Below are 57,671 nucleotides of genomic sequence, written 5' to 3'. Positions count from 1 at the left end.
AATTCTTTAATGATATTTCCGGTCTTCACGATACATGAAGCCCCGGTTGATCCCGCAGCAACTTGTTAAGTTGTATAGAATCCTTTCACCAAGTGAGAAGGTGAGCACCACACTAAGTGTGCTGGCGCTCACTTTTATATATTGCTCAACTCAGCCTCTATTAGCCACTTGCTACCGAAAACTTGAATCTATGTTGAGAGAAATCAGGTTAGATAAAGGTTTGTGCAAATAGATATGCGCACCACAAAAGCCTGTTCTTTCTGATAACCTTTTATCTATTTGGAGCGGAAGTTCAGTCTGAGACATTTGTTGTAGAACAGATAGCTAATACCGGAGTTAAAATTAGCTGGAGGGATTGTTCAGTGCGAATAGATGCTCTTTTGGGGCTCCATGATCGGTTAAAATCTATACAAGGTGATATAGATGTCTCAGATATGTGGGCTTTGTATCTTTCTATTACTAAAAAAGGAGTGTCTTTTTGACTAAAGGTGAATGCAATTGTGGAGAGATAGCTTATGAGATACAAGAATCCCTCACAGATTTATATATGTGCCACTGTTCAATCTGTCGTCGTTCCACAGGGAGTGGCGCTATTACTGTAGCTATTGTGCCTACCGAGAAGTTTAGTTGGGTTAAAGGTAAGGAGAACCTTAAGTACTGGTCTAAGCCCGGGCATGATTGGCATACAAATTTTTGTGCTACTTGCGGTTCGACTCTGCCCGGAGAGAATGATTCTTTAAATACTTACATTCCTGCAGGAAGCTTGGTGGATGGTAACGAGAATCTAAAAGTGGTTCATCATTTATGGGTTGACTCAAAGGCCTCTTGGGAAGTAATAGGTGACGCCGGGAAGCAGCATCCCAAGGGGTTTGAATCTTAAATTATTTAACGTCCTGGTTTATTGCGCTTTATATTTTTACTCATTATTACGTGTGTAGTGGCAGGGAGGTTAATTTTGGAGTGAGTTTTGTTTCTGGAGCTTGAGAATACAAGGCATTTTTAGGTGTATTATCTCGGCTGTAATAGCCAGAGAGATAACTCATTCTCCTGTTCAGAAAATTGCCGAAACAAGCTCATATCCTCTATCTAATGTCCATATAAAAGCAATTGCGCTACAGAGTCCAGCAACAGAATAACGTATCCGGATTTCCCACTCCTTTTTCCATCGACTGGCCAAATAGGTAAGGGGCCATATGGCAAGAATTATGAGTACTTGCCCGGCTTCTATTCCCAGGTTGAAGGCCAAGAGGCTTTGCCAGATATTTGGGGAATCAACTTGGAGTATTTCATGTAATAAAAATGAAAAACCCAGGCCATGGAGCAGGCCGAGCATGCAGGTGCCGATAAAAATTGTACTTTCGCTGCCTGTGATCTTAGTGTCTTCCCTGTGTAGTGATATCCAGGCCATATAGATTATGGATAGGGCGATACCGGTTTCTACCATAGGCACAAACCAGCTGACTGTGGGAACAAAGCCAAAGAATCCGGCTGAGAGGGTGATACTGTGACCGATGGTAAAGCCGGTAGCGCGCCACAAGAGTAGGGGTAGGCTGAGTGCACCGAGGCTTAGGCAGAGTACAAACAACACGTGGTCCAACCCCTTCAGGATATGGGCCATGCCCTCCGCCAGAAAAGTCTTTACAGCGTCTATTGAGGAGTGGGTAATCAGTAGTGGCTTTTGCATAAGACCGCGTGAGCGAAATACCTGGGTCTTACCTGGGTTGTAATCCAGCACCAGGTTTGCGGTGTCTTCCTGGTTGGGGAGGCCGGGGTTAAGAGAGCTGGATAGTTGGTATTCACCAAGGGGAGCTTCCAGAGGGTAGTAAATCTGAATATCAACCAAGGTGTCGCCCACATACAACCTTTGATTGGTATCTTCAGGAAAGTATTGCTGCATAAATGCCTGCTGTGCCTCCTCCAGCGTTGCAAAATCCGGTTCATTCCCTATCCGATACAGGCGCACGGCTTTTACATCGCCTTTTATTTGCATGTCAGTATTGCGGAGAAAAGTGGCGCTCTCTGCAATACTACCGAGTCCTAGAGGCGCTAGCTCCAGCTGCTGGAAATCCACATAATGGACCAGGTCACCTTGATCCAAGGAGTTTTTGGTATATGGGGCGGGTTGTGGGAGTTTGCCTGTATAGGGGTCGCGCCCCTTTCCTGCTTTATCTGCCAGTAAATAGGGCATAGGCACTCTCATATATAGGTTGGCACCACTGGCTGTGTGCTCTATATGGAAAATCCGTACATTGAGGTTGAGAAGGAAATGCGCTTGTGCTTGCCCGCTGATGCTGGACATGAGGAGGTATAGAACAAGCATTGCGGGGAACCTGTATGTGCTGTTTTTCATGGCCCTAACTATTTCTCTATTTTATTCTTACCGCACGGATAGGGGAGTAAATCCAGCGATTTTCCAGTGGTTATCAGACTGGATAATTGCGATATTGGCCCGGGTTTCTTGCGATCTTTGTTCAAAGTGTCCCCAGCTTCGGTCCTCTACTACCGCCTGCCAACTTGTAATCAATCGGAACCCTTTATTGCCATTCAGGTTAATTTGGCTGGAGTACTCGACTTTAAGATTTGTAATAGTACTGATTGATCCCAAGCCACCACTCGTTGTTTGGGGGCGATAAATTTGTGCCAGATTTGCATAGGTACTTTCGAAGCCTTCCTTGGTAATCAGGTTTTTTAGCTTTAATTCCAGATTGATCGGTAGAGGTTCTTTAAATGCGGCTGCAACTTTTAACAGTAGCTGTTCTGTTACTTGGCCCAAGTCCCGTTTTTTAGCGGTTCCTGGGAGGTTTACCAGGTATTCTTCTGGAAGATTGAGGTACAAAGCGCCAGCTGAGATTATTATGGCGGTATAGATAATAGTTGAACCCTTGCGGCCTAAAAGTGAGTGTTTGGTGGATAGCGTCAATACAATTATCGTAATAATAAGAAATGAAAATAGGATAGCCATAGGGACCGCCAAACTAGGGGTTTCTATTACGAGTGGATCGCTATTTGGAGGTCGGTAATCGTATAGGTAGTTGTGCCACTGAATATCAGGAAATGAGGGAATTACATGGGTGGGGAATGGGCCTGTGGGGTCCTGAATAAGGGTGGGAACGGAGTTGATCGTATCGGTGAATATATTCCAGTCTACGGTAACACTCTGGGGCAGTGCATCGATGGAAAATTTTTCCCGGTAGCCAATCATCACTGAGCCCATTTCAATAGTGTCATTCTCTGAAATCTGTGAGTACCCGCTATTATTTGCGCGGAGAAAAACAGTCTCAATGCTATTCGGCTGTGAGGGCGACTGATCAATAGAAGTTGGATTTTTATTATTTAGATAGCTGCGTACTGTGTGGTGCAGGAAGGCCTTACTTTCTGGTGTTAATGGTTGCCAGGCATCAAAAGGGTGATTGGTCCACTCCAGTAAGTCCTTGGTGCGCACGAGTATCTCATGGCGTATCTGGCGGGGCTCTACGTAGAGGAAAGACATTAGAGGGTAGCGATTATGCCGACTAATGTCGGTGTTCTTAAAATGTGTATTCCATGGGTCTTTCCAGTCGATAATGAGTGGCTCAGGTTGGGATAGGTAGTGAAAGCCGCTGATAGGTGTTTGCCCGTGGCGACTGGTAAAGCCAATTGTCACGGATGCCAGCTTGTCACTACCGATGGGTGGTTTTAGTTGCAGGTCTGAAAGTCCACCGATAGGATATTTCAGCTGAGTTAAAAGAATCTTTTTATCTGCTGGGAAATCCGGCATTTTTATGCCGGTGCGGGGATCGGTTTGCCCAGCAAAAGGGGAAATTCTAGGTTTCCTCTGGGCTACTCGAATTGAGATGACTTTGGGCTTAATGCTCTTGTTTCCAGAGAGTACTTGAAAATCGAAAGATTGCTGGGTTTTTGCCGATTGGGCCAGTCGATAAATGTCTGGTGTATCTTCAATTCCTGGCCAAAATAGTTTGGCATCGCTTGCTGATATCTCGAATCTAATGTTTAGGATATTTTTTTGTATATCAATCTCCGCAATATTGTTGGCGGTCTCTGCGCCACTTAAACTGATGAAATCAGCCTTGCTGGTTGTTGATAATGTACTGTTGAATAGTATCAGGGCCAGGCTGATAAGTATTTTGTCGAATGATAAATAAAATTTCGCTTTGGGAGTCATGTGTTGCTTGAGCAGAGTTGATCAGTTGCACATTATTCGTTTTTGAAGGGGGGTTAATTTAGTCTGGTGCTTCAAGATTAGTACCGAAGGCTGCATTGACTTCCCCGTAGATTTTCTCAATCAGCTTTTTATAAATTACTTTTCCGCCATAAATGGTAGGTATGAATACAACCTCAGTAGGGGCAGCTGGTAACTTTTCGGACTCCGCCTTTGTACTGCTGGGGTCCCAGGTCGGAAATTTCACTTGCCGGTTACTGATGGCCCATTCCATTCTGAGGGCGTCGAGATCGCCAATGTGGTTGCTGAGCAAATGCTCGACATGAAAAGTTAATTTGTCGCTGTTACTCAATGCTGGCAGGAAGTAGGTGGTGGCTTGCTTTTGGCGAGGGGAGGCTATACGAGTGCCGGGCAAGTAAGCGTCCCCGATTGCCGAAGTCGTATTTTTCTTTTGTAGTTCTTGAGACCAGAGAGCATCACTGAATCCGGATGCCAGTAACAGAAGAGTAATACTGAAACGCTGCAATAGGGGTTTAGTCGGAATCATCTTCTTGTACAGAGTTTACTTATGGGTTTTATGCCTTTAGGCAGCTTAGTTGATGATTCAAGTCACAATATGAGGGTAGGTTGGTATGGCGTGGAGTTTCGTTTTGAAACTTGAATAAGTTGGTGTTGCCAGTTTTGGGGGATACGGGGATTTAATTGATGACGACTAGATGATTCGGCAGTTCATCTTTAATGGTGCTGGTGGGTATCGCTTCGTGAAGTAGATCTCCGCATTGCTCAATACATGCCAGTAATGCCTCTCCAGCTTTTCCCCGCTTGATTTGTTGCACAAAATTTTCAACTACTCTCTGCCAGTTGTCATTGGTGATGTGTTGGGCAATGCCTCTGTCGGCCAGTATTTCTACATAGTGTTCGGCTTCTGAAACAAATATCAGTAGCCCGAGTCGGTCCTTGGTTGCGTGTAAATCCTGCTCCAGAAATTGCCTGCGGGCTAAATTTGAAGCTCGCCAGAATTTTATTTTCTTTGGTACCAGGCGCATGGTGATGGGGCGCCAGCGGAATATTACTGCCAGGACAATAAATAAAATCCACTGAAGCGTCACCGCCTGTTGGAGGTTGATCCAGAACGGCAGGAATTCGATCAGAGGGGAGACTAACAGTGTTAGGAATGCGGCCCATAGAGTAGAGATATAAAGGTAGTTGTCGGCTTCCTTGGCGACCACAGCCATGACTTCAGCGTCGGTGCGGGACTCTACTTCCTTGATTGCCTCTGCTACCTGGCGTTGATAAGTATTGGTGAGCATTACCATCCTCCCGATGCGCCCCCTCCGCCAAAACCTCCGCCGCCCCCGCTAAACCCGCCCCCAGAGCTGCCGCCGGATAGACCTCCGCCAAATCCACCTCCACCATAGTAGCCGCCGTAGCGCCCCCGCTTAAAAATGCGGCTCTGTGCAGGTGAACCCAGTGCGGCACTGCCGAAGAGGTGTAGCATGACCAGCAGAAGGAACAGGCCGACCAGTACAGCAATTCGACGCCCCTCTTTGGTTTCTACGGGTTCAGCGACATATTCATTTTTCGTCGCGGCGATAATTGATCGAACCCCTGCGTTGATTCCGCCGCTAAAATCGCCATTGCGAAACTCTGGCAGTACTTTGGTTTGGATAATATTTGCCGCCAGTGCATCGGTTAGGGCTCCTTCCAGGCCGTAGCCTACTTCGATACGGACCTTTCTATCATTGGGCGCAATCAGGAAAAGCACTCCATTGTCTTTGTCTTTTTTTCCTAGCTTCCACTTGCGTGCCAGTTGGTTGGCATACTCCTCTATAGTGATGCCCTGAAGCTCGGGTATGGTGGCGACAACCAGCTGATTGTCGCTGTCGCGCTCATACTGTTGTATCAACTCAGTAAGTTGGTATCTCTCATCGGCCTTTAACAACTCTCCCTGATCTACTACCCGGCCGGATAGCGCTGGAAACTGTACATCGGCCCAGGCTGTTAAGGCACAGACCAGAGCGATCAGGATGGTTATGGTAAGACTGGGGCGGTTCATTTTGGGGTCGATGGCGCCTGTCTATTGGAAGTTGACCTCAGGTGCCTTATCGGCATCTTCACTGGTGGCTTCGAAAGTTTCTCGAAGCGGCATATCCCTGTAGAGCACGGCATGCCAGATTCTTCCTGGAAAAGTGCGAATCTCGCGGTTGTAGCGCTCTACAGCCTGGATATAATCCCGGCGCGCGACACTGATGCGGTTTTCGGTGCCCTCTAACTGAGATTGCAGTGTGAGGAAGTTCTGGTTGGCTTTGAGGTCGGGGTATCGCTCTACCACCAACATAAGGCGGGATAGCGCGCTGGTTAACTGGCCTTGTGCTGCTTCGAACTGTTGCAGCTTGGCTGGGTCATTGAGAAGGTTGCCGTCAACCTGGAGAGAGCTGACTTTGGCCCTGGCCTCAGTGACGGCTTGTAGGGTTTCCCGTTCGTGGGATGCGTAAGCTTTTACGGTTTGCACCAGATTGGGAACCAGATCGGCACGGCGCTGGTATTGGTTTTGAACCTGGGCCCAGGTGGCTTTAACCTGCTCGTCATAGGTTGGGATATTGTTGACACCACAGCCGCTGAGGGTGGTTGCCAGCAGCAGTAGCAGTGAGCTCTGCCAAAAGGGCCAGCCGCTGGAGAGCGCAGAGGTCATGCGGAATATCCTTATTCTCACGTGAACCCATCAAGAATAGTCCGCCTGACTCCCGGCGCTGGAGAAGGCATCACCATGGAGCCAAAATGGCGTTAAAAGCAACAATATTTAAGGCCAAAGTCCAGATATCCGATATGGACAGGGATTATTACGCCGAACATCCGCTCACTTTGGCGCGACATCCTTCGGAAACAGATGAGCGTATGATGGTGCGCCTACTGGCTTTTGCGCACAATGCGGCGGAAACGCTGGAGTTTACCCGGGGATTGTCCTCCGATGAGGAAGCGGATCTCTGGCAAAAAAACCTGAGCGGGGAAATCGATCTCTGGATTGAAGTGGGGCTTCCCACTGAGGAACGAATTCGCAAAGCCTGCAACCGCTCGAAGCGCGTTATCGTATACAGTTACGGGCGCCGTGCAGCACCAATCTGGTGGCAGAAACAGGCCAGCCAATTGGAGCGCTTTGATAACCTTACCGTCTACCATTTAGCCGCTGATGCCACTGAGCAATTGGCGGCTATGGCTGAGCGCAATATGGACCTGAGTGCAACCATTCAGGATGGTCATATCTGGCTCGCTGATAGTGACAACAACGCGGAGATTACTCCGCAAACCTGGAAATAGGAGCAGACAACTTAATGCCTTCTTTTGACATTGTATCTGAAGTGGATAAGCACCAACTCACCAACGCTGTGGATCAGGTGAATCGCACTATTACCAACCGCTTCGACTTTAAAGGTGTGGATGCGGAAGTGGAGATGAGTGAGTTCTCCCTGGTAGTTCGCGCTGAAGTGGACATGCAGGTAGACCAGATGGTGGATATGCTGCGCGGCGCACTGATCAAATGCGATATCGATCCACTGGCGATGGATGTAGGTGATAAAGAGCAATCCGGCAAGCAGGTCAAATTGGACGTGACCCTGAAAAATGGCCTTGACAAAGAACTGTCAAAAAAGATTGTTAAGCTGATCAAAGATGAAAAGCTCAAGGTGCAGGCTGCCATTCAGGGTGAGCAGGTGCGTGTTACTGGCAAGAAGCGCGATGACTTGCAGCAGGTGATCGCCTTGTTACGCGGTAAAGAGCTGGAACAGCCATTGCAGTTTAATAACTTCCGCGATTAATTGGTTTTGCAGTGATCAAGCGTACTCTCTTCAGTGTTCTATCCGTGCTGTTGTCGCCACTGGCGATAGCCGCAGAAATTACCCCGGCTAGGTTGCTGGCCAGCTATTGGGTTGATAGTAGTGCAGGCCTGGATATTTCCGGCTTAAGTTTTTGTTCTGGAGATCTGCTGGCAGTCTCCGATAAGAATTCTGAAGAGATCTACACGCTTGAACTTCGCGATGGCAGTGCCGACCTGGTATCACATCTTCGCTTAAGCGGCCTTGGGATACCGGAGCAGGATGAGCCTGTCAGCGCTTGGGAAGGCTTCAAGGAGTTGTTCCGCCCGGCAGAAGATCTGGACTTTGAAGGTGTTACCTGTAGCGATGGCCAGGTCTATCTGGTCAGTGAGCATTACAACCGTATTGCCATCGTAGATATCGAGGGAAATGCACGCTGGCAGGAGCATAGCTGGTCGGCATTAGCCAGGTCCCAGGGGTTTCTACAGAAGACCAATGCTTCCAGCGAGGGGTTGGTGAAAGCCGACGATACTTTCTGGATAGCCATGGAGCGCGAACCCCGTGGTTTGTTGAGGCTTAATGCAGATGGCGAGGCCAGCACACTGACTCTGCCTCAAGTAGATGGCCTGGACTTTGCTGGCCGTTCAGAGGACTTGGCGGGATTGGATTACCACGACGGCGCACTCTTTACTTTGGAGCGCAACGCCCACGCCGTGTGCCGAAGGGCACTTCCTAGCCTGGAAGCCGAGTGGTGCCTGGATTATCGCGCCCTTGAAGAATCTCCCGAGCGGGTTTATGAAGAAACCCGCTATGGAAAGGGCGAGGGGCTGGCAGTCGGAGAGCAGGGTATTTTCGTTATCCTCGACAACAATAATGTTGGCCGTGCTCAGGCGCCTGACGACAAGCGCGCGCTGCTGTTGCATCTGGCAATGCCAGATGAGGCCAGTAGGCTGCAATAATTGACTCTGTCTGGCGCCGTACTTTCCGGGAGTCGGCGCTAATCCCATCCCTTTAGTTCTTTCCCGTTCAACAAGTCCCTCCATTTTTAAAATATCTTCTAGTCACTAGCGCTAAAATTGTTTAGAGCAATTGGGGTAACTATGCTGTGTACCAATAGCTATTGGGGCCTTACAGCTTGGTAGTGTCTGTTGGCCGCAGGGAATCTCCCGGTTCTTAAATCACTTTGGCGATAAATTGGAAGGATCGTGATTAAGCGTATTTTTTTAACTATCGTATGTGCGCTCTTGTCATCCTTGGGGCTGGCAGCTGAAATTATTCCCGCCAAAAAAATAGCTCATTACTGGGTGGATGATAGTGCCGGGTTAAGCATATCTGGATTGAGTTTTTGCGATGGAAAAATGGTTACGGTGTCGGATAAGCAATCCAGGGAGATCTACCAGATAGTATTGGGAGATAGGAGTGCAACCTTGGAGCCTTATATCAAGCTGGCTGGGCTCCGGGTTCCGAAAAAAGATAGGCCTACTAATTTATGGTATTTTTTACTTGAACTTACTCGCCCAGCTGCAGCGATGGATTTTGAAGCCATCACCTGTGCCGATGATAAATTCTATTTGTTGAGTGAACGTTACAACCGCATAGCCGAAATAAATATGGAGGGAAAGGGGCATTGGTTAGAAAATATGTGGTCGGCCACGGCTAAAGCCCAAGGCTATATGCACGGGTACAATCTCTCCGGTGTAGGGCTACAGAAGGTGGGCGATGACTTTTGGATGGCTATAGAGCGGGATCCCCGTGCCCTGGTAAAACTCGGCCCCAAGGGAAGTGTACAGATTTTTACACCGCCGCCAGTAAAAGGGCTGGATTTTCGTGATGAGTCGGAAAATATGGCAGGCCTCTATTACTATGATGGGGCTTTGTGGACCCTGGAACCTAATGCCTATGCAGTTTGCCGCAGGGAATTACCCAGCTTGAAAGCTGAGTGGTGTCTGGATTACTGGGAACATGAAAACTCCTCTGAACTCGGCTACGAGGTATCGCGGACCGGCGGCAAAGGGGATGGTTTGGCTATTGGAGAGCAGGGCGTTTTTATCGTGTTTGATAATGATAATATCAGCCGTATTCACGACCCTCAGGATCGCAGAGCACTTTTCCTACATTTGGCCTTGCCCGAAAAAACGGACTAAATTACAAGAAAAATTGCCTTTATAAAAATTAAAACTCCTCAATTATTTTTTGTAGCTAGAGGGAGATAATGTGATTAAGTTATTTTTCATTGTAATTATGCTTGCACTTCTTCCCACTAAGGGAATTGCTGCGGATATATTTCCCGCCAAGAGTATAGCAAGCTATTGGATAGATAACAGTTCAGGGGTGGGCCTTTCTGGTTTAACTTTTTGTGACCAGTTAATAACGATATCTCCTAAAGAATCAGAAAGAATATATAGAATCAATTTATATGATCAGGGCGCGACATTAGAAAGTCATCTGAACTTTAGTAGTTTACCTCCTCCCAGGAGAGGAGAAACCAACAACGTTTCTCACTTCGTTATGGATCTCCTTCGACCCAAGTCTGCAATGCGCTTTGGTGGGGTTTGCTGCAGAGATAATGGTACTTTTGTGTTAAGCGAGCGTTATCATCGAGTGGCACATGTTGAAGAGGGTGGTAGGTCAACCTGGTTACATGATAAGTGGTCAGCCGTGTTAAGACACATGGGTTATCACCTAAAATACAATAATGGTGGAGAGGGGATTGTAGAGGTTGGAAACAGCTTATGGATTGCGATGGAGCGGGAGCCTAGAGGCCTATTAAAAATAGGGACTAATGGAGAGTTTCAAGTTTTTTCACTGCCCTCCGTTGCTGAATTGGATTTTCGAGGACATCCTGAAAATTTAAGGGGGCTTGATTATCATGACGGCGCTCTTTTTACTCTTGAAAGCAACGCACATGCGGTATGTAGGAGAGCTCTTCCGAGCTTGCAAGCTGAATGGTGCTTGGTTTACCGTGAGATTGAAGAATCCCCAGAGCACGCCTATGAAGTGTCACGGTTGGGGGGGATGGGGTCTGGAGTTGCTGTAAATAACCAGGGGGTATTTGTGGTTTTCAATAACAATAATATCAGTCGTGCCCGTGATCCCCTGGATCGCCGCGCGCGGTTGTTACATTTGGCTTTCCCCGACGGTAAACAATAGGGACATATAGTAGGTGGTAGTTGAGAAGTTACCGGCACTGCTGGAGGAAATACGGGCTTGTCGCCTCTGTGAAGAACAGCTTCCTCTAGGGCCGAATCCAGTCTTGAGGGCTGCAGCGTCTGCACGCCTATTGATCGTCGGCCAAGCCCCGGGCACCAAGGTCCACGCGACCAGTATTCCCTGGAATGATCCCTCAGGAGATCGCTTGCGAGATTGGCTGGCGATTGATAGGAACACCTTTTACGACGAGTCCCAGATTGCCATTATTCCCATGGGCTTCTGTTACCCTGGGCGCGGCAAGGGCGGTGACTTGCCGCCGCGACCAGAGTGTGCCGCCACCTGGCACCAGCGCCTAATGGCACAACTACCCAACTTGCAACTGTCGCTGTTGGTGGGACAATACGCCCAGCGCCATTACCTCCCGCACTGGTATGGCAGTATTACCGAGAATGTTCGACATTACCGTGATGCACTGCCAGCGGGATACTTTCCCTTGCCGCATCCAAGCCCGCGCAACACCCTGTGGTTGCGTCGCAGGCCCTGGTTTGAGGAGGAAGTTGTGCCCGAGTTACAACACTATGTTAAAAAGATATTGAAGGTTTAAGAATGCCGGTTCCGGACAAAATAAAGATCCACCCCTCTTGGTACGATGTTTTGGGCGGGGAGTTTGACCAACCCTATATGACCCAATTGCGTCAGTTTTTAAAGGGGGAGAAGGCTGCCGGCAAGAAGATCTACCCAGCCGGTGGCCAGATCTTTAATGCCTTTAACTCCACACCTTTTGATCAGGTAAAAGTCGTTATCCTGGGTCAGGACCCATACCATGGCGTTGGCCAAGCCCATGGACTGTGCTTTTCTGTGATGCCCGGAGTACGCATTCCCCCATCGCTGCAAAATATTTATAAAGAGTTGCACTCCGATATGGGTATTCCCCCTGCACACCACGGTTGCCTGCAACCATGGGCAGAGCAGGGCGTGCTTTTGCTAAATGCCACCCTTACTGTTGAGGACAGCAAGGCCGGCGCCCACCAAGGGCAGGGTTGGGAGCAATTTACGGATGCGGCGATTCATAAGCTAGCGGAACAGCGTGAAGGGTTAGTCTTTGTTCTTTGGGGGAGCTATGCGCAAAAGAAGGGAGGCTTTATCGACCGCAATAAGCATTTAGTGTTGCGTGCTCCACACCCCTCCCCTCTATCTGCGCACCGGGGTTTCTTTGGAACCCGTCCTTTTTCCCAGGCAAATCACTGGTTGCAACAGCGTGGAGAAAAGCCTATTGAGTGGGCTTTGCCAGAGGCGGGTCAATTGAAGCGGATTGCGGTAGAACTTTAGAAATTTCGGTACATACCTTTTGTCCAGGAGGCCTCTGCATCGCCACAGCCAGTGCTAAAGATCGCTGTGCGGTCGTCGTGGAGGTTTTTTTATTTTAGGTCAAGGGTACAGTCCATACTATCTTGGGTAGTCGAGAGCTTGGGAGTCGTTCTTTAATGGTTTTAACTACCGCCAGCAAGGGTGTTTGACTTTCGGTTCCTTGTCCAGATCTACCCTCAATATACTCTCCACAGAGATGAATGCTATCTAATTTAATGAAGATCAATAGCTCATATTAGTGGTCCTACCCACCCCCATCGACTCCATACGCCAGTCTCCGTTACTGAAGATGCCCAGCGAGTCCAACAACTTCATACAAGAAATCTTTATTACCTGGCAAATGAACAGCCCGCAAGGAATCAATTGCTAAGGCGTGGTGTTGTTTGAGAAATGAACAGTGTCTGACCTGTCTTATTTGAGTGTATTGAAGTGCAGGTCTTAACTTACATACTCTTTAAGTGATGGCAAGCGAGCCTCTTTTTAGGCTGTATTTTATCACACGTTATCACAAACACCTTCCACAATTAACCTGCTGTATTTATATACAGCTTTTGGCGCTAAGTAAATGCGATAGTTGAGGCGATATATGGGTGCATAAATTATTGCAGAAAGAGAGTTTATTATCTCCGCGTATTTAAAATTATTTCTCTACCTTGGGGGAGTGTCATCCCATATTGGGCGAGGATTTTTTGGCGATTAAATATGCATTCCGTTTTTTCTACTGAATTTTGTGTTTTTAGTTTTTTGGTTGACTTTTGTTCTGCAATAAGCTGCATCGTAGAGATCTTTGTGAGTGCTTGTTGGATAGTAAACTAAATTTCAGTTTGTTTTTGCGGTAGCTTGTATTGAGGTCTTTGTCACAAAAATACTGTATATTTAACCAGTTGGTACGCTTTGCTATCAATTTCAGTTTTCTTTCTGTTTACTGGGTCCACATTTTCTCCTACTCTCGCTCTTCCCATTTTCAGGATGGGTAAACAGGAACGTTGTATTGGAGAGTAAATATGGAAATTGTAATCGACAGGGAAAGTTGTCTCTCTAGTCTTTCTGTTATTGCAAGATTTCATCAGCTCGCGGCTAACCCTGAAAAACTTTATCGAGAGTTTCCGCTGGAGAATCTGGCCGCTCACGAAGTTTTAAGGGCCGCTGCCTTTCTCGGACTTAAAGCAAAAAAACAGCGGTGCTCACGTGCAAAGCTAGAAAGTCTGCCGTTGCCCGCAATATTGCTCGATTCTACTGGAGCCTGCACGATTCTGGCGGGCATTCGGGATGGTAAGGTACTGTTACAAAAGGCTGGGCAAAAAAGTCCAGTTGTGCTGCCGGTTGAAGAGCTACCGATTGGAGAGTCTGGGTTATTATCGGTTTTTTTGTTTCGTAAGAAAGGAATTTTGTCGTCTGTAGAGCGAAGGTTTGATATTTCGTGGTTTATACCTTCAATTCTTAAGTATAAGAAATTGCTAGGGCAGGTATTGCTTGCTTCCTTTTTTATTCAGTTGTTTGCGCTGATTACCCCGTTATTTTTTCAGGTTATTGTAGATAAGGTGCTTGTTCACCAAGGATTAACCACTCTCGATGTGCTAGCGTTTGGTTTCCTAATGGTCTGCGTGTTCGACGTGATTTTAAATGGGTTGAGAACCTATCTATTTAGTCATACTTCTAATCGGATAGATGTGGTGTTAGGGGCTCGCCTTTTTAGTCACCTACTGCGTCTACCAATTGCTTACTTTCAGAGCCGTCGAGTAGGGGATACGGTAGCCCGAGTGAGAGAGTTGGATTCCATTCGCCAGTTTATCACTGGATCAGCATTGACACTTTGTGTCGATCTGTTTTTTACATTGGTCTTTTTTGCCGTAATGTTTCTCTACAGCCCAACACTAACGTGGATCGTGCTGGGCTCTCTGCCGCTATATGTATTGTTGTCAATCGTTATCACTCCAATTTTGAGGAGTCGATTACAAGAAAAATTTAAGTTGGGCGCAGAGAATCAATCTTTTCTTGTTGAAGCTTGTAATGGGGTTGAAACCTTAAAAAGTATGGCGGTTGAGCCGCAAATGCAGCGGCGTTGGGAGGAGCAGTTGGCCGGCTATGTCAATGCTTCATTTAGGGCTTTGAATCTAGGTAATGTCGCTAGTCAATGTGCCAGTTTGATTAATAAATTAGTTACGGTGGGAGTTTTGTGGGTGGGTGCTCACTTGGTGATCTCTGGTGATCTGAGTGTAGGTATGTTAATCGCTTTCAATATGATTGCAGGTCGGGTTAGTCAGCCAATTTTGAAATTAGTACAGCTGTGGCAGGACTTCCAGCAAGCGGGCATCTCTATTAAGCGACTGGGGGATATTCTCAATTCTCCAACAGAGGCAGGGCATGATCCCAACCGAACTACTCTACCGACAATTCGAGGTGAGATACGCTTTGAGCATGTGAAATTCCGCTATGGCCCTGAACGCCCGCTGGTTATTGATGGTATCCAGTTATCCATAAGACCCGGGGAGGTTGTAGGTATTGTCGGTAAGTCCGGTTCAGGGAAAAGTACTTTAACCAAGTTAGTTCAGCGTCTTTATGTGCCTGAAGGGGGTCGCGTTCTTGTGGATGGTGTTGATCTGGCGTTGGTGGACCCGGCATGGTTGAGGCAAAAAGTGGGGGTGGTATTGCAGGAGAGCTTCCTGCTCAATCGAACGGTTCGGGATAATATTGCGCTGGCAGACCCCGGTGCCCCTATGGAAAAAGTGGTGGCTGTCGCAAAGCAGGCTGGTGCTTACGATTTTATTCTTGAGCTGCCGGAGGGATTCGATACGGTGGTAGGAGAGCAGGGCAGCTCCCTGTCCGGTGGTCAAAAGCAGCGAATTGCCATAGCGCGGGCGCTGATGGCGGACCCGAGGATACTGATCTTTGATGAGGCGACCAGCGCTTTGGACTATGAATCAGAGGCTATAGTGCAGGCGAATATGCGCCAGATTTGCCGGGGTCGCACAGTGCTGATTATTGCCCATCGCCTATCCGCAGTAAGGGATGCAAATCGTATTGTTGTTATGGAGAAGGGAAGGGTTGTAGAGCAGGGCAGCCCCAAGCAGTTAATACAGAAAAAAGGGCATTTCGCCCGCCTTAATGCCATGCAGTCTAATTTGCGGGAGGTGGTATGAAGCGTTTTCTATCCCCGTTGAATTTTAATCGCTGGATAAACCGGCGTGACTCGGTGCTGGAGTTTGTGCCCGCTGCACTGGAGGTGGAGCGATCGCCACCAAATCCATTGGGGTTGTGGCTTATTAACACCATTTGCCTGTTTTTTACGATAGCCATTCTTTGGGCTATTTTTGGCAAGATTGATATCGTCGCCGTGGCTGAGGGCAATTTGATTCCCGATGGAAAGGTGAAAACGATTCAAGCAAAAGAGCTATCGGTAGTCCGCGAGATTCATGTGGAAGAGGGGAGTCAAGTAGATGCTGGAGATCCGTTAATCACATTGGATGCTACTAATGCAGCTGCGGATCAGGATAGATTGGAGAATGAATTAACTGTCTCCCGCGCTCGCCTGGAAAGGGAGCGGGTGTTCAGTGCACTTTTACCCGCGTTGCGGGACGGGCGAGCGAGCACAATAGATGAAGCCTTAATTTTGCTAAAGGCGCAGTTAGCAGCGACGGGGGTAGAGGAGCAGTTTCATTTTCAGCGAACTCTATTGAGGGGATACCTCTCTGATCACCTTGCTGAGGTTAGGTTAATTGACCAGCAGATCACATCAAAGCAACAAGAGCTCAGGATGTCGCGTACCTTGGTCAGAAAGGCTGAAAAGAAACTGCCTATTCTAACTGAGCGCACTGACTCCCTACGCCAGTTACTTGACCGACAAATGGTGGCTCGTGATCGATACCTGGAATTGGAGCAGCAGCGTATTGATGCAGAAGAAGAGTTGGCGCTTGAAAGGGAAAGAATAGGTCAATATCAATCCCAGCTAGAAGAGCTTAATTTGCAAGCTTCCGCTTTACTTAGTAACGCTCTTTACCAGAGTTACTCGCAGCAAGAGGAGTTAGAGCGCAATATCGCGGCACAAACCAAGGAGCTGGAAAAGGCCAGGTTGCGCAGGGATCAGCAAGTAATTCGAGCGCCCATAGCTGGAACTGTACAAGAACTTACTATTCATACGAAGGATGCGGTTCTAGAATCTGCGCAAGCCCTGATGCAGATAGTACCTAGGGGCAGTAACTTACAGGTTCAGGCATGGATATTGAATAAAGATATTGGTTTTGTCGAAGAGGGGCATCCGGTAACGGTGAAAGTATCTACATATAATTTTACCAAGTATGGCACTGTATCTGGAGTCGTTGCCAATATCTCAAAGGACGCAGTAATGGATGAAGAGCGGGGATATCGTTATCTTTGTGATATCGAATTGGATGCTCAAGAATTAAAACAGTCTAATGATGCATCCCTCTTCTTGCGTGCGGGTATGCATGTTGTGGCTGAGGTGAAAACGGGCAGAAGAAATATTTATGAATACTTTACTAAGCCTGTTCGGGAGTCTTTTGACAGTAGTTTTGTTGAGAGGTGATTGCATATTTGCTTTTGTTTTAAGGGTGATAGTTTATGAGGGTTAAGCATCGTATCCTCCTTGGTGTTGGTTTTTATTTTCACTCCTGTCGCATTTATTTTTCTGGGGGGTGCTTGGGTCTGAATTGAATAAATGTTTTTGGGGTTTTCAGGTTCGTCTTCCGTGCATAAAAAAACCGATAAGGTTTGTGAGGTTGTGAATATATCCCGAATTGATATTCCTGCATCTAAATTAAGATATGACGACTCAATTAAGATTTCATATGTGGAGCATGTTAAGGATGATGATTTTTTCTATGTTGATATAAGTCACAATGAGATAAAGGGTGGAGCTCCAAGGCTTATGCATCATAACCTAAAAATTGTAAGGGTATCCGATAGAAAAATTCTTGGAGAGTTTAGTTTATATGCAAGAATTGGTCAGACTTTTCCAGAGGTTGGTCATGTAAATTCTACTTCGTGTGAGGGTGGAGCTGAAGCTTCTGCTAAATTCATGCAAACTGTAGTTAATGTGAAGGATTAGTTAAAGTATTGTAAGAGTCGCTCCAGAAGGTCTATGAGCAAAAGAGTGTTTTCTCTGTCTTAAGTATATATTTATTGCTGTTGCCAATTTAATTTTATCATTTTGTTTGGTTGTGGGGTGGTGAGTTCATTCTGGTGAGGGTTGCCATCATTGGCAACGGTTAAATATATAAAAGCTGCCAAGTAGTTTTAGGTGGAAGTTTGAGGGAATATAAATATCGACAAGCTATGTTGGTCATTTATATCTGTAATTATTTTTACAGCTGGTGGAAGCTGTTGTCCAGTTGACTTTCCTCTTGGGCTAAGGCATAGAAAATATTGATAAGCGACTTATGATTTGTTTGGGGTTAAAAGGGGGCTGATTCATATTTCAAATTGGCCTTTCAGTTTGATTGAATTCTGTTGCATGGATAAACAAGCTATACGGTTTCTTATCGTTTATCTTTTTGTGTTGTGATCTTGAATTTCAATGTTTAAGTTCGGTAAATATTTTAATTCATCATTTCCTTTTGGGTGGCGTGTGTTTGGCTAATGTCTTCATTGGTTCTGGGTTTCATATTTTTGTTTTTAGGGTTGTGAATCTTTTATGTGAGCAATATATCGCTAATAAAGATCGGTTTTTAATTGAAAAAGAGGAGTGTTTTATGGTGGAGGTCTAAAGGTCAATTAGCCTGAATGCAAGGTAATTCAAAAGGGTGATAAAGATATGCTTGGTGTCTACGTGTCGCTTCTAAACGTTGGGCAGGCCTTTCTTATGCCTTTTGGAAAACCTCTCGCTTACTTGTGTTTTGATAGCGTGGGTAAGGAGAGTAGCTTTCTATAAACGATTTAAATTATTAAGGAATGATAAAAAATGATCGAAAGTTCTTTTGAAAAATCAGAGCTTGCTTTAAAAGTTAGCGCTACATTAGAAACAGATTCTGTGTCCGATCAGGTTGGGGGTAATTTGAATGCCCTTATTAGTAATGGCGGAAGTTCTGTGTTTAATGATGCTAATAACCAATCCAGTCAGTTTGCCTTAAGTGAAGTGGGGGCGGAAGAAACTATTTCTGGATCTGAGGCTGATGACACCCTTGGTGGTGGGCAAGGAGATGATGTTTTAATGGGATATGGGGGCAATGATACCCTGATAGGCCAAGAGGGAGCGGATACCCTCATTGGCGGTGAAGGGGATGATCGCTATATCTATTACCCCGGCGATGGCCAGGATGTAATCGATAATACCGGCGGCGGTGAAGAATGGCTCTTCTTTAATGGTGGGATTGGGCGAGATCGCTTAAGTTTCCAGCGCGACGGTGATGACCTAGTGATTTTGGTTGACGAGGATGCAGAGCAGTCTGTCCGTGTAGTGAACCACTTCTTGGGCGGTGATTATGCGATTGATTATATCCAGCCCAATGGAGATGACCCATTAAATCAGGAGTTCGCATTCACTGAGAGTGAAATTAACCAGATTGTTGCTGCGGGTAGTAGTGACTTTGATGCGGTTATCGAAGGTACGTCAAATGATGAGCAGCTGGCGGGTACATCAGGTAATGATCAAGTCAATGGTCTTGAGGGCAATGATACTTTATTTGGTATGGCCGGCGACGATGAGTTACTCGGCGGAGAAGGTAACGATTTCCTAATAGGGGGAAATGGTATGAATAGTAACTCTAGCGATGATACCCTTTACGGCGAAGAGGGCAATGACATTCTATCCGGTGAGGATGGTAATGACCTGCTTGTCGGTGGTGTTGGAGACGATCATTACTACTACGGCGCTAATGATGGTGTGGACGCTATCGACAACACGGGTGGTGGTACTGACTGGATCATACTCAATGATGGTATTTCCAGAGATCAGCTCAGCTTCCATCAGGATGGTGATGATTTAGTTATCCTGGTTGACTCTGATTTGAACCAACAAATTCGTGTGCTGAATCATTTTCAGGGGGGAGACCAAGCCATTAGTTACGTTCAGCCGAACGATGGTGGTTATGCGATTGCGGCGACCGAGATCCCTGCTTTACTGGCGTCACTGCCCGGTTCCGATAATGGTGGCGAGGAAGGCCCGGAAGATGACTTTGACGCGGTAGTAGAAGGTACAGATGCAGGTGAGCAACTGATAGGGACATCTGGTAATGATCAGCTGCAAGGCCTTGCCGGCGATGATGTGTTATTTGGTATGTCCGGTGATGATGAACTACTGGGCGGTGCAGATAATGATTATCTGAGCGGCGGAAATGGCGGAAATAGCGGATCCGGCAACGACACCCTGTATGGTGAGGATGGCGATGACATCTTGTCTGGTGAGGATGGCGATGACTTGCTGATTGGTGGCCTGGGTAACGATCAATACTACTACGGTGCCAATGGTGGGGTGGATACGATTGATAATACCGGCGGCGGTACCGACTGGATTCTCCTTACTGATGGTATTACTAGGGAGCAGCTCAGCTTCCATCAAGATGGCAATGACTTAATTATTCTGGTCGACTCTGATTTGGAACAGCAGATTCGGGTTCTCGGACATTTTGAAGGTGGTGACAAAGCAATTAGCTATGTGCAGCCGGATGATGGCGATTTCGCTATTGCGGCAGCGACAATTTCTGGTTTGCTTGAATCCCTCCCAGGTACAGATAACGGTGAAGAGCCTGAAGAGGATTTCGACAGTGTTGTTGAGGGCACAAGTAGCGGTGAGCAGTTGGCAGGGACCTCTGGCAACGACCAAATAAAAGGCCTTGAGGGGGATGATACTCTGTTCGGTATGTCTGGCGATGATGAACTGCTCGGTGGCGCTGACAATGATTTCCTAGTCGGGGGTAACGGCACCAACAGTAATTCCGGCAATGATGCGCTTTACGGTGGAGACGGCGATGATATTCTATCCGGTGAGGATGGTGATGATTTGCTGGTCGGAGGCCTTGGCGATGATCATTATTATTATGGTTCAAATGGCGGTATCGATACCATCGATAATACGGGCGGCGGAACGGATTGGATTCTGCTCACTGACGGAATTGGCAGAGGCCAGCTCAGCTTCCATCAGGATGGTGATGATCTTGTTATTCTTGTCGATGCGGATCTAAATCAGCAGCTGCGGGTTCAAGGGCACTTCTTGGGTGGAGATAACGCAATCAGTTTTGTTCAGCCCAATGATGGCGGCTATGCAATACCGGCCGCAAACTTCCCCGGGCTTCTTGAGGCACTTCCAACTTCGGACACTACTGCTAGCAGTAACTTTATTGCTAGTGCTTTGGCTGAGCCAGGTCAGGAAGAGATAGTTGAATATGATGGGTTTGAGGTTGGAGTTAGTGAAAGCTCTGTTCTGACTACTAACTCAGCGCTTCAAGTGGATATGGCGGATAGTTTGGTCAGTGCGATGGCTGCTTTCGGGGGTGAACCTATGGGTGAATCTCAGTTTGCTAGCGGTCCTCGGGAGGACGTAGAAATGGTTATTGCCAGTAGCTTCCAGGCAGCTTGACTCTAAAATTGGCGGCCCTTGTGGTCGCCTTTTCTACTTCTATCTCGGGTTGGTGGAGTTTGATGGCTGTGATAGATATATAATAATCCTTTCCCCTATCTGTTTGGTGCCTGGTGATTGCTTTCAATGATGCTCCTTAAATGTCCATCACCTAAAGGCGTATAACAACTATTTGTCTGTCAATTGTCAGTGGCTGTATGTGTTAGTTATCTGCTTAGGCATTGTTTTGTGACGGGGGGCTTTAGGGGTTTGAAACGCCATCAGAGCTATTATCTATTTGGAGCTCTTTTGAAGTTATTTATCTGTCAGATAAAGTATCACTTGTGAAATCTAAGGTGGAATTGCTATGAAAATGATGACCTGCAAGGAGTTAGGAGGCGCCTGCGATGTGGAGTTTCGTGGGGATAACTTTGAAGAGGTGGCGGAGCTTAGCAAGATGCACGGAATCGAGATGTATCGAAAAAATGATGCACAGCACTTGCAAGCTATGAAAAAAATGCAGGATTTGATGAAAGATCCAGAATCAATGCAGAAGTGGTATGAGTCAAAGAAGGCGGAATTTTCAGCTCTCCCGGATTGTAAATAGAAAAATTAGTATTTTATGGGTGGAGATTGATTTGGCCTAATAAGCTTGGTGGCTAAAGTTTGATTAATAATATATGGATTGAGTAATTCGAAAAGGGTTTCCACTTGGGTGGTATATATTGCTTGGCTAATAATCCTATCTATTTAAGATTGGCGACCCTTCACAGGGTGCCTCTTTTTGGTTTCAACGGCCTTCCAAAGAGGTCGCATTAATAGCCGGGCAAACGCAAAGCCGACAAAAAACAAGTTACAGATATAGGCTAAAAAATAAGGGCCAAACTCTCTTTCGAAAAATATGCCAGTAGCGTTGAGGGTGCTGACGATAACTACCGATGAAGCGATACTGAAAAGCCCATAGTAGGTAACTTTCATTACAATAGACACAAATTTGAAGTGTCTTTTTTTCCACAGATAGACAATAAAGCCTGTGGTGGCTATTCCCATCAAGGAGCTGCTTGTAGACCAAACATAGCCAGCATCGATACGGAAGTTCAAAAGTGCCAAAGAAAAGGCGGCGAGCAGTGCGCTGAATAGGCTGATATAGACAATCATGGCCAGGGACACCACATGACCCCTAGAGATACTCTCTATTCTCCTTGACTGAAAAGTGGCAACCATTGCCGCAAATCCTGCCAGCACTATGGATATTTCAATAATGACAAGCAATTGATCGATTTGTACCGACAGTTTTTCCATCTTCCGCTATTGTCCCAAGCAGAAAGTTTAAATAGGAAAGTTGATAACAGTATATGAGTGAAATGGAGAGCTGGTAAGTTGTTTCCCGTCTCACAATTAGCTTTATTTTAACCCGCTTGCTATATGGTTAATAATTGTTGTTAGGTGTAGGTGTCCAATGGTTGACGCCACACTTTTAGCTGAAAATCAGCCGGACGCCGCCGTTTTCTCCTTGTCGGTTCGGCCTAGTTCATTTTCTTTAACAGCTACCCATAATGGGCGCATAAGCAGTCTTGAAAATGCATAACCGACGACAAATAGGTTGCAAACAAAGGATAAAAAATACGGTCCATACTCCCTGTTGAAAACGATCCCTAGCGCATTCATGATATTGATAATAACGACTGAGCCGGCAATGCCGAAAAGAAGGAAATAGGTAACCTTGGCAACAATTGAAACAGATTTGAGTCGTTTCTTTATCCATAGGTAGCCGATAGAAAACGACGTAGCCACACTCATGGCAAAACTGCTTACTGACCACAGGGTGCGATCAGCGAGATCAAAATTGGATAGAGTCAGGGTGAAGGCAGCCAGTAATGCGTTGATCAAACTGATATAAATAATCATCGCGAGGGATACAATTCTTCCTTTGCCAAGATTTCTGCCTTTTCTGGGTTGGAGCGTGCCAACTATTGCAGCAAAGCCTGCCAGAATAATACAGCATTCAAGAACGACAATTAGTTGGTCTAACTCCTTCAATATTGCCTCCCTCTACTGCTTTATTTAGCTGAAATTTTGAAGCCCAGGGAAATATCCATAAATATAGTAGCGGTAGTAAGCTGCGTTTTGAGTGGTGCAAATCTTTTTACTTTTCAGAGGTTTTTTCTGGTTGTTAAATCATAAACAAAAAAGGCGACTAAAAAGCCGCCTTTTTGATTAAAAGTAATTTTCCTGTTTAGGCTAGCGGATCGGCGTCTGCATCGTAGGGGAGTTCCTCGATATCCAAAGTGCGGCCATCTTTCAGGTGTAAGGATTCACCTGCGGCCACTTTGGCGATGGTGAGTACGGCGAGTAGCTGAACGCCTTCTTTGCTATGGCAGGCTTCCACCAGATTGCCAACGCTTTGCTTTCCATCTCCAAAGATCTCCATGCCCGATTCAGGGAGATCCCCCGAAGCGCAGCTGGCCCGGTAAAGGCGACGTTTGGCGGCGCCGCGGAATTGCATACGGGCAATTACTTCCTGGCCGGTATAGCAGCCTTTTTTAAAGCTCACGCCACCGAGCAGGTGCAGGTTGGTCATCTGCGGGATAAACATCTCTGTAGTGGCGGCGTCCACCTGGGGGATGCCGGCTTCAATTTGGCGCATTTGCCAGCAGTCATAGCCGGTAGCTTCACACTCTGGTGATAGCTTTTGCCACAGTTGCTGGACCTTGCTGGTGGGTACCAGGATGGCTAGCTGCAGGTCGGTAATACATTGGGCAATGCAGCGCTCTCCTTCGAAGTCAAATAGCTTCACCTCGCCGACAGAGGGTTGCTCGAAGCCCAGCAGTTTGGAGGTGCGCTCTGCCACATCGCGCCCCTGCAGGCCTAACCAGTGGGTTTCATCACTGATGTCGTGCAGCTCTGTTTTGAAAAAGACGGCGTACTTGGCTAGCGCTTGCTGGGCGATGGGGGCCAAATTCTTTGGCAGCCGGAAGATGAACTCACTTTGCGAAAGTTTCAGTGCACTAAAAGCACTGATCATACGCCCCTTGGGGTTGCAGTGAGCGCCCAGGGTGCTGTGTTCATCGGGAAGGTTGATCAAGTCACAGGTGAGCTGCCCCTGTAAGAACTTCTGGCTGTCGGGTCCGGTAATGGAAATAGCTCCGATTGGGCCCAGGTCCAGCAGGTGCAAACTCTGAGGGTCTTCGCGACTGGTGAGAGGGAAGTGAGCTTTGCTGCCCTCCCAAATGGCGCCCTCGTTGCTGAGAAAATCCTGCCACTGTTGCTGATCCATAATCCTGCCACCTGCATTTGTATTCGGGGCTTTATTTGGGGGTCCTTCGCGCCCTTTTCAAGTTTGGTGGAGCAGGGGGTATACTGCGCTTTTTATCTGGTTGGAAAGAAGTATGGATCGCAACCGCCTGTTTTGGGCCAGTCGCCGTGGCATGTTGGAATTGGATCTGGTTTTGCTGCCGTTTCTGGATAATGTTTACGAGACCCTGGAGCCAGAGGATCAGCAGCGCTATATCCGCCTGCTTGATGAGCAGGATCAGGATCTGTTCGCCTGGTTCTTGCGTCGAGAAGATCCGGCTGACCCGGACTTGAAGCGTATAGTACAGATCATCCGTGACAACACCGGACTCCAGGAATAGCTCGACACCCCCGCTTTATGAGCGCAGCGCCCGCTTAAGTTGCGTCGTTGCGCCTTCCTTTCTTTTGCATTTGCTCCTTTTGCTGATCACCTTCCTGGCGATCTTACTACTCTGGTTGTGTAACCTGCCTTTAGTGTTATCAGGGCTGGCGAGCCTTTTTGTTGTGGTTTACGCCGGGATAGAGTGGCGCCGGGTGAAAACTGTGAGCGGCCATTTATCGACCCGTGAGCGAAGGTGGTTTTGGCACCCTGATGGCGCAGATCGTCGCGAATTCCAGTTTGTAAATGAGCTGGTGTTGTGGTCTTGGTTGGTGGTGATTAATGGTCGGGACAGGGCTGGGCGCCGGCTCCGTTTGGTGTTGGCCAAGGATATGCTGGCGCCGCAGGATTGGCGCAGGCTACAAGTGGCACTGCGCTATTCCCGCTAGTTAGCTGGGTTGCCGTGGCGGGCCCAGCTGGCTAAAAATTGGTCGGTTAAATAAATTGGCGTTGGCCGGCAAAGTTCTCTGGCACCAAAATCGTGTCCATAGCAAGTTCACGCAGTTGGGGGTAGTCGAGGGAGTAGTGCAGCCCCCGGCTCTCGCGGCGATCCAGGGCCGAACGAATAATCAATTCCGATACCAGGGAGAGATTGCGCAGTTCAACCAGATCGCTGCTGATGCGGTAATTGGCGTAGAACTCGCGAATTTCTTTCTGCAGCAACGTTACTCGGTGTTGTGCGCGCAAGAGTCGCTTGCGGGTGCGCACAATGCCCACGTAGTCCCACATAAACCGGCGCAGCTCATCCCAGTTATGGGAAATCACTACATCTTCATCGGAATCAGTGACGCGCGATGCATCCCAGTCAGGAGATGGGCGGGGCGCCTGTACCATACCCAGGTGCTCATCGATATGCAGGGCTGCTGAGCGAGCGTAAACCAGACACTCTAACAGCGAGTTGCTGGCAAGGCGGTTGGCGCCGTGTAAGCCGGTAAATGTCGTTTCGCCGATGGCGTAGAGCTGGTCCAGATCTGTGCGCCCATGGCGATCGACCATAATGCCTCCACAGGTATAGTGAGCTGCAGGCACCACTGGAATAGGCTCTCGGGTGATATTAATGCCATATCGAAGGCAATTGTTATAAACCGTTGGGAAGTGATCGCGGACAAACTGTGGATCTTTGTGGGAGATGTCCAGATAGAGGCAATCTGCCCCCAGCCGCTTCATCTCGTGGTCGATAGCGCGGGCGACGATATCCCGTGGCGCCAACTCTCCTCGCTTGTCGAAGCGGTCCATAAACCGGCTGCCGTCGGGAAGCTTGAGTACAGCGCCTTCACCGCGCAAAGCCTCTGTCACCAGCAGGGCTTTGGCCTTGGGATGGTAAAGGCAAGTGGGGTGAAATTGATTGAACTCCATATTGGCCACGCGGCACCCGGCGCGCCAAGCCATTGCGATTCCATCGCCGCTGGCACCGTCCGGGTTACTGGTATAAAGGTAGGCCTTGCTGGCCCCCCCGGTGGCCAGGACGACGGCTTTAGCCTGGATCAGCTCGACCTCATCGTTGCTCTTGTTGAGTACATAGGCGCCGGCACAGCGAAATCGGCCTTTATCTGGATCCGGCTGGCGGATTAGATCGATGGCAACGTGGTGTTCGAAACAGTCGATATTGGGGCTGTTTAGCACCTTGGTGATCAGGGTGCTGTGTACCGCTTGGCCGGTGGCATCGGCGCTATGAATAATGCGCCTGTGACTGTGCCCCCCCTCTTTGGTGAGGTGGTAACCCTGTTCCTCGCGGGTGAAGTCCACACCCTGATCGATTAACCAGCTGATCGCGGCAGTGCTCTCCTCTACGGTAAAGCGCACTGAAGCGGGGTGGCAGAGTCCTGCACCCGCGTCTAATGTGTCTGCAATATGCGACTCAACCGAATCCATCTCATCCAACACTGCAGCGATGCCTCCCTGGGCGAACCAGGTGGAGCCATCTTGCAATCTCTGTTTGGAGAGCAGGGCCACGCGATACTGGGAGGCGAGATGCAGGGCCAGTGTAAGGCCTGCTGCACCGCTTCCAATTACGAGAACGTCGTAGTTTGCCTGGGCATTCATAGATTTCAATTATGTTTAAGGGTCGCGTAGTATAGCGCCTCCTGATTATTCGTCGATTTGACGTGGAACTTATGTCCTATTGTCATTGTCATCAACACAGTAAAAGAAACGCCTGCGCCGGTGGCCCCGCAGTCAAATTTTGTGGCGCCCGCAGTGTGGCTGGATATGGGAGTTGGGGATGACAGCGCATCAGGCGTCAACGAGTGACCGTGAGCTGGTAGAACGGGTACAAAAAGGGGACAAACGCGCTTTTGACCTTCTTGTACTTAAGTACCAGCACAAAATTGTTGCTGTAGTGAGTCGGTTCATTAAGGACCACAGTGAAGTACAGGATGTAACCCAAGAAGCTTTTATTAAGGCTTATCGTGCTCTTGCCAATTTTCGCGGCGAGAGTGCTTTTTACACCTGGATGTATCGGATTGCGATCAATACCGCCAAGAATCACCTGGTTTCCCGCAGTCGTCGGCCGCCATCTTCCGATGTTGAACTGGAAGATGCTGAGTTTTACTCGGGTGCTGACCTGCTGCGTGACAACGAGACACCTGAAAGTCAGATGTTTCGCGACCAGCTGGAAGCGGCGGTGCATCGCGCTATTCGCGCACTGCCAGAGGATCTGCGCTCAGCGGTAACGCTGAGAGAGCTTGAGGGACTGAGCTACGAGGAAATCGCTGAGGTTATGGGATGCCCGGTGGGAACTGTGCGCTCTAGAATATTTCGCGCACGGGAGGCGATAGACCGGACAGTCCAGGCCGTGATGGCCGGCGAGCCGGAAACACTGGGTGACAGGGGTTAAAATTGCGGAAAATTTTCCCAGTCGGGGAAACCAACCGCTCAGACTCCGGTCATAACATGTAACCAAATATGGTGCTTGTGGGCACCGAATAAATGATTGCACAAGAGGGTTAACCCCTATGTCCCACGGGAATCATCAGGAACGTCTTAACGAGTCGCTCTCGGCGCTCATGGATGGCGAAGTCAGCGAACTGGAGCTGCAACGGCTTCTGAAGGCCAGCGCGGCCTCTGAAGAGTTCGGTGAGCGCTGGTCGCGTTACCAACTTGCGGCGAGTGTTATGCGCCGCGAACAGGTCGCGCCGGTCGACATCGGCCTTGCAGCGAGTATTTCTGCCGCCATCGATGAGGAAGAGCCTCTGTCGCAAAACGGCAATGGGGGATCTGCGGTTACTGGCAATTTGGTCAACAATCGCTGGTGGCGTCCGCTCTCCCGTGGTGCTGTTGCTGCGACGGTGGCTTTTGCTGCCATTTTGGGTGTGCAGCAAATGACAGATTCTCCGCAGAACACCATCCAGGGGGGGAGCCAGCCAGTAGCATCGGTTGAGCGTGAAGCCCAACCAGTGGTTCAGTCTGCTCCGCAGCCTTCCGGTTTTTATGTGCCCGCTCCCTCTACGCGCTCTGTGAGCACTGCGGCTCCCCGCTTTGTACCCGAGCAGCGCACAGGTGTTGTGGGGCAGGCTGTAATACAGCAGGCACCAACCCCCGAGTTGATGCGCCACCTGAATCGCGTAATGATTCAGCACTCAGAACAAGCCGCTCATGTGGGCAGTCAGGGCATGGTGCCTTTTGCTCGCGCCACTTACGGCGAACAAGTTGGAATGTAGTGTGACGAAAGTCGAAACCAGGGGGCGCCGAATCCTCAGTGGGATTCTCAAGGCCAACGGTCTACTGTTGGCCTCCTCGTTATTGGCACCCATGTCATTTGCCCAGGTTGACGCTGGCGTAGAGCCCAGTGCCCCCACCACTATCAATCTCGATATGAGTACTGCTCCCGCAGCAGCCCCGGCTGTTGTGGAAGTTGCTATGACGGACGGGGGCTCGGGAGAGGTGGAAAGTCCCGCTGCGGTACCGGCCGTTCCAGCAACTGCAACTCCAGAAAGTGCTGTTGGCGGCGTGCCGGCGCAAGAGGCGGTGACATCTGGCGTAGTTAACCTCAACCCTGCAGCGCAGAGCGGCATGGTAAGCCCGGGTGTGGTGAGTAATAACGAGGTTGAGCATTGGCTAGCCAAGTTGGCAAAGGCAGTAACTGAGCTTGAATACAGTGGTCTGGTGACCTTTGAGCATGCGGGCCTCCTGGAGACTTTGCAGGTTGTTCACGCGGTTCGAGAAGGTGAGCAGGTAGAGCGCGTGCGCTACCTCAGTGGTGAGCCTAGAGAGTTGATCAGCCACGGCAGTGCCGGAAATTGCGATGTCAGTGCTTCGCCAAGAAATCGTGCTACAGCATGGAGCTCGGCGGGCCAACAACAGGCTCAGCGCGCCTACCAATTTATCTTGCGGGGTGAGGAGCGAATCGCGGATCGCGATGCTGTTGTGATTGAGGCGCGACCGAGGGATCGCTATCGCCTGGGCTTGGTAGTGAGTCTCGATAAACAGACTGGGCTGCCGTTGAAGACCATGCTGGTTAGCACTCAGGGCCGCGTACTGGAGCGTTACCAGTTTGTACAACTGGATCTCTCCCCTGTAGAGGATGCCGCACTACAGGCGGTCTCGAATAATGCCCGGCGCATCGACAATCGGAATGAGTGTACGGCTTCACAGAGCCGCTGGCAGGTGGGCTGGTTGCCCGATGGTTTCCGGGTAGTGTCCGTCAAGCCCTTATCTGATGGCGATATGATGGTGTTTAGCGACGGGCTGGGAGTGTTCTCTGTATTTGTCCAGCGCCTCGGTCCAGAACTTGAGGGTTTTAAAGGCCGCGCAATCCGCGGAGCCACAACAGCCTATATGGACCGGTTGGAAATTGAAGGTGTTGCTTACACTGTAACAGTGGTGGGTGAAATCCCCGAAACTACAGCGCGCCGTGTTGCCAGCTCAATTACCGCAAAGAGCTAAGTGAGCATATAGGTGCTTCAAGAGCGTGGTCGGGTGGTGGCCATAGAGTCCGATGCTATCTGGGTGGAGACCACCCAGAGTAGCGCCTGTAATGGCTGTTCTACCAAGTCCAGCTGTGGGACTGGATTGCTGGGCGAGCTGTTTTCTTCTTCGACCCGCGTTAAAGTAGCTCTCAACGGTTTTTCCGCAGATAAAATCCACCTCGATGATGTGGCAGTAATTGGTATTACCGAGAATGCCCTGACCAGTAGTGCCTTGCTGGTTTACCTCGTCCCCTTGATGTCCCTGGTGCTAGTTGCACTGATTGGGGATTCGCTCTTCGCTGAGCCCGGTGCTGTAATCGGGGCCTTGATCGGCCTGGTCTTCGGTGCTTTGGGCGTTCGCTGGTACAGTAGGTCCCAGTCGCAAAACCCCACCTACACCCCTGTACTTCTGCAGATTGAGCCCTCCCAAAAGAAATAGTCCGTCGCCTCCGCCTTCGCCAGCTAGCCCTCGTCTCCCTGACCTAAACTGAGAGTTCCTTTTATTGCCTGGAGGCTCTGCCAATGAGGGCTCGCTGTTTTGATGAGCGCTGGCCTCTACGTACTGCATTTGTCATCTCTCGTGGTGCGCGCACCGAGGCTCAGGTTGTGGTGGTGGAGCTTAGTGATGGTGAAGTCTCTGGCGTCGGTGAGTGCACGCCTTATGCTCGCTATGGAGAAAGTGCTGCCTCTGTTTTGCACCAGCTGCAGCCAATGCTCAAAGAGGTGAGCGATGGGTTGACCCGAGAGCAATTACAGCTGCGTATGCCTGCCGGAGCGGCGCGAAATGCATTGGATTGTGCGCTGGCAGATTGGGAGGCTAGAAAAGCGGGGCGTCTACATCCGGCTCCGGATTTTCTCCCTACCGTACAGACATTAGTTGTTGATAGTCCCGAGGCAATGGCAAGTGCTGCGAAAATTGCTGTGACTGCGGGAGCTGATGTTCTCAAGTTGAAACTTGATGACCAACATGTGCAAGAAAGGGTGTCGGCAGTACGCTCAGCAGCACCGGATGCCAGGTTGGTGATTGATGCCAATGAGGCATGGCGAAAAGAGACCTTGTTGCAGAGATGTCATGATTTAAGCAAGCTGGGGGTGGCGATGCTTGAGCAGCCACTTCCAGCAAGTGAAGATGAATTTTTGGAGAGCTTTGAACACCCGCTGACGATTTGTGCGGACGAGAGTTGCCATACTCGGGAGGATCTGCCGAAGTTGCTTAAACGCTATGAGATGGTCAATATCAAGTTGGACAAAACTGGCGGGATTACCGAGGCCTTGGCACTGGCAGATGAAGCGACTGATCTCGGCCTGGAAATTATGCTGGGATGTATGCTGTGTACCTCTCGGGCTATCCGAGCAGCCTGGCCCTTGGGAAGTCGAGCGAGCTTTCTGGACCTGGATGGGCCCACCTGGCTGGCCAGCGATGTGGAGCCCCCTCTGCTTTTCAAGGCGGGTAGAGTTTATTGGTCGTAAGTCAGCAGATCGATTAGCGCTTGCAGATAGTCTTCACTTGCCGCATCTGCTGATATTGGAGGGAATTCAAGGGTAATACAAGGCAGTGTTTGTTCTGCGCACCAAGTGCCGAATGATCCTGGGGTCTGGTAACCCACATCCCCAACCAGAGGGAGCTTAAAATCGCTGGCAAGCTGCATTCCCAGAGGGCTGTTGCTGGGGTCCTCGACACAGGCAAGGGGCTCGTGAATGGAAACGGTCCAGGTCGGTCCCAGCTTTGCAAGCAGCTGGCAAAGTGCAGAGGTCTCGGGTTCAGAGGCGGCGCTATCACCTGTACTTAACCGAACATCGCGTTTTTCCGCAGCACTGTTCCACCGGTAGACATTGCCACTGCCATCCCAATTTGCAGTGGCAAAGTTGCGGTTGAGATCTACGCCGCGTGCGTTGGCCCTGGTGCCCAGCTGGCAGCCATCCGGATTGACAGCGAGGATTACGTGATGCCTCAATGAATTGGTGGCGAGGGCCCGCAACGCGCAGGATAGAGCGACGACTGCGGCGACTTCATCTCCGTGGGTACCGGCCATTATGAGGCCGTGGTGGGTACCGGTTTGCGCGGGAAAATAGAGTAGGGGGGCGCCCAAAACACTTTGGCCGTAGAGCTCAGTGGGCAGGTGAAACTGACCGCGTTCTGGGCGCGGGCGCATTTCGGACATCGTTAACTCTTTACACAGTTTTACAGTCTGTTGTAGAACTTTGGTGACTAGATCGCCACTAAGTCGTTACTGAGAGTCCCTAAGGGGCTGGACAAGCCAAGGCTCGCCCTTGAAAGGACTCGAAAATCCAATGGTTTCATATTAGAAGGGATCACTAGGGGTAACAAACCTATGGTTAAACGTTGTACACAATATCTACTGGTTCTTTGTCTGCTGGTTTCCGGGGCTGCCAGTGCCCGCGGACTGCCTGAACTTACGGAGTTAATCGAAGATAACTCTCCGGCAGTCGTCAAAATCAACACGGTTGATCGCAACCGCACTAGTCGCAGTAGCCAGCCGCAGCTTCAACAGGAAATTCCCGATATCTTCCGCCACCTTTTCGAGCCGCGCCAGCGCCAGCAGCGCCCGGTAGCGAGTATGGGGTCCGGCTTTATCATCTCTGAAGACGGTTATATCGTAACCAATAATCACGTGGTCGATGGTGCGGACCAGGTAACCGTTACATTGACTGATCGTCGCGAATACGAGGCGCAGGTTATCGGCAAGGATGTGCGCTCCGACCTGGCCCTGTTAAAGATCGACGCGGAAGACCTGTCGTCAGTACGCTGGGGGGATTCCGAAGAACTGCAGGTGGGAGAATGGGTTGTCGCTATTGGCTCTCCCTTCGGCTTGGACTACTCCGCAAGCGCCGGGATCGTCAGTGCGATGGGGCGCAGTATCCCCAATGAGAGCCGCGAGAATTACGTTCCTTTTATCCAGACAGATGTTGCAATTAACCCCGGAAATTCCGGAGGCCCGCTGTTTAACCTGGATGGCGAAGTGGTGGGTATCAACTCTCAGATCTATACCCGCAGTGGCGGTTCTATCGGGCTCTCCTTCGCTATTCCCGCAAGCCTTGCCCAGGATGTGGTTGCCCAGTTAAAAGAAAAAGGACGGGTGGATCGCGGGTGGCTCGGGGTGGGAATCAGTAATGTCGACCGCAATATGGCGGAAGCCATGGGCCTTGGTAAGCCCGCCGGCGCCCTGATCGATCAGGTGAGCCCTGGGTCGCCCGCAGCTCAAGCGGGAATTTTGCCCGGTGATATCATTTTGCGCTTCCATGGTCAGGAAATTGGTGTGCGTGGCGACCTGCCGCACGTTGTAGGCCAGATTCGACCGGGTACACAGGCCCAGGTGGAGTTGATCCGCAATCGTAAACCCGAGCGCCTGAGTGTCACTGTCGGCACCCTGCCGGGTTCTGAAGATGAAGCGAGGCAAGTGGCAGCCAATCCCAGCTCTGGAGTGGGTGGGCGCCTGGGTGTCGTGGTTGAGGAAATTCCCGATATCCTGAAGCAACGCTGGAATGTGGAAACTGGGGTGCTGGTTAAGCAAGTGATTCCAGGCAAGCCCGGTGCCAAAGCAGGTTTGCGCAGTGGCGATATCATCGCGCAACTTGGTTTTGAAGAAGTTGGCGACATTAGTGACTACAAAACTGTCGTCAAGGATCTGCCGGAGGATGAGCTATTGCCGATTCGCTTCTTCCGGGCCGGGCAGTCCACTTTCCGTACAATTAAGATCGAAAGCTAGCCGCTTTCCAGCGATTGGTGGCCCATTGGGCCACCTAGCTCTCACCTCTGTCCATGAGTTCTGTTAGACTTGCGCCACACAGTTGGCACTATAGCCAGCTAATCATTTGATTTTGCAAGGGTTTTTATTCCGCAGTGGCCACAGATCTCTCTCATATCCGCAATTTCTCCATTATTGCCCATATCGACCACGGGAAATCTACCCTGGCTGACCGCTTTATCCAGGACTGTGGTGGCCTCTCCGATCGAGAGATGGCTGAACAGGTGCTGGACAGCATGGAGCTCGAGCGCGAGCGTGGGATTACTATCAAGGCGCAGAGTGTGACGCTCGACTATGAAGCGCGCGATGGTAAGACCTATCAGCTGAACTTTATTGATACCCCCGGACACGTGGATTTCTCCTATGAGGTGTCCCGTTCTCTGGCAGCTTGTGAAGGCGCGCTACTGGTGGTAGATGCCGCCCAGGGCGTTGAGGCCCAGTCGGTTGCCAACTGCTATACAGCCATTGAACAGGGGTTGGAAGTTATCCCTGTCTTGAACAAGATGGACTTGCCCCAGGCAGACCCTGAAAAGGTTGCCGAAGAAATTGAAGATATTATCGGTATCGATGCCGCCGAAGCGACTCGTTGCAGTGCTAAGTCTGGCCTCGGTGTTGAGGATGTACTGGAAGATCTGGTGCGCTTGGTACCACCGCCGGAAGGCGATGTTGATGCTCCTCTACAGGCGCTGATTATCGACTCATGGTTTGACAGCTACCTGGGCGTTGTTTCCTTGGTGCGCGTTGTACAGGGCACCCTGAAAACCAAAGAAAAGATTGTCACCAAATCTATCGGTCGTGCCCATGTTGTGGACAGCGTGGGAATCTTTACACCCAAGCGCCACGAAACCGGTGTACTTCGCGCAGGTGAAGTGGGCTTTGTGGTGGCAGGGATCAAGGATATTCATGGCGCTCCTGTGGGCGATACGCTGACCCATGCTAAGGGCGCCGATGACATTGATATGCTGCCGGGCTTCCAGAAGGTTAAGCCCCAGGTTTATGCAGGCTTGTTCCCGGTTAGTTCAGACGATTATGAGGCTTTCCGGGATGCGCTGGAGAAGCTGTCGCTGAACGATGCCTCCCTGTTCTACGAACCAGAAACATCCGATGCCCTGGGCTTTGGTTTCCGTTGTGGCTTCCTCGGCATGCTGCATATGGAAATTATCCAGGAGCGTCTGGAGCGGGAATACGACCTGGATCTGATTACCACAGCGCCGACCGTGGTTTATGAAGTTGAGCAGTCAGACGGTGAGATAGTGATGGTAGATAATCCATCGCGCTTACCCGATGTAGGCTCCATCGAAGAGATGAGGGAGCCGATTGCCGAGGTGAATATTCTTGTACCTCAGGAGTATTTGGGCAACGTCATCACTTTGTGTGTGGAAAAACGCGGTATTCAAAAGGACATGCAGTACGTAGGTTCACAAGTGTCCCTGCGCTATGAACTGCCGATGAGCGAAGTGGTTATGGACTTCTTCGACCGTCTCAAATCCGTAAGCCGCGGCTTTGCTTCTTTGGATTACAGCTTTGTCCGCTTTGAAGCGGCCAAGTTGGTGCGACTGGATATCCTGATTAATGGTGACCGGGTGGATGCTCTGGCGCTGATTGTCCACCGCGATAATGCGCAGCAGAAAGGCCGCGCAATGGCGGAAAAGATGAAAGAGCTGATTCCCCGTCAGATGTTTGATGTGGCGATCCAGGCGGCTATTGGTGGTCAGGTAGTTTCGAGAACCACGGTGAAGGCGCTGCGCAAAAACGTGACGGCCAAATGTTACGGTGGTGATGTTACTCGTAAGAAGAAGCTGCTGGAGAAGCAGAAAGCGGGTAAGCGCAGAATGAAGCAGTTGGGCCGTGTTGAAGTGCCGCAGGAGGCATTCCTGGCGGTACTGAAGGTGGATCAGTAGGGTTTCGGCCCTACGCCACGACGAAAAATAAGGGATAGTAGAGAAAAGTAATGGATATAAATTTACCTCTGATTCTGCTGTGGTTGGTTGTGATTAGTGGCGGAATCTGGTTAGTTGACAGTCTGTTTTTCGCCCGTCAACGCAAGAAGAATGTCGGGGACCAGCAAGAAGATCCGATCGTTGTCGAGTACGCGAAGTCTTTCTTCCCGATTCTGGCGATCGTATTTGTTCTGCGCTCTTTTATTGTCGAGCCCTTCCAGATTCCTTCAGGTTCAATGATTCCAACATTGGAAGTCGGGGATTTTATTCTGGTAAACAAGTATGCCTACGGTGTGCGCTTGCCAGTGTCCCGAACCAAGGTAATGGATGTGGGTGAGCCCAAGCGCGGCGATGTCATGGTGTTCTTTCCACCCCACAATAACGATACTTACTACATCAAGCGGGTGATTGGGTTACCCGGTGACAAGATAGAGCTGAAGAACAATGTGCTCTATGTCAACGGTGAGATGGCTCGCCAAGAATTGATCCGGGCTATCCCGCCAAGTAACCCGCAAACAGAAGTCATGTGGGAAGATCTCGATGGCTATCGCCACGAGATGCAGAAAAGTGTCCGCCCCCGGCAGTACAGTAACTTTAGTGGGGTAGTGCCGGAAGGGCATTATTTTATGATGGGCGATAACCGCGATAACAGCCTCGATAGCCGGGAGTGGGGCTTTGTCCCAGAGAAGGATATCGTCGGCAAAGCTTTCGCCATTTGGATGCACTGGGACAAGTTGCTCAGTTTGCCCAGCTTTAAGCGTGTAGGCTCAATCCAATAAAGAAACCAGCCGGGCGTTAGCCCGGTTATTTATAAAGGATAGAGGGCATAGTTATGGGTAGTAAACTCAACCTTTCACTGCAGCAGCAGCGCGGTATGAGCTACTGGGGTTGGCTGCTGATTATCGCGATGTTGGGATTTGCTTTGACCTGTGTGTCCAAGATGGCACCGGCCTACGTAGATGCTCGTTACGTTAACGAAGGGCTAAAAACTCTCGGTCAAAACCCAAACCTGGAAGATATGACCACGGGTCAGATTAAAAAAGAGCTGAACCGTTTTTTCCTGGTAAACAATGTGCGCGGAGAGCCTACTAAATCTGTGCAGGTAGTTCGTGGTGCAAAGGGTTCTGTTGTGAGCATCAATTACGAACTGCGCCAGCCGCTGATATACAACGTAGATGTTGTGATGAAGTTTAATAAACAGCTCGACACTGCGAAGCCGGAGCTTTGCTGTGATGCGCTGATCGATCTGGAGCAATTCCGCAAACGTGACTGATCTTTTATTGGAACGCCTTTGCAAGCGCCTCGGCCATGATTTTGATCAGGCCGAGCTGCTTGAGTTGGCTCTTACTCACCGATCCCATGGGAGTCGTAATAATGAGCGCCTGGAGTTTCTCGGCGACTCGATACTCGGGTTCACTATCGGCGCGGCACTTTACGAGCAGTTCCCCAACGGGCGCGAGGGGCAGTTGAGCCGCTTGAGGGCACAATTGGTTAGCGGTGAAACCCTGGCAAAACTTGCGCGGGAGCTGGAAATTGGCGATTGCCTGCGCCTCGGTGAAGGTGAAATGAAAAGTGGCGGCTTTCGTCGGGCATCGATTCTGGCCGATGCCGTAGAGGCTCTTATTGGGGCCATCTATTTGGACGCCGGTTTGGAGGCTGCGCGCGCCCGGGTACTTGAGTGGTTTGCATTGCGCTTGCAGGGCCTATCATTAGAGACCGTGAAGGATCCCAAAACTCGCTTGCAGGAGTGGCTGCAGGCTCGAAAAAAACCTCTGCCGGAATATAAAGTCGTAGATGTTTCTGGCGCTGAACACGCACAGCATTTTGTAGTGGAGTGCCGTGTCAGTGGCCTTACGCAGCCCGTAAAAGGCGAAGCCAGCAGTCGCCGTAATGCTGAAAAGACTGCGGCGGTGGAAGCTTATAAGCTCCTCACCGGGCAGGGCTAACCTTACAATAGAAACGACGCGCCGGATCCATTTCCCGCATCGTAATGACAGCCCCTTGTATCACTGGGGGTGCTTTTGGCTCCGGGGCTTCCCGGAGACCTCCAACTCTTTCGGAGAAATTTCTTGAGCGAACAACCTTCTCGCTGTGGCTATGTCGCGATTGTCGGCCGCCCCAATGTGGGAAAATCCACACTGTTGAACCACCTGCTAGGGCAGAAACTCGCGATTACTTCGCGCAAGCCGCAGACCACCCGCCACAATATGCTCGGTATTAAAACCGAAGGTCCAAACCAGATTATTTTTGTCGATACTCCGGGTCTGCACTCCGATCAAGAAAAAGCGATTAACCGCTATATGAATCGAGCGGCTGCCAGCGCTGCGCGGGACGTGGATGTAGTGGTGTTTGTTGTAGAGCGCACTCGTTGGAGTGAGGCAGACCAGTTGGTGGCAGACAAGCTGCGCGGTATTAAATGCCCATTAATTATCGCCGTGAACAAGGTGGATCAGCTCGAGGATAAAGCTGATCTACTGCCCCAGCTACAAGCTCTGGCTGAGGAGCATCCAAAAGCTGAAATTGTTCCCATATCAGCCTTGCGCAACGTAAATCTGGATACTCTGGAAGAGGTTATTCTGAAGCACTTGCCTGAGGGGCAGCATTTCTTCCCCGAAGATCAAGTGACTGACCGCAGCTCGCGCTTTCTCGCAGCAGAAATTGTTCGCGAAAAGATTATGCGTCAATTGGGTGCCGAGGTTCCCTACCAAGTTACTGTGGAGGTAGAGGAGTTTGCCCAAGAGGGTAAGGTCTTGCATATCAGCGCTGCTATTTTGGTTGAGCGGGCAGGCCAAAAACGTATCATCATTGGAAATAAGGGCGAGCGAATCAAACAGATTGGCAGCCAGGCTAGAGAAGATATGGAGCGCTTGTTTGATAGCAAGATAATGCTCAATTTGTGGGTGAAGGTGAAATCTGGCTGGTCTGATGATGAGCGGGCTCTGCGCAGTCTCGGTTATAGAGACGAGTAATCATCAGGGTAATTTCCCCTGAACCTATGAAAACGCCTCAACCGCCTCAACCCGCGTATATCCTCCATTCGCGGCCCTACAAAGACTCCAGTTTGATCCTGGAGCTTTTCACTCCCGATTACGGCCGGCTGGGCTGTGTCGCCCGTGGGGCCCGCCGTGACAAGCAGCGCCGCCAACAAGCGTTGCAGCCCTTCACCCCGTTGCTTGTCACATTGATGGGAGCGGGTTCACTTAAAACGCTCGGTCCAGTCGAAAATGTTGGTGTACCACTATGGCTCAAGAGCCGAGCGGTTTATGCGGGCCTTTATGCCAATGAACTGATGGTAAAGCTCCTTCCCGAGGGCGAGGCGCATTACACGCTGTTTGCAGCTTATCAGAGCCTGCTGGAATCTCTGTCTCAGGTAGAAGGACTCTCCAACGCTGAACTGGAAGGTCCGCTTCGTTGCTTTGAGTTACAACTGCTCCTGGAGCTAGGTACCTGCCCATCCCTCAATATTTGCGGCCCGCAAGGAGACCTTGTAAATGAAGGCGGGATTTATCGCCTGGATGCTGAGTGGGGTTTAATTCCTGTTCACCGCTCCAAAGATGAGAGCCTGGGAGAGTGTTTTTTTTCAGGTGCCGAACTATTGGGGATGGATAGCGCTATGAATGGGGGTGTCTGGTCAGGTGAGGCTTTAGCACCTGCAAAGCGCCTTACACGATTATTGTTGAGGAAAGTATTGGGGGATAAGCCTTTGCAGAGCAGAGAGCTTTTTCGACAGGTTTACGGAAAAAAATGATTGTTAGTATTGGCACCGATATTTGTAACTACGACCGTATCGAGGTGGCGTGGCAGCGCTTTGGTGATCGTTTTGTTGAGCGTGTTCTTAACAGTGCGGAGAGGAAGGACTTTTATGCTATGGCTGAGCCCATCCGTGCTGCATATCTGTGCAAGCGATTTGCGGCGAAGGAGGCTGTAGCCAAGGCCTTGGGCACTGGGATTGGTGAAGGGGTTTCCTGGCAAGACATCGATGTCCGTCGCCGCAAGGGAGCTGCACCGCAGGTGGTGCTGGCGGGCGCAGCTGAGGAGAGGGCCGAAAAACTTGGTGTGGACAGAATCCACCTCAGCCTGTCTGATGAAAAAGACTCGGCCCTGGCATTCGTCGTATTTGAATCCTGCTAGGCAACTACCTCCAGGCCAAAGAGCGCATCCAAGTCCTGTTCAGAGGCCCACTCGCGCAGCGCCCGGATCTCCCTGAGAACAGCATTGAGTTTGCGCTGGTCAAAGGCTTGGGCATCGGAGCCTTGGATAGTGCGCAATGCCTCTTGTAACACGCAAGTTGATTCTCTCAAGCGTGAAACTCCGCAATAGCAGCAGCCACCGTGCATGCGATGAGTGAGTTCGAACATGCCCTTGTAATCCCCAAGGTTGTACAACCTTTCCAGTTCTCTCTCATCTGAACTGAGACCGTCAATCAACATGCGCAGCATGTCCCTGGCCAGCTTGGCATCGCCGTTGGCGAGGGTCAGGCATTCGCCAATGTCTACCAGGCGCATCTCCTCAATCTTCACTTTTTCTGCGGCCTGGGGAGTGATGATCTTAAGCCAGCGCTTGATCATATGGGAGAGCTGGGCCTCGCTAACAGGCTTGCTTAAGTAGTCGTCCAGTCCCGCAGACAGCAGGCGTGCTTTTTCTTCGGCGCCGGCGTGGGCGGTGAGGGCAATGATTGGTGTACGGCGGCCGGTCTCCTGCTCACGAATCAGGCGTGTAGCTTCGATACCATCCATCTCGGGCATTTGAATATCCATAAATACCAGGTCGAAAGCTCCCTGCTGCCAGAGCTGTAGAGCTTCTTCGCCGCTTGCTGCAATAACGACTTCTACATCTTGTGCTCGCAGAAGTTCGCCGACCAGTCGGCGGTTTGCCGCGTGGTCATCCACTGCCAGCACACGCGGTGGTGCGGGCCACGGTAGCGCCTGTACCCCGCCACTAACCCGCTGTTGCCCCTGCTGTGGTACTGCTCGTTTCAGGGATCGCAGCAAATTGTCCCGGGTGACGGGTTTGCTAAGGAAAGTGAGAGTGCGGGTGCGCAGTTGGTCGTAGCAGCGACGCAATTCAGCGGGTGGGCCCAGTACGATCACGCGGCACTGATAGGTATCAACCAGCGACTGCACTTTGCTACTGAAATTATCAAAATCACCTTTGGCAGTAGCTGTATCGATAATAACAGCATCCGGTAAGGCATCGTGCCGCCACATTTGCTCGATTGCCGGTTGCAGAGTATCGGTATCGCCGAGTTCTATGGGCTCCACTTGCCATTGGCTGAGTAGCTGGGCTACCTGGGTCCGTGTAACTGGGTTGGGGTCTGCAAGTAAAATTCGGCAGCCAGGATATTGAATACGCGGATACATGCCTCGATTACGTTCAGCCTGGAGGGAAATTTGCACCCAACAGGTGCTGCCGTCATTGGCTGTTTCTTCAATACCTGTGCAGCCGCTCATCCTCTCAACTAGGCTGCGGGCTATAGACATCCCTAAACCATTTGCGCTGATTTGTTGGGTGAGCTGTGGGGACTTGCTGGTGAGGATGTTTTCAATTTCACGGCGACCAGCCTCGTCAATACGGTTGCCCAGGCCGGTAACCGAAATACGGAGTACAAGTTCTGAGTTATTAATGCTATGTACTGACAAGCGCACGGGGATATTGCCATTTGCCGAGCTGCGCACCGCGTTACCCACCAAGTTTGTAAGTATTTGCTTAATTCGTAATGGGTCTCCGATTAAAGTGGGAGGGAGTTGAGAATCGATCAAGGGCACCAGTTCCAGATGGTGCTCATAGGCGTTTGGGGCCAGTATTTGCAGGGTCTCTTCAAGTAGTAAGCCAAGGTCCATAGGGATATGGTCAAGGACCAGGTTGCCGGATTCAATGCGGGAAAAGTCCAGGATGTCGTTGATGGTAGTCAACAGGTTTTCCGATGAACGTAAAATGGTTTGCAAGTAATCCTGCTGTAGCTCATCAATTCCAGTTTTTAACAACAGGTTGGTGAAACCGATAATGCCATTTAAAGGTGTGCGAATCTCGTGACTGGTATTGGCTAGGAACGTCGATTTAATCCTGCTTGCTTCCTGCGCCCTTTTACGTGCTAAGTCCAGCTCAATATTTTGCTCTTCCATACTGTCCAGGGATTGGCGCAGGTCATCCATAGACTGGAGTAAGTTGGCTTTGTATTCCTGTTGGTAACTGGACAGGTTTTCAGCCATCTCGTTAATTTGGTTTCCCAGTTGAGCGAGTTCTCGATTCTCCGTTTCATGGGTGCGTCGATCAAACTCACCTCTGCCAATCGCCTCCAGAGTATGTCCCATTCTAATCAGGCTGTGAGCAAAGCGCTCAGACATGATGACCGACCAGGCCAGCGCGGCTAGGGTACAGAGAATCAACCCCACCAAGCCTACGAGTAAAACTTGGTAAGTTCCCACCAGGAAATAGGGGCGATGTAGCTCAATACTTATCCAGCAGGTGGTGATATCGCCTTTCAATGGCTGTAAAACCTGAAGGGTCTCATCATCTTCAAAAATAAAGGGTTCGCGCTTGTTAAGGATGTCTCTGCTAATGGGGGTGCGTGGACGCGGCCCGACACTGGCCAGCAAGCTGAGTCCGGTGCTGGGGTTGAGGGCTAGCTTGGGGCTGGGTTCGGTGGAGTAGACATGAACAGATCTGACCATATCTTTCTCCAGCATAAGCGCCAGCAAACTTTTACGCAGCCATTCCATTCTAAGTTCAGCTGGATGGCCCCCGCTCATCTCAATTAGTTCAGCTAGCTGTTCGGCGCTGGCTCGACCGTGGCTTAATAGCAATTGGCGACGATCGTGCATTTGCTGCAGGGTGAAAACGAGAGCGAGGAGCAAGGACAGAATTAGTGCGGGTGCTACAGTAAGGCGAAATACCAGGGTTCGTAAGGATCGAGGTTGCTCTGGTTCCTCGATTGAGAGAATAGGGTTGCCTGGGGCCATGTTAAGAGGGGCCTTGTACGATTATTTTTCCCTCATTTTACCGTTATGTACATCTGAGCGCACTCATTCACTTATCAGAAAACGCTTCTTTTTTGTCACAATATGCGCGTTTTAGAGGCTCAAAGATTCACTGTGCCAATATTAGATAGCGCGGCATAGCCATCTGAATAATACCGCTTCAGGTATATCTCCCTTAATAACCTGGGTAGGGAGTAGACCAAAGTAGACGGTATTTAGTGCATAGTACCGCTTGCTGTACACTTGGACCCCGCGAGATTTTTCTGGAATTTATTGCATTATGGATTATCCAACAATTGCTGACTGCGTAGGCAATACCCCGCTGGTTAAACTACAGCGCCTGCCAGGTGATACCAGTAATACTGTTTTGCTCAAGCTGGAAGGCAATAACCCTGCGGGTTCGGTAAAAGACCGCCCGGCACTTTCAATGATCAACCACGCGGAAGCTGCAGGACATATTTCCCCAGGAGATACCCTGATTGAAGCGACCAGCGGTAATACGGGAATTGCCCTGGCAATGGCTGCAGCGATTAAGGGCTATCAAATGATATTGATTATGCCCGACAGTGCTACCGAGGAGCGCAAGGCTTCAATGACAGCTTATGGCGCTGAGTTGATATTGGTTAGCGCTGAAGAAGGTATGGAGGGTGCGCGGGACTTAGCTTTGCAAATGCAAGAGGATAAAAAAGGATTGGTACTGAACCAGTTTGCCAATAGCGATAATCCCCTGGCTCACTATGAGGGAACCGGTCCGGAGATTTGGCAGCAGACCTCTGGAACGGTGACTCACTTTGTCTCCTCAATGGGTACAACCGGTACCATTATGGGATGCGGGCGTTACTTGAAGGAGCAAAATCCCGATATTCAAATCGTTGGACTGCAGCCAACTGAAGGCTCCAGTATTCCGGGGATTCGCCGTTGGCCGGAGGCATACTTACCTAAAATTTTTGTTCCTGAGCAAGTGGATATGGTCATGGATATGGACCAGCGAGAAGCTGAGGATATGACTCGCAGGCTGGCGAAAGAAGAGGGTATTTTTTGTGGCGTTTCCTCTGGAGGGGCGGTAGCTGGTGCTTTAAGGCTGTCTGCGCAGCTAGAAAATGCGACGATTGTTGCAATTGTCTGTGATCGTGGAGATCGTTATTTATCTTCAGGACTTTTTGCCTCCCCAAAATAGTTCTTACTTTTATTCTCTAATTTATCTTATTTTATTGATCAATGCTGGAAGTAAAGTGCTTTAACTCCAGCATTGTGCCTGATATCTACTAGCAAAAACTTTGTGAGATTCGCAGCTTTGTAAAGTGATTCGCCAATCAATTTACAATCATCTCTTTTGCCCCTTTTTTTGGGGGGAGCCTCTAATCCTCCTGCTATATGTGCATTGCCAGTTAAAAAAAGCAATAACTAAGCCGGTAACTACAAAAAACTGATAGTTTGTAAAGTTCGGTAAAGCCTTTTTTTGTGTTCATGTAGAGGTGGAGAAATTCAATTTTAAGTAACAAATGCAACCTGTTCACCTCTCTCGATATTCCCCAATATCACAATTTTAGTTTTCTATAGGCATTGGTTTTGTCGGTTTACTGTTGGTTAAAAGGTCAACAAGCTGGACAAGACTTATACCCTCCCACTCAAATTGGTACGAAAAACTGCTGAATTTCGCGCAGCTTATTGAAATGTATACAGAAAATCATGGACTTTGGTGAGTTCAAACCTATGATAGAGAAGCGCTTAATCCAGCATGAGCACTGAGTAAATGTGCTGCTAAGCCAGGTAACGACAAAATTATGCCAATAACACAAATGACTCTTGTTAAAAGATGGTTCAAGTAAGAAAGCATCATTCCTTTGGTGGAGAAGGTGAACTCGACCTTGAATCCTGGTTGCGCCATGTACAGAAACTCGCGGGCCTGGATGGTTCTGCGATAGTAACTTTGCGGCGCGCAGCTGAGGTGAGTGCCGAAGCAGAACAGCGCGCAATTGAGGCGGAAAATATCTGGGCTGAGGGCGCTAGCAGTTTTGCCACAGGCCTTGAGATGGCTGAGATTCTCGCCGACTTACAAATAGACTCAGAAGCACTTGTCGCGGCGGTGCTGTACCGTGCCGTACGTGAAAAACGCCTGCCACTGCAAGCTGTGGAAAAAGAATTTGGTGAGCGAGTTGCCAAGTTGATTCGTGGTGTTTTGCGTATGGCTGCGATTCGCAGTCGCAGCGCAGATACCGGAGAAGAAAGCCCGAGTGGTGCGGTAGAGGAACATTCAGAGAATATCCGTCGTATGCTGGTAGCATTGGTCGACGACGTGCGAGTCGCTTTGATCAAACTCGCTGAACGTACCTGTGCGATTCGTGCTGCAAAAAACTCAGAGCCGGCTAAACGCCAGAGAGTTGCTCGTGAAGTGGCCGATGTTTATGCACCCCTTGCCCACCGCCTGGGAATTGGTCATATCAAATGGGAATTAGAAGATCTATCTTTTCGTTATCTTGAGCCGGAAGATTACAAGCAGATTGCTCGCTTGCTGGATGAGAAAAGACTGGCTCGGCAGCAGTATATCGACGAGGTATTGGAGCTATTGCGCTCTGAACTCGAGCGCGCCCATATTGAAGGTGATGTCTACGGGCGAGCAAAGCATATCTATAGTATCTGGCGGAAAATGCGCCGGAAAAATATCGGCTTCTCCCAGGTTTATGATATTCGCGCAGTGCGTATTCTTGTCCCAACTGTAAGGGATTGCTATGCGGTTCTGGGTATAGTGCACAACCTCTGGCGCAACATACCGAATGAATTCGATGATTATATCGCCTCCCCCAAAGAAAACGGTTATCGCTCTCTGCACACGGCTGTAATTGGCCCCGAGCGAAAGGTGCTCGAGGTTCAGATCCGAACTTTTGCTATGCATGAAGAGGCGGAATACGGTGTTTGTGCTCACTGGCGTTACAAGGGCACTGATCTTAAGAGCGAGAGTAAAGATAGCTATGAGCAAAAAATATCCTGGTTGCGTCAGGTGCTCGACTGGCATGAAGAGGTGGGGGGGAACCCACTACAAGATGATTTGCGCTCCAGTGAGGCAGATTCACGTATTTATGTATTTACCCCCGGCGGTCATGTTGTAGACCTGCCTCGGGGGGCAACACCATTAGATTTTGCCTACAAGATCCATACAGAAATTGGTCACCGTTGTCGTGGGGCTAAAGTAGATGGCCGAATCGTGCCGCTCAACCACCGGTTGGAGACAGCCAATCAGGTTGAAATCCTCACAGGAAAACTCGAAGCGCCGAGTCGCGATTGGCTCTCTTCGGGCATGGCCTATATCACTACCTCCCGTGCCCGAGCCAAGATTATTCACTGGTTTAAGCAGCAGGCTCGGGATCAGAATATCGCCGATGGCCGCAGTATTCTCGACCGGGAATTTAAGCAGCTGGCGCTGAGTGATTTCGATTTCGATAAGTTGGCAGCCAAGCTCAACATGCATTCCCTAGAGGACCTCTATGCGGCAGTGGGTGCCGGTGATATAGGCGTGGGTCAGGTTCTCAACGCAGCCCAGCGAATGGTGAAGGTCGACAATGTGCCCCGGGTACCATCGCTGACGGCTCCAGTTGCCCGGGGAGAAGGCAAGGCAGATGTCTATATCGACGGAGTGGGTAATTTGCTCACCCACATTGCCGGCTGTTGTAACCCCGTTCCAGGCGATGAAATTATGGGGTATATCACCCTTGGGCGCGGGGTTTCTATACATCGTAAAGACTGCGCAAATATGCTGCGTATGCAGGTTGAGGAGTCTGAAAGGGTACTCCAGGTAAGTTGGGCGGAAAAACCCCGTGAACTTTACGCCGTTGAAATTATGATCGAAGCCTACGATCGCCAGGGCCTGTTGCGGGATGTCACGGTGATGCTGGACAGTCAGAAAATTAATATTACCGCTATGCAAACCCGCTCTAATAAGAACAAGCATACGGTAGAAATGATCGTGACTGCTGAGATCCACAACTTTGAAGAGTTGAGCCAAGTTTTACATCGGATCAATCAACTGCCCAATGTGGCAGCGGCAAAGCGGCGAATTCTGCGCTGAACGTTGAGTAAGGAATAACGTGGAAAAGAATTACTCTGTGGAGGACCTCCTCCACTTGATGGCTCAGCTTCGCAGCCCTGAGAGCGGTTGCCCTTGGGACCTGAAACAGGACTTTGCCAGTATTGTCCCCTCTACGATTGAAGAGGCCTATGAGGTAGCAGAGGCTATTGAGCAGGAAGACTTTGAGCACCTGCACGAAGAGCTCGGAGATCTGCTCTTCCAAGTCATTTTTTATGCCCAGTTAGGGCGTGAGAAAGACCACTTTGATTTCCCCCAGATTGTTGACACTTTGGTACGCAAACTAGTGCGCAGGCATCCCCATGTCTTTCCAAGTGGAACCCTCTACGGCGACCGCTCTGCCGAAGCTCTTGATGAAGCTGAAGTAAAGAGGAATTGGGAGGCGATTAAAGAGGCCGAACGCACTGCCAAAGGGGATGCAGGAACCCTGGCAGGAGTAGCTGTGGGTCTTCCGGCTTTGACGCGTGCGGCCAAATTACAGAAGCGCGCCTCCCGTGTCGGTTTTGACTGGCCCAATATTGATGGTGTCCTCGATAAGATTGAGGAAGAGGTTGCAGAGTTGCGGGAGGCCGTGACAAATGGGGATACGGAGCATGCAAAGGAGGAGCTGGGGGATCTGCTTTTCTCTTGTGTGAATGCATCCCGCCACCTGAAGGTTGATCCTGAGGCAGCTTTGCGGGGGTGTAGCAGGAAATTTGAGCGGCGTTTTGGTTATGTTGAGTCCAGTTTACACAGTGAAGGTCGGCAAGTATCAGAGGCAACGCTGGAGGAACTGGACAGACTTTGGGACAAGGCCAAAGTTCAGCGGGAGCCCGGTGCTGATAGCTAGGGATCTTAACAGGCTTACATAGAGCGGAGCTTTAAGCCCCTTTTAGTACTCTGTGGTTTGTATGGATTGTGGGGGTATCGGTAGCAATCTTGCCCAATCTGAGGTGTGAGTGTAAGGTAGCGCTCTTTTAGCGCGGCGGCTTTTGGTTCGTCGATAGTATTGGAGGCTTACTGAACATGCGAATTATTCTCTTGGGCGCGCCGGGAGCCGGCAAGGGCACTCAGGCTCAATTCATAACAGAGAAGTTCGGCATTCCGCAGATCTCCACCGGCGATATGCTTCGCGCTGCGGTGAAGGCGGGTACCCCTCTTGGCCTACAGGCCAAGGATGTTATGGACGCGGGAAAATTGGTTTCTGACGACCTGATCATTGCGTTAGTTAAAGAGCGCATTGCCCAGGAAGACTGCGCTAAAGGGTTCCTGTTCGATGGTTTCCCTCGCACCATTCCCCAGGCTGAAGCCCTTCTGGAAGCCGATGTACATATCGATCATGTTCTGGAGATCGCTGTTGACGATGAAGAAATCGTAAAGCGTCTCTCGGGCCGCCGGGTTCATGAAAACTCTGGTCGCGTCTATCACATCGTATACAACCCGCCCAAGGCTGAGGGTGTCGATGATGTGACTGGCGAGGCACTGATCCAGCGTACAGATGATACTGAAGAAACTGTTCGCAACCGTTTGGCGGTTTATCACGAGCAGACGGCACCGCTGGTAGGCTTCTATCGCGAGCTGGAAGCACGCTCTCCTGAAGCGGCTCCCAAGTACAGCAAGGTAATGGGTGTTGGCGGTATGGATGAGATTCGCGAGAAAGTGTTGGAAGCGCTCAGCTGAGATCATCGCTAACATTTTTTAAAAGCCCCCACTTGGGGGCTTTTTTGTATCTCCAGAATTGATATAGAGCGAGTTGATCACGGCGGTATTGGCCTGGCAGTATGCGCTCTTCCCTGCCCGATAACTGGCAGGATTTCTTGAAAGGATAAGATTTCTAACGGGGCGGTTTATGTCTACGGCAATAATTTTGATGAATTTAGGTACTCCAGCTGAGCCTACACCTACAGCAGTAAGAAGTTTTTTGCGGGAATTCCTTTCAGATCCGAGGGTTGTCGAGATACCGCGGCCAATCTGGCTGACCATATTGAACTGCTTGGTACTGCCTTTTCGTCCACAACGTATTGCCCCTGCCTATGCGGAAATATGGAATAGCAGTGCAGATGAAACAAAAGTGGAAGGATCGCCGCTTCTCTACTATACGCAGAAGCAAGCAGAGCTGTTGCAGCAGCGTTTAAAAGCAAAAGGTTGCGATGTCGCTGTTGAATATGCCATGACTTATGGTGAGCCCCGCCTCGACAACACCATAGAAACTCTGCGCGAGAAAGGTTTCGAGTCTTTTATAGTGCTTCCCCTATATCCCCAATATTCGGCTACCACAACTGCAGCAATTTATGATCAGGTGGCGCAAATTTTTCGCAATAGTCGCGATATTCCGGATATTTCTCTGATTCGAGATTATTACCAAAATCCGCTCTACATAAAATCCCTGGCCAATTCAGTAAAAGAACACTGGGAAAAAGCAGGGCCAGCGGAAAAATTGTTACTTTCATTTCACGGTATCCCAAAAGCCAATGTTGATAAGGGGGACCCCTATTATCGCCATTGCATGGAAACCGCACGGTTATTAGCGGATGAACTAGAAATCAGTGAGGATAAGTGGCAAGTCACATTTCAATCGCGCTTTGGTAAGGCAGAGTGGCTACAGCCATACACCGATAAGACCCTTATTGAATGGGGTAAAACAGGAGTTGGTAGTGTCGATGTAATTTGCCCGGCTTTTTCTGCGGATTGCCTGGAAACATTGGAAGAAATTTCGGTAGAGAATCGCGCTAATTTTATTGATGCTGGGGGCAGTGACTACCGATATATTCCTGCATTAAATTTGCGTGAGGATCATATAGAGGCGCTTGCGGAAATTGTGCAAACTAAGCTCAATGGGACAAAATAATTTCTACCAAAGTGCTAAAACGGGACCCAAAAGTGAAAATTGATAAGAAAAATATACTTTTTTTATAAAAAGTTTCTCATTTTTCGCTTTTTTACTTGCAATGCCGGGTATTTTTATTAACTTTGATAAAGTTGTATCGAAATAGGCGGTGCGGCGCTCTGCATAAGTAATAAAAACGGCCGATTCCAGTTTTTATTCGATAGCTAAAAGGCAATGCTGCCGGCACACTTTTGGATGTACTTCTTCTTTCAGTGAGGAGACAAGGGATGGCAAGAGTAGTAAAAAAAGGTACACGCGCGAAACGAGCAACTAGTGCGACCGCAGCGTCGCCAGCGGTCGTGAAAGCGCAGAAGGCGGTAGATTCAGCGACTAAATCGCTGGATGCGCAAATGGACCGTGTTGCTAAGGCTAAGGCTCGAGCGCAGAAAAGTAATGCGGCAACAGCGAAAACTTCGCTGGCCAGTGCCAATAGTAAGGCAAAGGATTTGCGCGCCAAGCTGGCAGCGGCAAAGATGGATCTTGCCAAAGCTAAGGCTATGGATGCCGTACATATGGCTGAAGCTGCTGCAAAAGAAAAGGTGGAAAGTCTCTCTAAGAGCCTCTCCAGCAAAGCAGATAAAGAGTTAGCTGCCGCACTCAAGGCATTTGAAACACGCTGGGTAAAAACCAAAGAAAAGGCTCATGCCAAGAAATTGAAGGCTGCTGAGAAGAAGGCTGAAGCTAAGGTTAAAGCAGCTGCAAAGAAAGCTGCCGCTAAAGTTAAAGAGTTAGAGAAGAAGGCTAAAGCCAAATTAAAAGCCGAAACTCAAAAGGCCAAGAAGAAACCTGCAGTCAAGGCCACAGCAGCGAAAAAGCCTGGACGCCCCAAGAAGGCCGCCACAGCGACGGCGAAAAAAGCCGGTCGTCCAAAGAAGGCAGCTTCAGCGGCTAAGCCAGCAAAAAGAGTCGGACGACCCAAGAAAGCGACTGCGACAGCAGCTGCTAAGAAGGCTCCAGCCCGTCGCGGCCGTCCACCGAAGGCTGGTGCTGCCCGTCGAGGCCGGCCACCGAAAAAGGCCGCCTAGGGTCATAAATATGGGCTCAACGATGTGAACTTTGGCAGGCTCCTCATAAACCCCGGTTAGTCCGGGGTTTTTTAGTTGCGGGTTGCGATATTGGGCATGACTCCCCTCCGCTCCCGTGCCACAATTCCCTCCCTTTTTATGACCGGGATTAAGAACGCTGTGAAAATACTTGCCCTGGATACAACTTCGGGCGCCTGTTCTGTTGCTCTCATATCTGATGGCCAGCTAATTGAGCGTTTTGTACAGGCAGAACGCGATCACACCCGTCGCCTTTTGCCAATGCTGGATGACGTTCTCGCAGAAGCCGGCATAAAGCTGGCAGGCCTGGATGCTCTTGCTGTCAGCCGCGGGCCGGGGTCATTTACTGGTCTCCGTATAGCAATTAGTAGCGTGCAGGGGTTGGCTTATGCTGCAGATCTACCGGTGGTTCCGGTTTCCAGCCTCGCAGCCCTAGCACTTGGAGCTCGGCGATCGCACCCGGACTGGGGAAAGTCACCCGTCGTGGCAATGCTGGATGCTCGTATGCAACAAGTATATTGGGGGGTTTATTCCAGTGACTCTCCCTGCGATAGCTTGATCCCGGAGGCGGTACAGAACCCGGAGGAGGTTCTGCTGTCTTTAAAGAAATCGGAGATTTGTACTCCGATCTATGGGGCGGGCCCGGGATTACATTATGAGGCTTTTGAAGGGGCGTCATTGGCTGCCGTTGATCAAGCCAGCCTCATTCACGCTCGGGATATAGCGCAGCTGGCAGTACCACTATGGGAGCAGGGTCATACAGTGACCGCTGAAGAGCTTGAGCCTGTTTATTTGCGCAATGAAGTGACTTGGAAGAAAAGACAAAAAATCCGATCTTAATAACACATGGAAACATTTCAGATTGTAATTTTGGCCCTGATACAGGGGCTGACAGAGTTTCTGCCCATCTCCAGTTCCGCGCACTTGATCTTACCTTCTGAGGTATTGGGTTGGCAGGACCAGGGGCTGGCCTTCGATGTTGCTGTTCATTTTGGCTCTTTACTGGCAGTAGTTTTCTATTTCCGCAAAGATATTTGGGTGCTGATTAGGGATGGTCTAGGAGGGTTTACGGATAAACAATTTACCGATGAGGGGCGGCTGGCCTGGTTAATTGTTCTCGCTACTATACCTGTGGGACTGATAGGCCTGGTATTCAAAGGGTTCATAGAAACTCACCTGCGTTCAGCCGGTGTTATCGCTGCTACGACTATTGGCTTTGGTATTTTACTGTGGTGGGCTGATGCAAAGGGGCGCAGGGTCGAATCTCTAGCCCAGTTAAATTGGAAAAAAGCACTTCTGATTGGCTTATCACAGGTGTTGGCCCTAATCCCTGGCACCTCCCGCTCTGGTATCACAATGACTGCTGGTTTGATGCTTGGCATGAAGAGAGAGGCTGCAGCGCGCTTTTCGTTCCTGATGTCTATTCCTGTTATTGCCCTCAGCGCTATTTTGTTAACGATTGAATTACTTGCACTGGAAAGTGTTCCATGGAATGACTTGCTGCTTGGTACCGTTTTATCTTGTATTAGTGCTTATTTGTGTATTCATTTTTTCCTTCAATTTATTAGCCGCATTGGGATGGCTCCATTCGCGATTTATCGCTTGGTTCTCGGTGTAATACTTATTTGGATGGTATGGGGGTAGAGGAAATGGCAACAGTTGCATTTATTGGCTTGGGGGTGATGGGATATCCCATGGCGGGGCATCTTTCTAATGCTGGTCACATGGTGCGAATTTACAATCGCACTGTTAGCCGTGCGGATCAATGGCTACAAGAATATGATGGAGAGAGCTTTGCAACGCCCGCTGAAGCCGCAAAGGGCGCGGAGGTTGTTTTTGCCTGTGTAGGCAATGACAACGATCTCCGCCAAGTGGTGACAGGAGAGCAGGGGGCATTCACGAGTATGGATGACGGGGCTTTGTTTGTAGATCATACAACAGCCTCTGCCGATGTTGCTCGGGAATTGGCAGTTGCAGCTGGCGAAAAGGGAATCGGTTTTCTGGATGCCCCTGTCTCTGGAGGCCAGGCCGGCGCTGAGAATGGTGCTTTAACGGTTATGTTTGGGGGAGATAAGGCAGACTTTGATAAAGTGCAACCTCTTATCGACTGTTATGCGCGGGCGAGCAACCTGATGGGGCCAGTAGGTAGCGGCCAGCTGTGTAAAATGGTCAATCAAATTTGTATCGCGGGTGTCGTTCAGGGGCTTGCTGAAGGTTTACATTTTGCCAAGGCAGCTGGCCTCGATGGAGAGCAGGTTGTTGATGTGATATCCAAGGGGGCGGCACAGAGCTGGCAAATGGAAAACCGCTCAAAAACTATGTTAGCTGGCGAGTATGACCACGGTTTTGCTGTGGACTGGATGCGTAAGGATTTGGCTATAGTCCTTCAAGAGGCACAACATAACGGAGCTTTACTGCCCGTAACTGCCCTGGTAGACCAGTTTTATAGTGAGGTACAAGCTATTGGTGGTGCTCGTTGGGATACTTCCAGCTTGTTTGCACGATTAATGAATGTGCGCTCTTTCGATTAACCCCTCCGATCAATAGCTACCGGGGTTAAGTTTGATCCCGGTGCCGCTTCTTCTTGTTACTATTTAATGAAAGTTTTATTACTCTCCGCTTATGATGCGGACAGTCACAAGCGATGGCGTAAAGGGCTGGTAGCGGCATTTTCTGATTGGCAATGGACCGTACTAACCTTACCACCGCGATACTTTAGCTGGCGAATTCGCGGTAATAGCCTTTCCTGGGGCCGTGGGGAAACTGCGCAAATATTGAAGCAGCGTTGGGACCTTATTGTTACAACCTCAATGACCGATCTAAGTGCCTTGTGCGGTTTAGTTCCTGAAATCGTTAGGGTGCCTACAGTTGTATATTTTCATGAGAATCAATTTGCTTACCCAGTGAGCTCTGATGCGTTTCGATCGGTAGAACCCCAGTTGTTGAATATTTACACGGCCTTGTCCGGTGATCTGGTCTTGTTCAACTCTGAATACAACCGCAGTACCTTGTTAGGAGGAGTAAAGAAATTACTCAAGCGCTTTCCTGATTGTGTTCCTCCCGGAATTTGTGAGGAGATTGAAGAAAAGTCGCGAGTTCTTCCTGTGCCAATAGAAGACATCGTTTTTGATAGTGCGAAAACTGAAGAGGCCTTTTCCTGGAGCTCCTGCGCAGAGAGCATTTATGGGGGCGAGATAGGTCAAGATACTTTGATTATCAGTTGGGCGGCCCGTTGGGAATATGACAAAGGCGCGGACCGATTGCTGGATATCCTTCGGGGCTTGAAAGCCAGAAATGTTAAGTTTCTTGTTAATCTAATGGGGCAGTCATTTCGTAATAGCCCTGCTGAGTTTGCTCAAATACAAGAAGAGTTTGCCGACCATTTATTGGTACTCGGGTATCTCGAAAGCGCTAAAGACTATCGTCAAGTACTGCGACATAGCCATATATTCCTTTCTACGGCTTACCATGAATTCCAGGGGCTGGCGGTGATGGAAGCAGCTATTCTCGGTGCGACTCCACTGGTGCCAGATGAACAGTGCTACCCAGAGTTCTATTCCGAGAACTTCTGTTATTCAGACTGTAATGATGCAGTAAAAAAGCTGGAATCAATGTTTTTGTCAATTCTATCGGGTTCAAAATTAAAAAAAGTTGATTTAAGTAATTTCTCAGGGAAAGTGATTTGGGCAGAATATAGGAAGCAGTTCTTAAATCTGGTTCAGAGTTAGGCCGGCTACTATAGAAGGCGGGTTTATAAAGGCTCCCAAAGTTATTGGTGAGTAAAAGCAGCGCCCTGAAAATTTTTAATCAGGGCCTGTTAAGCGAAATCCTAGCTAATTGGATACATGATCTATTGCTTTCAATAGCCCTTTATCTGGGATGTTACTGGGAAGAATACAAGAAGGAATATCTGAATGGCCAAGATTTTTACCATAAAGTAAGTTGCAAGCCATAATCTTGTGGCCCTCAGTTGTAGGGTGTACCGGGTCTCCAGTTGGGATAATATTTCCTTGGTCTGCTAAGAAAATATTTTTGGTATTGGAGGCCGCTGATAGTGACTTCCTGATTTTTTGATTATAAAAGTCCGTACAGTAATTTTTCGGATCTTGTCCGTCTAGATCACTTCGACGAGGGATAGTTGAAATTACGAATGCAATTTTCTCAGCTGGAATATCTATGCTCTCAAAGTAATTTTGTATTCTATCTGTTATTGATATGCCTTGAATATTATTGGGTGATGATATTATCTTACTAACGACCATATTTAGCTTCTGGGCGGATTCACTATTTTCTTCTATAGGAAGGCTACAATCAATCGCATTATTCATGCTAAGGAAGGTGATGTCGTTAGTCCCGAGCTGTATAGGTATGACAACGCTATCCTCAGAGGTTATATTCCGCGTTAAATTGCAGGCTTGATTAGTGAGCCAGCCAGTACTAGTTTCGCCCTCCCTGCACATTTCGCTGAGAAATTGATTGAAGTTCGTGATGGAATTGAGGCAGTTGGTGAAATTGTAGCCAGGGGTGATTTGATGGCCTATCGGATCAAGATAGCAAAGTAAATCGCTGGTTGTAGCTCCAGGTATCCCAGAGTGCCAGTAATTCTTGGTCTGTTGAGACATATCGTCAGGGCCTGTTGGTCCAGTGATAGTGCCAATCGTTTCTAGTTGTTTTCCATTGTATTTTAGAATTAGCTGCTCACTGGTAGATTCTTGATCTATAGGAAAGATTGAGTTGCCATCGGCTGCTTTGGCAAGATAGTTCCAGATCTGGCTACGAAATCCGTTTGAATTATAAGGGAGTGTTGTCATGCCGTAAGTAATCGAATCACCAATAAACCATAGCTTAATACTGCTACTATCTGAATGTTCATTGGGCTGATTGGGGGGCTGACTAGGTTGTGAAGGTTCTGTTGTGAGTGTACCCGTGCAGTTGCCAATTATAATTGGTGGGGTGTTTTCTCCAGAGTAATTTGCATTAAACCCAAAAGCTCGGGCCTCTCCTGCCGGAATAGATGATTCACTAGTAACAGTTATAGTCCCGTTACTTTCTGCGACCTGTGCATTCCAGAAGTGTGTGATTGATTGGTTACCTTGCCAGTTCCACTGTAGCTGCCATTTATCGAGAGAAGTCTTTCCTTTATTATAAATAACCACATTTGCCATAAAGCCACTTCCCCAATCGTTTTGTACTGCATATTCCACATTACACTGGCCTGAAGGTTCACTGGGTTCTTCCGGTATAGTAGGGGGAGTGTCAGGTTTGGGCTGTTGTGGTGGGATTTTCGATGATTCAAACCATTTTAAGGCATAGGTTCGAAATTCACTTTCTGACGGAAGGGAGGAGTTTTCCATATAATAGTTATCTAAGAATGCTCTCGCGTCCTTATAGTACTCTTGGTGAGTCTTATAAATCTCCTTTTTATTACCATCCTTGTCAATCAGCCAGTAGCCAGCGAATTCATTGATCCAGCTATCATACTCATTGTCATACATTTGCCAGTACAAAATAAATGGAGCACCCCACTGGAGTGCCGTTTTTATTACATTGCGTGATAGCATATCCTGGGCTTCGCCAGAGCGGGCTCCCCAATCCTTAAACCAGGACTCTCCGTAACCATATTCGCCAATGAAAACCCGCTTTTCAAATGGTAGCCCAGATTTTTTGGGAAGATTTGAGTTGATAAATTCTAGAGCTGAAGTTAACTCACTATGTAGAGTGGCAAAATCTGAATGCTTTTCTTTGGTAGTGAGATCGTAAGCTGAATAAGATACCAAATCTACATTAGTATGGGGAAGTACGGCATTGGTTATCCGTTCTTTGCCCTGCATTGCAGATTCAACCCTATTGACCTCAATATAGTGATATAAGTTAACGTCAGAGTGGGTGATATTTGCTTTGGCATCGTCAATGGCTTTTTGTCGAATATTGATCCAGTCAATTAGACCCTGTAAACGCTTAGGAGGGATAGTTTCCTGACTGTCATCTCTAGTACCATCAGTTTTTTGAACCAGGTTCCAATCGCCTTCCCAATGCCCAATCATGAATGTCTTACCGGAGCCGTTATATTCAGTTAGTAAATATTCAGCCAACGAATAAATTTTGTCATATTGCCACTTTAGCTCTTCTTCACTCATTCCTTTGTTATCCATCCAGGAACCGGAGTCCTCGACCCAAAACATGTAGATGGAGAAATCCATTTCCAAGACTTGCTGAAATTCTGGTATTTCTTCCAGCATTCGCTTGAATTGATAGTTGAGTCCAGAGTGACTTAGCTCGCTATATAGGCTCGGAGAAAGGGCTATCTTAAGTAAGTTAGAGCCCATTGAGTAAATGGCTTCAGCACTTTCAACAAGTGATCCCTTATCTGTAAATGTATACCTGGGGTTTATCGTTTGAGTGCCTAAAATAAAATTGTATTGTGAAAGGGGGTCTAACAGGTCTCGTGAAGGTGGGGGCGGATCTGGTTTATTGATGGTGTTGTTGCAACTAGCGTTAATATGAGCAGGCTTCTGTTCACCACCCGAGTAGCGAATATTAAAACCAAAAGATTGGGCTTGGCCAATGGGTACTTTTATATAGCCTTGTTTTCCAACTACAGAGATCAGGTTTTCATCCTGGGCTGAGGTAGCATTCCATATATGTGTGACTTCTTGGTCTGAGGGCCATTGCCATGAAAGTTCCCAATCACTTATTGGCTCGGTACCTGTATTACGTACAACCACTGAAGCCATATATCCGTCTTCCCATTCGCTCTGTATCGTCATTTGTACATCGCACTTTTGACCGGCCAGGGATGGTAGGGATAAGAAGGTCAATATGGTAAAAACTGAGAGGGGGAGAAGTTTAGCGTGCATTATATATGTATCTATATGGATTACTGCAGAGTAGTCGGATATTGATAGCTACATAAAGTTCACATATTTATAGTCAGGGGCGTCAAATGCTAAAAGGACCGATTATTAATGATATTCAACTTCCACTTTATTTCATGTCAAGAGAACTTTGAATGTTAAGTACAGGTGTTTGCCTAATTAATTGTTAATTTAATTGTTTTTGTGAACAAGTGGTCAATCTATGGAATATAATTGGAAACTGATTGAGTGCTAATTTTGAATGGCGAAAGTTTTTAACATTTCCTCTCTAAATGTAATTCAAATACCCTAATCTATCCTTTCTTTACACTCATTTTTAGATTGTACTTGCTTGAATTGTAAATATTTAGGTTTGCTGTAGTTCAGAAAATCTTCGTATATTTAAAATTATTTTACTTTCGACTCTAAATTAACGGATTTATGGCGGGCAATTACTCTGCGGGTGCTACCAAATACAGCCAGTTAGGGTATTCTGAACATGCGTACTAGAGCTGTACTCTCAGTTTTAGTGTGCTGACAGCAGGGAGGTTATGGCTACTATGAGTAT

Annotated in this window: 51 protein-coding genes; 38 read left to right on the top strand and 13 right to left on the bottom strand. The window is 49.1% G+C overall.

The features are described from left to right. Window positions 1-478 precede the first annotated feature (478 nt). Complete coding sequence (locus tag ACJJIM_RS13660; protein WP_444911230.1) at window positions 479-880, top strand: GFA family protein; 402 nt, start codon at window positions 479-481, stop codon at window positions 878-880. A 171-nt stretch (window positions 881-1,051) separates the two neighbouring features. On the opposite strand, the gene ACJJIM_RS13655 is transcribed toward ACJJIM_RS13660, so the two are convergent. The 6 genes from ACJJIM_RS13655 to ACJJIM_RS13630 form a co-directional block, all read right to left on the bottom strand. After that, on the bottom strand, window positions 1,052-2,320 hold the full coding sequence (locus ACJJIM_RS13655) for a HupE/UreJ family protein (protein ID WP_444911229.1): 1,269 nt from the start codon (window positions 2,318-2,320) through the stop codon (window positions 1,052-1,054). Between the two features lie 57 nt (window positions 2,321-2,377). Beyond that, window positions 2,378-4,162: a hypothetical protein gene (locus tag ACJJIM_RS13650; RefSeq protein WP_444911228.1), complete on the bottom strand. Its 1,785-nt coding sequence runs from the start codon at window positions 4,160-4,162 to the stop codon at window positions 2,378-2,380. 58 nt (window positions 4,163-4,220) lie between these two features. Beyond that, window positions 4,221-4,706, bottom strand: a complete 486-nt coding sequence (locus ACJJIM_RS13645; RefSeq protein WP_444911227.1) for a hypothetical protein — start codon at window positions 4,704-4,706, stop codon at window positions 4,221-4,223. Window positions 4,707-4,857: 151 nt separating this feature from the next. Beyond that, a complete protein-coding gene (locus ACJJIM_RS13640) occupies window positions 4,858-5,469 on the bottom strand; it encodes a TPM domain-containing protein (RefSeq protein WP_444911226.1) in 612 nt (203 codons plus the stop codon). Beyond that, the gene (locus ACJJIM_RS13635; RefSeq protein ID WP_444911225.1) at window positions 5,469-6,215 is read right to left on the bottom strand and encodes a TPM domain-containing protein; all 747 of its coding nucleotides are present in this window, start codon (window positions 6,213-6,215) and stop codon (window positions 5,469-5,471) included. Before ACJJIM_RS13635 ends, ACJJIM_RS13640 begins: the two co-directional genes overlap by 1 nt. A gap of 21 nt (window positions 6,216-6,236) precedes the next feature. After that, window positions 6,237-6,851 (bottom strand): LemA family protein, encoded by a 615-nt coding sequence (locus ACJJIM_RS13630; protein ID WP_444911224.1) that lies wholly within the window; start codon window positions 6,849-6,851, stop codon window positions 6,237-6,239. An 86-nt stretch (window positions 6,852-6,937) separates the two neighbouring features. Between ACJJIM_RS13630 and ACJJIM_RS13625 the strand changes: the two genes are divergently transcribed. The 12 genes from ACJJIM_RS13625 (at window position 6,938) to ACJJIM_RS13570 (ending at window position 21,602) form a co-directional block, all read left to right on the top strand. After that, window positions 6,938-7,474 carry a YaeQ family protein gene (locus ACJJIM_RS13625; RefSeq protein ID WP_444911223.1) on the top strand — a complete coding sequence of 179 codons (537 nt, stop codon included), beginning with the start codon at window positions 6,938-6,940 and terminating at the stop codon, window positions 7,472-7,474. A 14-nt stretch (window positions 7,475-7,488) separates the two neighbouring features. Continuing rightward, window positions 7,489-7,971: a YajQ family cyclic di-GMP-binding protein gene (locus ACJJIM_RS13620; protein WP_108733959.1), complete on the top strand. Its 483-nt coding sequence runs from the start codon at window positions 7,489-7,491 to the stop codon at window positions 7,969-7,971. Between the two features lie 11 nt (window positions 7,972-7,982). Continuing rightward, window positions 7,983-8,927, top strand: coding sequence for an SdiA-regulated domain-containing protein (locus ACJJIM_RS13615; RefSeq protein WP_444911222.1), 945 nt, complete (start codon window positions 7,983-7,985; stop codon window positions 8,925-8,927). A 246-nt stretch (window positions 8,928-9,173) separates the two neighbouring features. After that, window positions 9,174-10,112: a hypothetical protein gene (locus ACJJIM_RS13610; RefSeq protein WP_444911221.1), complete on the top strand. Its 939-nt coding sequence runs from the start codon at window positions 9,174-9,176 to the stop codon at window positions 10,110-10,112. A gap of 70 nt (window positions 10,113-10,182) precedes the next feature. Further along, window positions 10,183-11,118 (top strand): hypothetical protein, encoded by a 936-nt coding sequence (locus tag ACJJIM_RS13605; protein WP_444911220.1) that lies wholly within the window; start codon window positions 10,183-10,185, stop codon window positions 11,116-11,118. Between the two features lie 13 nt (window positions 11,119-11,131). Then, the gene (locus ACJJIM_RS13600) at window positions 11,132-11,722 is read left to right on the top strand and encodes a uracil-DNA glycosylase family protein (RefSeq protein WP_444911219.1); all 591 of its coding nucleotides are present in this window, start codon (window positions 11,132-11,134) and stop codon (window positions 11,720-11,722) included. A 2-nt stretch (window positions 11,723-11,724) separates the two neighbouring features. Continuing rightward, entirely contained in the window at window positions 11,725-12,447 is a 723-nt protein-coding gene (gene ung, locus ACJJIM_RS13595; RefSeq protein ID WP_444911218.1) for a uracil-DNA glycosylase, read from the top strand. Window positions 12,448-13,490: 1,043 nt separating this feature from the next. Then, window positions 13,491-15,626, top strand: a complete 2,136-nt coding sequence (locus ACJJIM_RS13590; protein WP_444911217.1) for a type I secretion system permease/ATPase — start codon at window positions 13,491-13,493, stop codon at window positions 15,624-15,626. After that, a complete protein-coding gene (locus ACJJIM_RS13585; RefSeq protein WP_413662761.1) occupies window positions 15,623-17,029 on the top strand; it encodes an HlyD family type I secretion periplasmic adaptor subunit in 1,407 nt (468 codons plus the stop codon). Before ACJJIM_RS13590 ends, ACJJIM_RS13585 begins: the two co-directional genes overlap by 4 nt. A 162-nt stretch (window positions 17,030-17,191) precedes the next feature. Then, a complete protein-coding gene (locus ACJJIM_RS13580) occupies window positions 17,192-17,551 on the top strand; it encodes a hypothetical protein (RefSeq protein WP_444911216.1) in 360 nt (119 codons plus the stop codon). Window positions 17,552-18,403: 852 nt separating this feature from the next. Next, window positions 18,404-21,016: a calcium-binding protein gene (locus ACJJIM_RS13575; protein WP_444911215.1), complete on the top strand. Its 2,613-nt coding sequence runs from the start codon at window positions 18,404-18,406 to the stop codon at window positions 21,014-21,016. 346 nt (window positions 21,017-21,362) lie between these two features. After that, on the top strand, window positions 21,363-21,602 hold the full coding sequence (locus ACJJIM_RS13570) for a DUF1059 domain-containing protein (protein WP_444893218.1): 240 nt from the start codon (window positions 21,363-21,365) through the stop codon (window positions 21,600-21,602). Window positions 21,603-21,745: 143 nt separating this feature from the next. Here ACJJIM_RS13570 and ACJJIM_RS13565 read toward each other — a convergent pair whose 3' ends face one another. The 3 genes from ACJJIM_RS13565 to ygfZ all read right to left on the bottom strand — a co-directional run bounded on the left by ACJJIM_RS13565 (window position 21,746) and on the right by ygfZ (window position 24,272). Next, entirely contained in the window at window positions 21,746-22,297 is a 552-nt protein-coding gene (locus ACJJIM_RS13565) for a hypothetical protein (RefSeq protein ID WP_413662757.1), read from the bottom strand. A gap of 186 nt (window positions 22,298-22,483) precedes the next feature. Next, complete coding sequence (locus tag ACJJIM_RS13560; RefSeq protein ID WP_282931950.1) at window positions 22,484-23,035, bottom strand: hypothetical protein; 552 nt, start codon at window positions 23,033-23,035, stop codon at window positions 22,484-22,486. A 196-nt stretch (window positions 23,036-23,231) separates the two neighbouring features. Then, entirely contained in the window at window positions 23,232-24,272 is a 1,041-nt protein-coding gene (gene ygfZ, locus ACJJIM_RS13555; RefSeq protein WP_444911214.1) for a CAF17-like 4Fe-4S cluster assembly/insertion protein YgfZ, read from the bottom strand. Window positions 24,273-24,384: 112 nt separating this feature from the next. Between ygfZ and ACJJIM_RS13550 the strand changes: the two genes are divergently transcribed. Together ACJJIM_RS13550 and ACJJIM_RS13545 are read left to right on the top strand one after the other, a co-directional pair. Next, on the top strand, window positions 24,385-24,630 hold the full coding sequence (locus ACJJIM_RS13550; RefSeq protein ID WP_282931952.1) for an FAD assembly factor SdhE: 246 nt from the start codon (window positions 24,385-24,387) through the stop codon (window positions 24,628-24,630). Then, on the top strand, window positions 24,605-25,057 hold the full coding sequence (locus ACJJIM_RS13545) for a protein YgfX (protein ID WP_444911213.1): 453 nt from the start codon (window positions 24,605-24,607) through the stop codon (window positions 25,055-25,057). The genes ACJJIM_RS13550 and ACJJIM_RS13545 overlap by 26 nt, the downstream gene beginning before the upstream one ends. A gap of 46 nt (window positions 25,058-25,103) precedes the next feature. Here ACJJIM_RS13545 and nadB read toward each other — a convergent pair whose 3' ends face one another. Then, on the bottom strand, window positions 25,104-26,711 hold the full coding sequence (nadB, locus tag ACJJIM_RS13540) for an L-aspartate oxidase (RefSeq protein WP_444911212.1): 1,608 nt from the start codon (window positions 26,709-26,711) through the stop codon (window positions 25,104-25,106). A gap of 178 nt (window positions 26,712-26,889) precedes the next feature. Here nadB and rpoE point away from each other — a divergent pair, with 178 nt between their 5' ends. The 5 genes from rpoE to ycjG all read left to right on the top strand — a co-directional run bounded on the left by rpoE (window position 26,890) and on the right by ycjG (window position 31,045). Continuing rightward, window positions 26,890-27,504, top strand: a complete 615-nt coding sequence (gene rpoE / locus ACJJIM_RS13535; protein ID WP_282931954.1) for an RNA polymerase sigma factor RpoE — start codon at window positions 26,890-26,892, stop codon at window positions 27,502-27,504. 118 nt (window positions 27,505-27,622) lie between these two features. Continuing rightward, window positions 27,623-28,327, top strand: a complete 705-nt coding sequence (locus ACJJIM_RS13530; RefSeq protein ID WP_413662752.1) for a sigma-E factor negative regulatory protein — start codon at window positions 27,623-27,625, stop codon at window positions 28,325-28,327. 1 nt (window position 28,328) lies between these two features. Further along, window positions 28,329-29,552, top strand: a complete 1,224-nt coding sequence (locus ACJJIM_RS13525) for a MucB/RseB C-terminal domain-containing protein (RefSeq protein ID WP_444911211.1) — start codon at window positions 28,329-28,331, stop codon at window positions 29,550-29,552. 12 nt (window positions 29,553-29,564) lie between these two features. Then, window positions 29,565-30,014: a SoxR reducing system RseC family protein gene (locus ACJJIM_RS13520; protein ID WP_444911210.1), complete on the top strand. Its 450-nt coding sequence runs from the start codon at window positions 29,565-29,567 to the stop codon at window positions 30,012-30,014. Between the two features lie 83 nt (window positions 30,015-30,097). Continuing rightward, window positions 30,098-31,045, top strand: coding sequence for an L-Ala-D/L-Glu epimerase (gene ycjG, locus ACJJIM_RS13515; protein WP_444911209.1), 948 nt, complete (start codon window positions 30,098-30,100; stop codon window positions 31,043-31,045). Here the strand turns inward: ycjG and mpaA are convergent. Further along, entirely contained in the window at window positions 31,033-31,737 is a 705-nt protein-coding gene (gene mpaA, locus ACJJIM_RS13510) for a murein tripeptide amidase MpaA (RefSeq protein WP_444911208.1), read from the bottom strand. The two genes, ycjG and mpaA, sit on opposite strands and share 13 nt — an antisense overlap. A gap of 171 nt (window positions 31,738-31,908) precedes the next feature. Between mpaA and ACJJIM_RS13505 the strand changes: the two genes are divergently transcribed. The 8 genes from ACJJIM_RS13505 (at window position 31,909) to acpS (ending at window position 39,413) form a co-directional block, all read left to right on the top strand. Further along, entirely contained in the window at window positions 31,909-33,303 is a 1,395-nt protein-coding gene (locus tag ACJJIM_RS13505; protein WP_444911207.1) for a Do family serine endopeptidase, read from the top strand. Between the two features lie 134 nt (window positions 33,304-33,437). After that, complete coding sequence (gene lepA / locus ACJJIM_RS13500; protein WP_413662746.1) at window positions 33,438-35,243, top strand: translation elongation factor 4; 1,806 nt, start codon at window positions 33,438-33,440, stop codon at window positions 35,241-35,243. 50 nt (window positions 35,244-35,293) lie between these two features. Continuing rightward, window positions 35,294-36,061, top strand: coding sequence for a signal peptidase I (gene lepB, locus ACJJIM_RS13495; protein ID WP_413662745.1), 768 nt, complete (start codon window positions 35,294-35,296; stop codon window positions 36,059-36,061). Between the two features lie 53 nt (window positions 36,062-36,114). Beyond that, the gene (locus ACJJIM_RS13490; RefSeq protein WP_413662744.1) at window positions 36,115-36,555 is read left to right on the top strand and encodes a DUF4845 domain-containing protein; all 441 of its coding nucleotides are present in this window, start codon (window positions 36,115-36,117) and stop codon (window positions 36,553-36,555) included. Next, complete coding sequence (rnc, locus tag ACJJIM_RS13485) at window positions 36,548-37,228, top strand: ribonuclease III (RefSeq protein ID WP_444911206.1); 681 nt, start codon at window positions 36,548-36,550, stop codon at window positions 37,226-37,228. The genes ACJJIM_RS13490 and rnc overlap by 8 nt, the downstream gene beginning before the upstream one ends. Before the next feature lie 123 nt (window positions 37,229-37,351). Next, complete coding sequence (gene era / locus ACJJIM_RS13480; protein ID WP_282931965.1) at window positions 37,352-38,251, top strand: GTPase Era; 900 nt, start codon at window positions 37,352-37,354, stop codon at window positions 38,249-38,251. A gap of 92 nt (window positions 38,252-38,343) precedes the next feature. Continuing rightward, on the top strand, window positions 38,344-39,030 hold the full coding sequence (recO, locus tag ACJJIM_RS13475) for a DNA repair protein RecO (RefSeq protein WP_444911205.1): 687 nt from the start codon (window positions 38,344-38,346) through the stop codon (window positions 39,028-39,030). Continuing rightward, entirely contained in the window at window positions 39,027-39,413 is a 387-nt protein-coding gene (gene acpS, locus ACJJIM_RS13470; RefSeq protein WP_282931967.1) for a holo-ACP synthase, read from the top strand. The genes recO and acpS overlap by 4 nt, the downstream gene beginning before the upstream one ends. Here acpS and ACJJIM_RS13465 read toward each other — a convergent pair. Next, window positions 39,410-42,241, bottom strand: coding sequence for a response regulator (locus ACJJIM_RS13465; protein ID WP_444911204.1), 2,832 nt, complete (start codon window positions 42,239-42,241; stop codon window positions 39,410-39,412). The two genes, acpS and ACJJIM_RS13465, sit on opposite strands and share 4 nt — an antisense overlap. Before the next feature lie 298 nt (window positions 42,242-42,539). Here ACJJIM_RS13465 and cysM point away from each other — a divergent pair, with 298 nt between their 5' ends. The 10 genes from cysM to ACJJIM_RS13415 all read left to right on the top strand — a co-directional run bounded on the left by cysM (window position 42,540) and on the right by ACJJIM_RS13415 (window position 53,977). Next, window positions 42,540-43,436 carry a cysteine synthase CysM gene (gene cysM / locus ACJJIM_RS13460; RefSeq protein WP_444911203.1) on the top strand — a complete coding sequence of 299 codons (897 nt, stop codon included), beginning with the start codon at window positions 42,540-42,542 and terminating at the stop codon, window positions 43,434-43,436. A 639-nt stretch (window positions 43,437-44,075) separates the two neighbouring features. Continuing rightward, complete coding sequence (gene relA, locus ACJJIM_RS13455) at window positions 44,076-46,322, top strand: GTP diphosphokinase (protein ID WP_444911202.1); 2,247 nt, start codon at window positions 44,076-44,078, stop codon at window positions 46,320-46,322. Between the two features lie 19 nt (window positions 46,323-46,341). Continuing rightward, a complete protein-coding gene (gene mazG / locus ACJJIM_RS13450) occupies window positions 46,342-47,169 on the top strand; it encodes a nucleoside triphosphate pyrophosphohydrolase (RefSeq protein WP_444911201.1) in 828 nt (275 codons plus the stop codon). 176 nt (window positions 47,170-47,345) lie between these two features. Then, window positions 47,346-47,999, top strand: coding sequence for an adenylate kinase (gene adk, locus ACJJIM_RS13445; protein WP_282931972.1), 654 nt, complete (start codon window positions 47,346-47,348; stop codon window positions 47,997-47,999). Window positions 48,000-48,168: 169 nt separating this feature from the next. After that, window positions 48,169-49,167: a ferrochelatase gene (hemH, locus tag ACJJIM_RS13440; protein ID WP_444911200.1), complete on the top strand. Its 999-nt coding sequence runs from the start codon at window positions 48,169-48,171 to the stop codon at window positions 49,165-49,167. Window positions 49,168-49,433: 266 nt separating this feature from the next. Continuing rightward, window positions 49,434-50,231 (top strand): hypothetical protein, encoded by a 798-nt coding sequence (locus tag ACJJIM_RS13435; protein WP_413662735.1) that lies wholly within the window; start codon window positions 49,434-49,436, stop codon window positions 50,229-50,231. 159 nt (window positions 50,232-50,390) lie between these two features. Further along, the gene (gene tsaB, locus ACJJIM_RS13430; RefSeq protein ID WP_444911199.1) at window positions 50,391-51,089 is read left to right on the top strand and encodes a tRNA (adenosine(37)-N6)-threonylcarbamoyltransferase complex dimerization subunit type 1 TsaB; all 699 of its coding nucleotides are present in this window, start codon (window positions 50,391-50,393) and stop codon (window positions 51,087-51,089) included. A 6-nt stretch (window positions 51,090-51,095) separates the two neighbouring features. Beyond that, a complete protein-coding gene (locus tag ACJJIM_RS13425; protein ID WP_282931976.1) occupies window positions 51,096-51,893 on the top strand; it encodes an undecaprenyl-diphosphate phosphatase in 798 nt (265 codons plus the stop codon). 5 nt (window positions 51,894-51,898) lie between these two features. Next, the gene (locus ACJJIM_RS13420; protein WP_444911198.1) at window positions 51,899-52,780 is read left to right on the top strand and encodes an NAD(P)-dependent oxidoreductase; all 882 of its coding nucleotides are present in this window, start codon (window positions 51,899-51,901) and stop codon (window positions 52,778-52,780) included. A gap of 66 nt (window positions 52,781-52,846) precedes the next feature. Next, the gene (locus ACJJIM_RS13415; RefSeq protein WP_444911197.1) at window positions 52,847-53,977 is read left to right on the top strand and encodes a tRNA-queuosine alpha-mannosyltransferase domain-containing protein; all 1,131 of its coding nucleotides are present in this window, start codon (window positions 52,847-52,849) and stop codon (window positions 53,975-53,977) included. A gap of 105 nt (window positions 53,978-54,082) precedes the next feature. On the opposite strand, the gene ACJJIM_RS13410 is transcribed toward ACJJIM_RS13415, so the two are convergent. Continuing rightward, entirely contained in the window at window positions 54,083-57,106 is a 3,024-nt protein-coding gene (locus tag ACJJIM_RS13410; RefSeq protein ID WP_444911196.1) for a cellulose binding domain-containing protein, read from the bottom strand. Window positions 57,107-57,671: the final 565 nt, after the last annotated feature.

It is taken from the genome of Microbulbifer maximicatervae (SeqCode) (assembly GCF_052467615.1).
Note: the sequence above shows the minus strand (reverse complement) of the source record. Positions and strands in the feature narration are given on the sequence as shown.

Bases quoted from the DNA above. Each gene is read 5' to 3' on its own strand.
- ACJJIM_RS13655 (WP_444911229.1), bottom strand. From the start codon at position 2,320: ATGCTTGTTCTATACCTCCTCATGTCCAGCATCAGCGGGCAAGCACAA.
- ACJJIM_RS13650 (WP_444911228.1), bottom strand. From the start codon at position 4,162: ATGACTCCCAAAGCGAAATTTTATTTATCATTCGACAAAATACTTATC.
- ACJJIM_RS13645 (WP_444911227.1), bottom strand. From the start codon at position 4,706: ATGATTCCGACTAAACCCCTATTGCAGCGTTTCAGTATTACTCTTCTG.
- ACJJIM_RS13640 (WP_444911226.1), bottom strand. From the start codon at position 5,469: ATGCTCACCAATACTTATCAACGCCAGGTAGCAGAGGCAATCAAGGAA.
- ACJJIM_RS13635 (WP_444911225.1), bottom strand. From the start codon at position 6,215: ATGAACCGCCCCAGTCTTACCATAACCATCCTGATCGCTCTGGTCTGT.
- ACJJIM_RS13630 (WP_444911224.1), bottom strand. From the start codon at position 6,851: ATGACCTCTGCGCTCTCCAGCGGCTGGCCCTTTTGGCAGAGCTCACTG.
- ACJJIM_RS13625 (WP_444911223.1), top strand. From the start codon at position 6,938: ATGGCGTTAAAAGCAACAATATTTAAGGCCAAAGTCCAGATATCCGAT.
- ACJJIM_RS13620 (WP_108733959.1), top strand. From the start codon at position 7,489: ATGCCTTCTTTTGACATTGTATCTGAAGTGGATAAGCACCAACTCACC.
- ung (WP_444911218.1), top strand. From the start codon at position 11,725: ATGCCGGTTCCGGACAAAATAAAGATCCACCCCTCTTGGTACGATGTT.
- ACJJIM_RS13590 (WP_444911217.1), top strand. From the start codon at position 13,491: ATGGAAATTGTAATCGACAGGGAAAGTTGTCTCTCTAGTCTTTCTGTT.
- ACJJIM_RS13585 (WP_413662761.1), top strand. From the start codon at position 15,623: ATGAAGCGTTTTCTATCCCCGTTGAATTTTAATCGCTGGATAAACCGG.
- ACJJIM_RS13575 (WP_444911215.1), top strand. From the start codon at position 18,404: ATGATCGAAAGTTCTTTTGAAAAATCAGAGCTTGCTTTAAAAGTTAGC.
- ACJJIM_RS13570 (WP_444893218.1), top strand. From the start codon at position 21,363: ATGAAAATGATGACCTGCAAGGAGTTAGGAGGCGCCTGCGATGTGGAG.
- ACJJIM_RS13565 (WP_413662757.1), bottom strand. From the start codon at position 22,297: ATGGAAAAACTGTCGGTACAAATCGATCAATTGCTTGTCATTATTGAA.
- ygfZ (WP_444911214.1), bottom strand. From the start codon at position 24,272: ATGGATCAGCAACAGTGGCAGGATTTTCTCAGCAACGAGGGCGCCATT.
- ACJJIM_RS13550 (WP_282931952.1), top strand. From the start codon at position 24,385: ATGGATCGCAACCGCCTGTTTTGGGCCAGTCGCCGTGGCATGTTGGAA.
- nadB (WP_444911212.1), bottom strand. From the start codon at position 26,711: ATGAATGCCCAGGCAAACTACGACGTTCTCGTAATTGGAAGCGGTGCA.
- rpoE (WP_282931954.1), top strand. From the start codon at position 26,890: ATGACAGCGCATCAGGCGTCAACGAGTGACCGTGAGCTGGTAGAACGG.
- ACJJIM_RS13530 (WP_413662752.1), top strand. From the start codon at position 27,623: ATGTCCCACGGGAATCATCAGGAACGTCTTAACGAGTCGCTCTCGGCG.
- ycjG (WP_444911209.1), top strand. From the start codon at position 30,098: ATGAGGGCTCGCTGTTTTGATGAGCGCTGGCCTCTACGTACTGCATTT.
- mpaA (WP_444911208.1), bottom strand. From the start codon at position 31,737: ATGTCCGAAATGCGCCCGCGCCCAGAACGCGGTCAGTTTCACCTGCCC.
- ACJJIM_RS13505 (WP_444911207.1), top strand. From the start codon at position 31,909: ATGGTTAAACGTTGTACACAATATCTACTGGTTCTTTGTCTGCTGGTT.
- lepB (WP_413662745.1), top strand. From the start codon at position 35,294: ATGGATATAAATTTACCTCTGATTCTGCTGTGGTTGGTTGTGATTAGT.
- ACJJIM_RS13490 (WP_413662744.1), top strand. From the start codon at position 36,115: ATGGGTAGTAAACTCAACCTTTCACTGCAGCAGCAGCGCGGTATGAGC.
- acpS (WP_282931967.1), top strand. From the start codon at position 39,027: ATGATTGTTAGTATTGGCACCGATATTTGTAACTACGACCGTATCGAG.
- ACJJIM_RS13465 (WP_444911204.1), bottom strand. From the start codon at position 42,241: ATGGCCCCAGGCAACCCTATTCTCTCAATCGAGGAACCAGAGCAACCT.
- cysM (WP_444911203.1), top strand. From the start codon at position 42,540: ATGGATTATCCAACAATTGCTGACTGCGTAGGCAATACCCCGCTGGTT.
- relA (WP_444911202.1), top strand. From the start codon at position 44,076: ATGGTTCAAGTAAGAAAGCATCATTCCTTTGGTGGAGAAGGTGAACTC.
- adk (WP_282931972.1), top strand. From the start codon at position 47,346: ATGCGAATTATTCTCTTGGGCGCGCCGGGAGCCGGCAAGGGCACTCAG.
- hemH (WP_444911200.1), top strand. From the start codon at position 48,169: ATGTCTACGGCAATAATTTTGATGAATTTAGGTACTCCAGCTGAGCCT.
- ACJJIM_RS13435 (WP_413662735.1), top strand. From the start codon at position 49,434: ATGGCAAGAGTAGTAAAAAAAGGTACACGCGCGAAACGAGCAACTAGT.
- ACJJIM_RS13425 (WP_282931976.1), top strand. From the start codon at position 51,096: ATGGAAACATTTCAGATTGTAATTTTGGCCCTGATACAGGGGCTGACA.
- ACJJIM_RS13420 (WP_444911198.1), top strand. From the start codon at position 51,899: ATGGCAACAGTTGCATTTATTGGCTTGGGGGTGATGGGATATCCCATG.
- ACJJIM_RS13415 (WP_444911197.1), top strand. From the start codon at position 52,847: ATGAAAGTTTTATTACTCTCCGCTTATGATGCGGACAGTCACAAGCGA.
- ACJJIM_RS13410 (WP_444911196.1), bottom strand. From the start codon at position 57,106: ATGCACGCTAAACTTCTCCCCCTCTCAGTTTTTACCATATTGACCTTC.